Here is a 57,671-nt window from a genome sequence, read left to right as displayed (position 1 = left end):
TGTTTATGGTATTTCATTTCCTAAACAAAAGGAATTAACTGAATATTTAGAACTTTTAGAAGAAGCTAAAAAACGTGATCACAGAAAATTGGGAAAAGAATTAGAGCTCTTTACTTTTTCGCAAAAAGTTGGTGCTGGTTTGCCTTTGTGGTTACCAAAAGGAACCGCTTTACGTGAGCGCTTAGAAAACTTTTTAAAGGCTGCACAAAAAAAAGCCGGATACGAAATGGTTATGACTCCGCATATAGGGCAAAAAGAACTATATGTTACTTCTGGACATTATGCTAAATATGGGGAAGATAGTTTTCAACCCATTAAGACACCTAAAAAAGATGAAGAATTTTTATTAAAACCGATGAATTGTCCTCATCACTGTGAAATTTACAACGCTTCGCAATGGTCTTATAAAGATTTACCTAAGCGTTATGCAGAATTTGGAACCGTTTATAGATATGAGCAAAGTGGAGAGTTACATGGTTTAACTCGTGTTCGAGGCTTTACTCAAGATGATGCACATTTGTTTTGCACACCAGACCAATTAGATGCAGAGTTTAAAAATGTAATCGATTTAGTATTATATGTTTTTGGTTCTTTAGGTTTTGAGAACTTCACAGCCCAAGTTTCTCTTAGAGACCCTGAAAACCCTGATAAGTATATAGGAAGTGATGAAAATTGGAAGAAAGCTGAAGATGCCATACTCAATGCAGCTATAGATAAAGGACTAAATTATGTTGTAGAAACTGGTGAAGCCGCTTTTTATGGTCCAAAATTAGATTTTATGGTAAAGGACGCGCTTGGCAGACAGTGGCAACTTGGAACAATACAGGTAGATTACACATTACCTGAACGTTTTGATTTAACATATAAAGGAAGTGATAATGAGCTACACAGGCCAATTATGATACATCGTGCTCCATTTGGAAGTATGGAACGTTTTATTGCTATTTTATTAGAACATACTGGCGGAAATTTCCCGCTTTGGTTAATGCCAAATCAAGTTTCTATATTAACTCTAAGCGAAAAATATGAGAAATACGGTGAAAAAGTTTTAAATTTGCTAGAAAATCACGAAATTCGCGCACTTGTAGATAACCGAAGTGAAACTATTGGTAAGAAAATTAGAGAGGCTGAAATGAACAAAACGCCTTATATGATTATTATTGGTGAGCATGAAGAGAATGAAAACAAGATTTCGGTAAGACAACATGGCGGAGAAGATTTAGGCACGATTAGTGTAGATGAGTTCTCTGAAGTTGTTAAAACAGAAATAAATAAAACATTAAAACAATTTTAAATTAACGTTTAACTAAAATACAGAAGTCATAGCAATACGTAGAAAAAGATCAAGAGGACCTTTAAGAGTCATTAAAGAAGACCAACACAAAATCAACTCGAAAATTAGAGCAGAGAAAGTGCGACTAGTTGGAGAAAATGTTGAAGTTGGTATTTACACAACGAAAGAAGCTTTAGCCATGGCTGAAGAGCAAGAATTTGATTTGGTGGAAATTTCACCAAAGGCAGATCCGCCAGTGTGTAAAATTATGGACTACAAAAAGTTTCTTTACGAACAGAAAAAGCGTGATAAGGCTTTAAAAAGTAAAGCAACTAAGGTTGTAATTAAAGAAATTCGATTTGGTCCTCAAACAGATGACCATGATTACGAATTTAAAAAGAAACATGCCGAAAAGTTTTTAAAAGAAGGTGCTAAATTAAAAGCATTTGTTTTTTTTAAAGGACGTTCGATAGTTTTCAAAGAACAAGGTCAAATTTTATTATTGCGTTTAGCGCAAGATCTTGAAGAATTAGGTAAAGTTGAGCAAATGCCTAGATTAGAAGGAAAACGTATGACTATGTTTATTGCTCCAAAAAAATAAATATTACACCTTTAACCAGGTTTAAAATATTATAAGTGAAATCATTAAAAAAAATAGGAAAACAAGATGCCTAAAATGAAAACAAAATCTAGTGCTAAAAAGCGTTTTAAGCTAACAGGTACTGGTAAGATTAAAAGAAAGCACGCGTTTAAGAGTCACATCTTAACAAAGAAGTCTAAAAAACGTAAGCTTGCTCTAACGCATGACACATTAGTGCACAAAGCGGATGAGAATAACGTTAAAATAATGTTACGTTTAAAGTAATATTAGTTTAACAGGTTACAAATTATTTATAAACCCTGGAGTTAGGCAAAATAAGATTTTATAAAAAGTGTCAATTAATTGACCGCCTACTACAAAACACATTTAAATTATGCCAAGATCAGTAAATTCTGTTGCCAAAAGAGCCAGAAGAAAAAAGGTGCTTAAACAAGCAAAAGGTTACTTTGGAAGACGTAAAAACGTTTGGACAGTAGCAAAAAATGCGGTTGATAAAGCGATGCAATATTCGTATAGAGACCGTAGAAATAAAAAGAGAACATTTCGTGCATTATGGATCACGCGTATTAACGCTGGAGCTCGTTTACACGGTATGTCTTACTCACAATTTATGGGTAAATTAAAAGCTAATAATATCGAGTTAAACCGTAAGGTTTTAGCAGATTTAGCGATGAATCACCCTGTTGCTTTTGAAGCAATTGTGAATAAAATTAAATAAGGGCATTTTGCCAACTCAATAATATTTTTTCACTTATATAATTAAAGATCCGATACGAAAGTATCGGATTTTTTTTATTAAAAATATAGCATTCAATCCTTCTAACTCTTTAAAATTTAATTAGATTGGATGTATAATTTATAAATATGAATTTAAATAAGGTAAAGTTAGTAATTGTAGATATGGATGGTACATTACTAAATTCTAAACATGAAGTAAGTACTCTTTTTTTTGAATTATATATAAAGCTAAAATCGTTAAATGTACAATTTGTGGTAGCAAGTGGTCGTCCATATTACAGTATCGTTGAAAAATTGGATAAACTAAAAGATGAAATTATAATAGCTTCTGAAAATGGAGCCTATGTTCTTGAAAAGCATAAAATCATTTTATCTAAACCAATTGAATACAATACTGCAGAATTAATTAAAATAGTTGACAATTTACAACATGTTCATCCTGTTTACTGCACTGCTAACAAGGCCTACCTCCAAGAAAAGTCTAAGCCCTTAATAGATATAATAGCTCAATATTATACAAATTACGAGTTTATTGATACCACAAAAGATATAGAAAAAGAACTCTTTAAAATTGCGCTGTACCACGAAACAGATTCTGAAAAATGCATTTATCCGCACGTTAAACATTTAGAAAGTAATTATAAAGTGATTGTTTCTGCAAAAAATTGGGTGGATATATCTCATATTGATGCTAACAAAGGATTTGCTTTACAACTAATTCAAGAGAGTTACGGTATTACAACTGATGAGACTATGGCTTTTGGAGATTACAATAATGATATTGAAATGTTACAATTGGCAACTTTTAGTTATGCTATGGAAAATGCACATAAAGACGTTAAAGCTGTTGCGAATTATGTTACTACAAGTAACGACGACAATGGTGTTGAAAATATTTTAAAACAATTAATAAAAGCAAAACAGGCTAATATTTAGGCAATATTAATTGCCGAAATTTTAAGTGTTTCTTCTTTTCCTTTTAGCTCGATGTCTCCAATGAACTCTTGCTTATACACAGACTTTAATATGATATCGTTTAATAACGTATTAGAACATAATAAATACTCGTTGTATTTATTACATTCACCTTGAATTCGTGCCGAAGTGTTAATTACATCTCCATGGTACGCAATTTCTTTCTTTACTGTGCCAACTTCTGTGATTATTAATTTTCCACCATGGATTCCAGCTTTAAATTTTGGTACAATTCCGTATTTACTCATGTATAGTTTTTCTTTCTTTTTTAGCCTATTTTGAAAATGAAAAAATAAATCGATACAATTATTATGCTTAATTCCCTTTTTATATTTCCAACTTAAAACGGCTTCATCACCAACGTATTGATAGATTTCGGCATCATATTTAGCGACAATTCTGTTTAAGTCATAAAAACAATCTTGTATAAGCTCACTGTATTTATAGTGTCCTATTTGCTCTGCAATGGTTGTAGAAGAGCGTAAGTCAAGAAACATAAAAATGCGTTTTTCTTCTTTTGGTGTTCTATATTTTCCTATTAAAAAATTAAAAAATACACCACTCCCAAATTTTTCGTTAGCAATTTTTATAAAGGAAAATATTATTGAACAAATTATAAAGTAACCAACAATAAGCCAAAATATTCTACTTGTTTTCCACCAGCCATCTTGTGTTGTTAAATTTAAATTTAACTCTGATTCTGCCATGGGAAATACATAATTTAGAGAGAGAATAATCCCTATGAGGTAAATTATTAATTTTTCGGTGAGTACTAAAGAGAGTGATAAGTCTTTAGAAAGAAACTTATCGAATAAAAATTCTACAATAGCGAACAACGTTCCTACCAAAAGTCCTAATAGGATACCAAAAAACAGAATATCTGTAATATTGTAATCTGTAACAATAATACCTTCCTCTGCTCCTATGGCAAAATATCTAATAAAAATGAATACGCAAAAAGCCAATATCCAGAATACGATTGTTCTAAATAATAATCGAAAAAATTGAAAGAGATAGTTTATCAAAATAAATTAATATGAGATTTCGTCTATAGCCGTTTGAAACTCCACCCAACTTATTAGTTCGTCTCCGTCTTTATCGTATCCTTCAATTAATTTTGAGCTAACGATCCCTCTAATAAACCCGCTAATTTCTGCTTCTTTAAGTAAGTTTTTAATTTCACTTTTAGACAGTTTAGTGTCTCCGTTTTCATCAAAAAACTGAAATGCTTCTTCGGGCGTTCTAAAGTGATTGGTTATTAGTATTTGTATTTTTTTTAAGATTTCGTCTTTTGTTGACATGCTTATTACGTTTTAAATATTCTAAATTTAACTGTTTGGCAACTGCGATTGAGGTATTGCGTTAAGGATGGAGGCTTTGTTGAAGCTCTCCAGACTTTTTTGTCTGGAAGCGACTGCCGAGAGCCTGACGAAGGCATGCTTTTTTGGCATGCCTTGGTAACGCCTAAGATTAGGTTTTTTGTTTTTTCTTTTTGGCAGCAGGAAACAATACATTGTTAAGTATTAACCTGTAACCTGGTGAGGTTGGGTGCAAATCTAACTCGGTTTTTGGATCGCCTACTTTGTGTGTATAGTCTTCGGGATCATGACCACCATAAAAGGTAAAAAAGCCTTTTCCTTTTATTCCGTGAATGTATTTTGCTTCGCCATTGGTCCTGTTTTCTCCCATAACGAGGACGTTACTTTTTATTTCTTCGCGAGTGAAAGAGGTTGTTTGTCCCATAAACCCTTTAACTAATGCTGTATGGTTTTGGCATAGCATGGTTGGAATTGGATCCCATTTCGCGGAGAAATCCATGAGTGAAAAATAATCTGTTTGTTTTGGTATTTTTCTTTTACGCGTCATGTCTATACTTGAAAATTCGTAAACCATTGGGCTACGCTCTAAAGTGTAATCTTTAAAGGCGAAAGTTTTCCTGTAATCTATTTTAGATTGGTAATTAGCATCACTGGCATCGCCATCGAACATGGGCTCGCAAATATCCACACCTTCGGCAGATAAAGCGATATCGAAACTATCTGTTGCGCTACACATGGCGAACATAAAACCGCCTCCTACTACGTAATCTCTAATTTTTAATGCAACGTCTCTTTTAGCCTCTGAAACCTTACTATATCCTAATTTGGTTGCCAAGGCTTCTGCTTCTTTCTTTTCTTCAATATACCAAGCTGCGGTTCTATAGCGTGCGTAAAATTTACCAAATTGTCCTGTAAAATCTTCGTGATGCAGATGTAACCAATCGTATAGAACGAGTTCATCTTTTAGCACGTTTTCGTCGTAAATGGTTTCATAAGGAATTTCGGCATAGGTTAAAACCATAGTCACGGCGTCATCCCAAGGTAGTTTGCCTTTTGGAGTGTAAACTGCAATTTTTGGCGCTTTCTCTAAAACTACAGCTTCCATATTTTTACTTGGGCTGTTTATTTCCTCGAGTATGGTTTCGGTTTTTGCGTTGCTTAAAATTTCGAAGCTAACGCCTCTTATTTTACATTCTTTTTGAATTTCTTCTGTGTCTGGTAGTAAAAAAGAACCGCCTCTGTAATTTAACAGCCATTTTACTTTTAAGTTTTTAACTAAAGACCAATAGGTTATTCCATAAGCTTTTAAATGATTTTGCTGTGTTTCGGCATCCATTGGAATTAAAATATAGGACGCATAACTTTGGGTTGTTAACAGGAATATTAAAATATATAGTATTTTTTTCATTTTTGTAAAATTCTAAATTATTTCGGTTTGAATGCATGCTGAAATAACCTTGCAGAAAGATAATCAAAAATTATTCCTTTATAGAAATCTTAGAAAAGATATATGATTATAATAATCTATCTGCCGAAATTAGCTTAGCAATACCTTGCGTACTTGGAAATTGTTCCATGATAATTTTAAGAAAAACGGTAATAGGGATAGCTAAAATTAAACCTGGAATTCCCCAAATAAATCCCCAAAACATGAGCGCAACTAAAACCGTAATAACATTTATTGAGAATGATTTGCCCATAAAAATAGGTTCTAAAATACTTCCATAAAGCACTTGTGTTCCTGCTATTGCAATGATAAAAAACAATAATGTACTTGAAGGCTCTAACTCTATAAATGCAAAAATGGATAATAATATTACAGTTACAAAAGAACCTACCATTTGCACGAAATTGATTAAAAATGCAAATAATCCCCAAAAGATTGGAAAACTAACATCGAAAAAATAACAAGCCAAGCCTGTAAACAAGCCTGTTAAAAAACTAACTAATACTTTTACTTTTATAAATTTTATTAAGTCGTTTTCTATTTTTATAAATGTTTTAATAGATTGATGTCTTCTTTTAAGTAAAGTCTTATTTAAGAGGTTCTCTATATTAATTGATTCTGCCAACCACAGCACTACAAAAAAGATAGTCATTAGTAACGCTGTTAACGTTTTGCTGACAAAGTTTAAAGTGCCACCAAAATTTTTAGAAACTACATCTTTATTAAGAAAACGGGAGAGTTTTGCATTCTCATCCTTAACATTTTCGGTCCCAAAAACCGATTCTATATCGTAAATTAGGTCGTTAATTTTAGTTTCGGCAGTTGTAAAAAAAGTAGAATTAGTTTCCATTATTTGTTTACTCGATAACTTTACTAATTCTATTCCTAATTTAACACCTAAAAATATAATTAAAAGCACTACACAAATGCTTATTATCTTATGTACACCTCTACGTTTTAAATAACGCATTAGTGGTAAAAATAACAAGGCTATAAACATGGAGAATACCAATGGTATAAATATAAACGACAATATTTTAAGTAAATAAAATATTATAGGAATCACTATGATTAAGAGTAGATAATTTGTGGTACGGAGTTTATCCATTTATGAACCAATTAAGTTAAAATCAAAAATAGCTTATAGTATAGTTTAAATGAAGAAGTTTAACAAGAGTTTTACTTTATTGTATAATTATTCCCTAATTTAGTCACATACAAATCTCTGTAGTAATCCTCAAGAAAATATTTAGCTTGACTATGACCTTTTTCAAAAGCTAAAATTAAATAATTTAAAGCTTGTTTTTTATCTAAATCTGATAAATGATTAAGATAATACTCAGCATTATTATAGTAACTCAGTTCTTTTGAATAAATACTGTAAAACACATCGAAATACGCCTGAGTGTAATTATACTTATCACTCATAATTTTAGCTAATGGAAGCAATTTATGATTATCGCCTGTTTGAAAATAAAAAGTTGAAACATTTCTGTATGCATTTTCATCACCACTTTTCATTATTCTATTTGATAATAATTCTATGTCTAATTCATAATTAGGACCACCAGAAACTTCTTTCTTGCATGCAAATATTACTAATATTATTAAAAGAGCTATAATTCTCAAAACCAAATTTTAAAATGGCACTTCGTCGTCTGGAGCACCAAAAGCATCTTCAGGAGAAGCTGTAAAGTTATCTGGTTTGTGTGTGTCGTCGTTTGCAGCATTCATTTTACTATGAAATTCTTGTCCGAAAGGTGTATCGAAATCATCTAAATTATCAAACTTACCTAAGTTTCCAATAAACTTTAAGCGAATGTTTTCTAAACCTCCATTACGGTGTTTGGCCACAATAAACTCGGCTTGCCCAGCAGTTGGAGACTGCTCGTCATCGTCCCACTCGTCTATTTTATAATATTCTGGTCTGTATATAAATGAAACTATATCTGCATCTTGCTCTATGGCTCCAGATTCACGTAAATCTGACAACAAAGGTCTTTTGCTTCCACCACGTGTTTCTACAGCACGCGATAGTTGTGATAAGGCAATAACAGGAACCGATAATTCTTTAGCTAAAGCTTTTAAGTTTCTTGATATGGTAGAAATTTCTTGTTCACGATTTCCTCCATTTCCTGCAGCCGTCATTAACTGCAAATAATCTATAATAATCATTTTAATGCCGTGCTGCGAGGCCAAACGTCTTGCCTTTGCTCGTAAATCGAAAATGGAAAGCGACGGTGTATCGTCTATAAATAACGGTGCTTTTTCGAGCGCTTTTACTTTTACGTTTAATTGTTCCCATTCGTGTTTTTCCAGTTTGCCTGTTCTTAATTTCTCTGAAGACAATCCTGTTTCACTGGATATTAATCTTGTAATTAACTGTACAGAAGCCATCTCTAAAGAGAAAAAGGCAACAGGTATACTATGGTTTACAGCAATATTTCTTGCCATAGACAGTGTTAAAGCTGTTTTACCCATACCAGGACGCGCTGCCACAATAATTAAATCGCTTTCCTGCCAACCGGAAGTTAATTTATCGAGTTTATCGAAACCCGAAGGAATACCACTCATCCCCTCTTTTTTCGAAATTTCTTCAATTTTCTTCTTCGCTTGTATTACTAAATCTTGTGCTGTTTCACTTGACTTTTTAATATTCCCTTGTGTAACTTCGTATAGTTTAGATTCTGCTTTGTCTAATAAATCGAAAACATCTTGCGTTTCGTCATAAGCAGTTTCTATAATTTCGCTTGAAATTTTTATTAAACTACGCTGAATAAATTTCTGTAAAATAATACGTGCATGAAATTCGATATGTGCAGAAGAAGACACTTTTTGGGTTAAAGAAATGAGATAAAAATCGCCACCAACCAAATCTAACTTGGCGTTTGTTTTTAATTGTGTTGAAACGGTTAATAAGTCGATAGGTTGACTTTCCTGAAACAACATAAAGATAGCTTCAAAAATGTGTTGATGCGCTTCTTTATAAAATGCATCAGGACTTAAAATATCGATTACCTCATCTACACCTTTTTTATCAATCATCATAGCTCCAAGCACAACTTCTTCTAAATCAATAGCTTGAGGTGGTATTTTACCCTTTTCAAGACTAATAATTGTGCTTTTATCTACTTTATATCCAGATATTTGGTTGGGTTGTTTCATATACAACGAAAGTAAAGAAATTGTTAAGAGAATGTAAATTTTGAAGTTGTTCAATCTTCACACTTCATTAACAATTTAACTGTTAATAACTTGATTTTATTGTTAATAAGCATAAAAAAATCTGAAATACCAGCTTTCAGATTTTTATGTTTTGAGGGTTTGTTGCTGTTAGCCTTTAAAGACTCCCATTTTAGAATATTTGTCCATACGTTTTGCAACTAAATCTTTTGGTGATAAGTTTTTAAATTCATCGTAAGCTTTTTCAATAGCTATTTTTACAGTTGCAAAAGTTGTTTCTCTATCGCTGTGTGCACCACCTAAAGGTTCCTTTACAATTTCATCTACCAACTTCATTTTTTTCATGTCTGTAGCGGTAAGTTTTAAGGCATCTGCTGCTGTCTCTTTATACTCCCAGCTTCTCCATAAAATAGAAGAACAAGATTCTGGAGAGATTACAGAGTACCAAGTGTTTTCTAACATTAACACTTTATCTCCAACACCAATTCCTAATGCGCCTCCAGATGCGCCTTCACCTATAACAATTGTTATAATTGGTACTTTTAATCGCGTCATTTCAAGAATGTTTCTGGCAATAGCTTCTCCTTGACCACGTTCTTCAGCTTCTAAACCAGGATATGCTCCTGGTGTATCTAGTAAGGTAATTACCGGAATACCAAATTTTTCGGCAGATTTCATTAAACGTAATGCTTTTCTATAGCCTTCTGGATTTGCCATACCAAAGTTTCTATATTGTCTTGTTTTGGTATTATATCCTTTTTGCTGACCAATTATCATATAACTTTGGTCACCAATTTTGCCTAAACCTCCAACCATGGCTTTATCATCTTTAAAATTACGATCACCGTGAAGTTCTAAAAAAGAAGTTCCAAAAAGTGCTTTTATATAATCTAAAGTATAGGGTCTGTTAGGGTGACGTGACATTTGTACACGTTGCCAAGGCGTTAAGTTTTTATAGATTTCCTTTTTTGTAGCAACAAGCTTCTTTTCAATCTGCTTGCAAGTTTCGGTGACATCTACATCGCTCTCTTCGCCTATAATTTGGCATTTATCAAGTTGCTCTTCAAGTTCTTTTATTGGTAATTCAAATTCTAAATATTCCATTGAGAATTGTATTAAATAGTTTCTTAGTTAGCTTACAAAATTACACAATTTTTTTGTTTTGCGTCTTTTTAATCTTAAAGGCTTTACTGTTTTTTAAAATTCCGTTTAAAAGTACTGTGGTTAAAATAATTACAGCGCCATAATAAAAAGAAGGCGACATTTTTTCTGAAATTGGAAAAATAATAATTGCCAATATTACACCATAAATAGGTTCTAAATTATAGGTGAGTATCACTGTGTATGGGCTAATTTGTTTCATTACATACGTTGCTGCAATAAAAGCATAGGCTGTGCAAACCGAAGCTAATATAAATAAATAACCTATATCGTTAAGACTTAAATTAAAATATTCTGCCGAAAAACCCTTACCAAAAAAAGGTATGAATAGCGAAATAAAAATTACACCAGCCACAAACTCGTAAAAAGAAATTTTAGTGGCTGAGTCTTTTTCCAAAAATTTTCCATTTAAAACAGCAAACAAGGAGGAGAAAAAAGCGGATAATATGCCCAAAACAATTCCATAAATATGTTTCATTTCGGTTTGTAAAATAATGGTAATACCAATAATAACTATAATCCCAAAGAAAATTTCGTACCAAATAATTTTTCTTTTATAGATTAATGGTTCTATAAAGGATGCAAAAAATGCACCTGTAGAAAACATGGCTAATGCTATTGAAATATTCGACACATCAATGGAGGCAAAAAAGGTAATCCAATGTAATGCGATAATGATGCCTGCAAAAGAAAATTTTATTAAGGTTCTTCTATTAATTGAAATGTCGACTTTAGCTATTTTAATGTAAATAAACATTAAAATTGCTGCAATAAACATACGATACCAAACTAGAGACACAGCTTCTATAGTAATAAGTTTTCCTAAAATTGCTGTAAATCCAGCTATAAAAACTAAAAAGTGAAGGTGTAAGTAATTCTTGAGTTTATCGTTTAGCATTTCGAAGTAAGATAATTGCTAAAATACCAAAAATAGCGTTTGGAAACCAGACCGCTATTAATGGAGAAAAGTCTGATTGTGCAGCTAATGTTCCAAATATTTTATCGAAAAAAACAAAGATCATGGCTATAGCAATACCAAATGCTAAATTTACGCCCATACCTCCTCTTCTTTTAATGGAGGAGACTGCAACTGCGATAATAGTTAAAATAAAAACCGATGCAGGTAAACTCCACTTTCTGTATAATTCTAATTTATATCTTCCAATATTAGAAGATCCTCTTTGTTCCTCGCGTGTAATAAAGCGTTTTAAATCGCCATATTTTAAAGTTTCAGCTATATATTCGTCTGGTACCAAATCTTCCAATTCGAAATTAAATATGGTGTCTTTTTTTCTTTCTGTCTCCAGAATATCTTTATTATCGGTAATCGTTCGTTTTAAATAATTACGCATTCTATATATTGAGTCCTCTTCCAAAAACCGTATACTATTAGCCGTTATTTTATAAGCTAATTTATTATCCTCGAAATGCTCTAAAGAGAAATTTAAACCTTGACTTTGTAAGGCATTAAAGCTGCTTACATAGATAATTTCATTATCATTTATTTGTTTAAATAATTTTTGATTGGCAACATTTTTTCTGCCTTTTAAATATTTATACTGAAAATCATTAAATCCCTTACTGGCATTTGGTGCGAGATATAAGCCTAAAAGAATAGAAAAAGCGGCCACAATTGTAGCTCCTATTAAATAAGGTCTTAAAAATCTTGAAAATGAAACTCCCGAACTTAAAAAGGCTACAATCTCTGTATTATTAGCTAATTTTGAAGTAAACCAAATGACAGATAAAAATAAAAACAAGGGAAACAATAGATGTGCAAAATAGATTGTAAAATCTAACAGATAAAGCATTACTTCACCAAAAGGCGCTTCTCGTTCTAATATTTTACCTATTTTCTCGGCAAGATGTACTGTAATGCCTATAGGAATAAACAGTAGTATCATCATTAAAAATGTGAGTAAATAACGCTTTAATATGTACCAATCTAAAATCTTCATTTGTTTCTAACCTCTCCAAAATAGAGAAAAAATTATCTGTTTTTAAATGCAAGTATTCTATTTAATTCCTTTTTTTTAGTTTTTAAAGTCTTTTATCCATTTGTTTTACCATCATGTCCTTCCACGTTCTAAAATCGCCAGCAATAATATGTTTTCTTGCTTCCCGCACTAACCACATGTAAAAACCTAGATTATGTATTGTTGCAATCTGCGCTGCTAATCTTTCGTTTACACTAAATAAGTGTCTAACATAGGCTTTAGAATAATCTGTATCTACCCAAGTTATACCCATTTCATCTAAAGGTGAAAAATCGTCTCGCCATTTTAAATTTTTTATATTTATAGAGCCATGAGCTGTAAAAAGCATACCATTTCTTGCATTACGTGTTGGCATAACACAGTCGAACATATCTACACCAAGTGCTATATTTTCTAATATATTAATAGGTGTACCTACTCCCATTAGGTATCGTGGCTTATCCTCAGGCAAAATGTCTGTCACGATTTCTGTCATAGCATACATTTCTTCTGCAGGCTCGCCAACCGACAATCCTCCAATAGCATTACCAACTGCACCTGCGTTTGCAATATATTCGGCCGATTGCTTGCGTAAATCTTTGTATGTACTACCTTGAACTATAGGAAAAAAAGCTTGTGAATAATCGTACTTAAAAGGCACTTTCTCTAAGTGATTAATACATCTATCTAACCATCTATGCGTCATTTTCATAGAGCGTTTCGCGTAATGATAATCACATGGATATGGTGTACACTCATCGAATGCCATAATAATATCTGCGCCAATTGTACGCTGTATTTCCATTACGTTTTCTGGCGTAAATGTATGATAGCTTCCATCTATATGAGACTTAAATTTTACGCCTTCTTCCTTAATTTTTCGTCTTGAAGACAAGGAATAAACTTGGTAGCCACCAGAATCGGTTAAAATGTTACGATCCCAATTCATAAATTTATGTAAGCCTCCTGCTTTTTCTAAAATATCGGTTTGAGGTCTAAGGTATAAATGGTAAGTGTTCCCTAAAATAATATCTGGATTAATATCATTTTTTAATTCGCGTTGGTGCACTCCTTTTACCGAGGCCACTGTTCCAACAGGCATAAAAATTGGTGTTTCTATAACACCATGGTCTGTAGTTAATAGGCCTGCTCTGGCATTACTTTGTGTATCTTTTGCTTTTAAATCGAATGTCATACTTGCGGAAATATTCAGCTGGTAAAGATAAATAACAAAACCACAATGGTTCTTAAACATTTAATAAATTTGAAAAAAGTTTAAAATTGTTAGCAAATGCATCAAATTCGTTAATAAGTGCATTCTTTCAACCTTTGCTAAATCTTATTAAACAGTTATTTTTGATGCTTTATAAATCAAGCTAAAAATAATGGCAAACACACAACAATTAGAAGACATTACAACTCAAGTTCGTAGAGATATTTTACGGATGGTTCACAAAGTAAATTCTGGACATCCAGGAGGTTCTTTAGGCTGCGCAGAATTTTTTGTAGCGCTGTACAACGAAATTATGGACAGAAAAGACGGTTTTGATATGGATGGTGTTGGTGAGGATTTGTTTTTCCTCTCTAACGGACATATCTCTCCGGTTTTTTATAGTGTTTTAGCCAGAGTTGGTTATTTTCCTGTTACCGAGTTAAATACTTTCAGATTAATAAATTCGCGTTTACAAGGTCACCCTACAACACACGAAGGTTTACCTGGAGTACGTGTTGCTTCTGGGTCTTTAGGTCAAGGTATGAGCGTTGCTCTTGGTGCAGCTCAAGCAAAAAAATTAAATGGCGATAAACATTTAATTTATAGTTTACATGGTGATGGTGAATTACAAGAAGGACAAAACTGGGAAGCTATAATGTATGCTGCTGGAAATAATGTTGATAATATCATTTCTACAATAGACTTAAACGGACAGCAAATTGATGGTTCTACGGATAAGGTTTTACCATTAGGAGATGTTCGTAATAAGTTTGAAGCTTTTGGATGGACTGTTGTTGATATAGAAGAAGGAAATAATATTGAAGCTATTTTAAAAGGAATGGCCGAAGCTAAATCATTAACTGGTAAAGGTAAGCCCGTTTGCGTTTTATTACATACAGTTATGGGTAATGGTGTTGATTTTATGATGCACACACACGCATGGCATGGTAAAGCACCTAACGATGAACAATTAGCGGATGGGTTATCTCAAAATGCTGAAACTTTAGGTGATTATTAAATCCTATTCTAAAAATCTGTAAAAATAATACAGATTTATAAATGAAGTTTAATTAAAAAGATTCCCGTTTTCACGGAAAATAAATATGAAAACATACGAAAATCAAGGAAATAAAGATACGCGCTCAGGATTTGGAGCAGGATTAACAGAATTAGGAAAAACTAACGAAAATGTTGTTGCGCTTTGTGCAGATTTAATTGGTTCATTAAAAATGGATGATTTTAAAGAAAATCATCCAGAACGATTTTTTCAAGTTGGAATTGCAGAAGCTAATATGATAGGTATGGCTGCGGGTTTAACCATTGGAGGGAAAATTCCATTTACTGGAACGTTTGCAAACTTTTCTACAGGACGTGTGTACGACCAAATAAGACAAAGTGTTGCCTATTCTGATAAAAATGTAAAAATCTGTGCTTCGCATGCTGGCTTAACTTTAGGAGAAGATGGTGCAACGCACCAAATACTTGAAGACATCGGTTTAATGAAAATGTTACCAGGCATGACCGTTATAAATCCTTGCGATTATAACCAAACTAAAGCTGCAACTATTGCCATTGCAGAGCATCACGGACCAGTTTACTTACGTTTTGGAAGACCAAAAGTTGCCAACTTTACACCTGAAAATCAAAAATTTGAAATTGGTAAAGCTTTGCATTTAGTAGATGGAACAGATGTTACTATCGCTGCGACTGGACATTTGGTTTGGGAAGCTTTAGAAGCTGCAAAAGCTTTAAATGAAAAAGGAATTTCGGCTGAAGTAATTAATATTCACACTATAAAGCCCTTAGATGCTAAAGCGATTATTGAGTCTGTAAGTAAAACAAAATGTATTGTTACAGCCGAAGAGCATAACCACTTAGGAGGATTAGGTGAAAGTATTGCAAGAGTATTATCGCAACACAAACCTACACCTCAGGAATTTGTTGCTACAAATGATACTTTTGGAGAATCTGGAACTCCAGAACAACTTATGGAAAAATATGGTTTAAATGCAGACGCTATTGTAAAAGCATGTGAAACAGTGATAAAAAGAAAATAAATTATATTTTTTAATTTTTTAAGGCTGAAAAACCATGTTGTTTTTCAGCCTTATTTTTTTATTATTCTCTCATTTGAAATGGTGTGAGAAAATATTCTGGCATGATTTTCGTTTTAACTATTCATTCACATAAAAAAACGACAATTATGAAAAATTTATTAAAATTTCACAAAAGGACGTTCTCCATTTGTAATCTAAGTAAAGGGGTAATTTTATCGGTATTTTTTATTTTAGCTTTTAGTTTTACTGCCATGTCTCAAAATGGAAGTGGGTTTGGTATTAAAGGTGGTGTTAATTATAATGCCAATGGCGATTATTTTAACTCCATTAGTAATACTTTTGAAGACCCTACAAGAGCCGTTGGATATCATGTAGGTATATTTGGAAAAATAGGTGACAAACTTTATTTAAAACCAGAATTAATTTATACAAAAACAACAAGCGAATACGATTCTGGCGATTTTAAACTGCAACGTATTGATGCTCCTGTTCTGGTTGGTTTAAAAATTATTGGCCCTGTAAGTGTCTTTGGCGGACCAGCGTTTCAATATATATTAGATTCTGATTTTGATAACGCCAGAATTGGCAATGTAGAAAATGATTTTACTGTTGGACTAAATTTTGGAATTGGATTAAACTTTAATAATTTAGGCATAGATTTACGCTACGAACGTGGCTTTACAGAGAATGAAGCGTCGATTATTTTAAATAATTCTTCGATAAATGTTGATAGGTTAGATACAAGACCAGAACAATTAATATTAAGTTTATCTATTAAACTGTAAGAAACAACAACGCATAAAAAAGCCCAATTTAAATTTTAAATTGGGCTTTTTAATTTATAGAAATATTACTCCAACACCGTAGTTATTGCAGCATTTAAATAGTTTGGTAGCATTTCGCCATTTACCATAGTAAATGGAACAACCAACGTGTTAAGCGTAAACGTTCCATCTAATTCTCCTTCAACACTAATAAATATTTCATTTAACCCATTGGGCTCAATTACACTATCGTAATATGCTTTAGCTTCGGCTCTCGACATAAATTGTGTAGTACCATCATCTTCGTATTCATTTTGCTGTACTTCATCTCTGGTTAATACACCATCGCCATCATCATCATTATCGATAAAATTAACTAATAAATCACCATCTGTATTGTCGTCTGCTCCGGTAAAATCACCATCTGGATGTTCAATATGTGAAGGTATACCATCGATATCGAAATCTGTATTGCTTCTTGAAATTACTTTAAGTTTAAAAAATAAAGGCGAGTATTGTGGTATTATAGCACTTGGAGAAGCTGAGAAATAGCCTAAACCAGAAGGCATAAATACAACTCCAATTCCATGATTGTTTGAAGTAAAAGAACCATCTGTGTTTTCTGTATATCCTGTAGCCGTTTTAAATTCAATAATCCCTTCTCTAAAACCGGCAACAACACCTCCAATGTTTCCAACTCCTGTGAGATTAAAGGGTTGACCACTATCTATACCAACAGCACTATCGAAAATAGAACCATCTGGTATTGTTCCCTCATAAACCATAGCCGCTGCATCTAATGCGTTTATAGAATCTCCTTCACCTTCTCTAACTTTTAAAATGTATAAGTTATAGTCTACATCATCATCATCTAAATTTACCGTTTTGATATCTAATCTTGGATAAACACCATCGGGTTGGTTTAAATAATTTATAATTGGCGTTTTGTCTTGAGTCCCGTTATCTGCAGAAATAGTATCTAATTCTACAGTAAACTCATCGTTAGCTGGATTATTGGCATTAGTAAAATCGAAATCTTCATAGTTGAAAAAGTGTGTTTCTAAATACGTTTCAATTTCAATAATATTTTCATCGTAAACTTCTTGCCTGTCTCTATCTGGAATTGGTGTAAATGACGCATCATCATCATTATTACAAGAAAATGCAAATAATAATAGATATAAAGTTGGAATTAAAAATTTTCTTAAATTCATTTTTGCTTATTTTTGGGTGCAAGATAATCTTTATAATAATTTTGTACAATATCATTAACGTAGAATTTAGTTAAATTATATGCGAATTGACAAGTATTTATGGTGTGTTCGATATTTTAAAACAAGAAATATTGCAACTACTGCATGCAAAAAAGGGCATATAAAGGTTAATGACCAAGTTGTAAAGCCAAGTAGAGAGGTTTTTGCAACAGATAAAATTGAATTACGTAAGAACCAGATTAATTATTCATTAACGGTTTTAGATATTCCACCAAATCGTGTTGGCGCTAAATTGGTGGATATTTATAGAGTAGACACCACACCAAAATCTGCTTTCGAGGGTCAAGAACTTCTTAAATATGCAAAAGATTACTATAGAAAAAAAGGAACTGGTAGACCTACTAAGAAAGATAGAAGAGATATTGATGATATTTATAAAGAAAATGAAAATTAATTGTTAATAGTAAAATATGGCGAATACTAAAAATAGTATACTGTCTCACGACGAAATAACACATAAAATAAGAAGAATTGCTTATCAGATTTATGAAAGCAACATCGACGAGACTGAGGTTGTTTTAGCAGGGATTGAATCGAACGGATATATTTTAGCCAAAAAATTAAAATCAGTGTTAGTAAAAATATCTCCTATTGAACCCATATTATGTAAAGTTTCTATAAACAAAAAGCAACCGTTGAGTAGTGTTGAAACCTCAATTAAACCTGAAAAATACACTAATAAATCTGTGGTGTTAATAGATGATGTTTTAAATTCTGGCACGACATTAATCTACGGTGTTAAGCATTTTCTTAACGTTCCATTAAAGCAATTTAAAACGGCTGTTTTAGTGAATAGAAATCATAAAAAATATCCTGTTAAAGCAGATTTTAAAGGGATTTCTCTATCAACCTCATTAAACGAGCACGTAGATGTGGATTTAACTGGAAAGAATTTTGATGTGTTTTTAAAATAGCTGAAGCACAATATCCTCTACAATTTCATTAACATTTCTATTAGCATTAATTGTATAGGCTGCCTTATTATAAAATAAAGCGCGCTCAAACAGGTGTTTGCCTATAAATTCTGTTAATAATTCGTCAGATTTAATATGAGCAATTAAAGGTCTTTTAGACTTTTCTTCCCTTAATCTATCTACCAATACTGGAATACTTACATTTAAGTATACCGTTTTTATCTTTGGTTTAGATATTAAACTGTCCATTGTGTTAAAGTAACATGGCGTTCCTCCTCCTAAAGATATTACGCTGTTTATTGATGTTTTTAAAAGGCTGTCAAGATATTGCTTTTCTTTCTTTCTAAAATATATTTCACCAGATTCTGAAAAAATCTCAGATAAACTTCTTTTTTCCTTTAACTCAATAACATCATCTAAATCTATAAATTTAAAACCTAAAACTTTAGCTAATTCTTTTCCAATAAAAGATTTTCCGGATGCCATATATCCTATTAAAACAATATTCATTTAAGTCTTATTATTTGATTATTAATCATGTAGAAATTACGTGAACAAAAAAACAAAAATATTTTTTAAAATAGGCTTGTATTATTAATAAAACGTTTTATATTTGCACCCTCAAAAGGAAAAGACCTGGTAGCTCAGTTGGTAGAGCATCTCCCTTTTAAGGAGAGGGTCCTGGGTTCGAGCCCCAGCCCGGTCACAAAAAAAAGTTAAGCTCTGCTTAACTTTTTTTTTTTATCTTTTAACATAGATTTTAATGCGCACGTGGCGGAATTGGTAGACGCGCTGGCTTGAGGGGCCAGTGATCGCTTAGATCGTGGAAGTTCGAATCTTCTCGTGCGCACTTAAAAAAACTTCACAAAAAGTTATAATATTGCGTTTTGTTTAATTATTTTAGCAATACGATGAACAATATTAAAACACAATTTAGCATTCGCGACCTTGAAAACCTTTCGGGTATAAAAGCTCATACCATAAGAATTTGGGAAAAACGGTACAATTTATTTCAGCCGAACAGATCTGATACTAATATTAGGTATTATAGTTTAAAGAGCTTACAAAAAATTCTAAACATAAGTTATTTAAACAAAAATGGGTTGAAGATTTCAAAGATTGCTGATCTTGACGAAGAGGAAATCCCGTTGATGGTGAAATCTATTTCCGAAAAACAATTTAATAATAATTACGCTATTAATGCTTTTAAAATGGCTATGTTTAGTTTTGATAGTGCTTTATTTCACGCTACCTATAATAAGTTGTCTTCCAAGCATGAGTTTAATGTAATTTTTTATACTTACATAGTTCCTTTCTTAGATGAAATAGGATTACTCTGGCAAACAAACACCATTACTCCTGCCCATGAGCATTTTATAGTCGAACTTATTAAACAAAAAATTTTAAGTAATACGGAGAAAGTTAATGCGACGGCTAAAAATAAAAATATCGAGCAGACCTTTGTTCTATTCCTCCCAATGAATGAAATTCATGAGTTAGGTTTGCTTTTTATTAATTATGAATTATGTAAGAATGGATTACATTCTATTTACTTAGGGCAAAGTGTACCTATGAATAGTTTAGAGCATCTCACTGATTATTACGATAATATCACATTTATCTCTAGTTTTACTGTAAAGCCAAATACTGAATTTATTGACACCTACTTAGAAAAATTTCATTCAACAATTTTAATGCATTCAAATAACATTTTATATGTTTCTGGCAGGCAGACACAAAATATTAACCTTTCAACTTTAAACGATAAAATTTCGGTTTTACAATCAACCAAAGCAGTTTTAGATAGTTTACAAATAGAAAAATTAAAAGTAAATTAAAATGAGTAAAAAAATTGCTATAATTGGTTCGGGCTTTTCAGCATTATCTGCTTCATGCTATCTTGCAAAAGCTGGTTATAATGTAACCATATTTGAAAAAAACAGTACAATTGGTGGTCGTGCAAGACAATTTAAGAAAGATGGATTTACGTTTGATATTGGACCCACCTGGTATTGGATGCCCGACGTTTTCGAGCGTTTTTTTGCAGATTTTAATACCAAACCCTCCAACTATTATGATCTTGAAAAATTAAATCCAGCCTATAGTGTCTATTTTGGAAAAGACGATTTTATAACCATTGAAGATACTTTAGATAAAATATACGCTGCTTTTGAAAAGGAAGAAGCTGGAAGCTCTATAAAATTGAAGAAATTTATAGATAATGCGCAAAACAACTATGAAGTAGCGATAAAAGATTTAGTATATAGACCAGGTGTTTCTCCTTTAGAATTAATTACGCCTGTTACCATAAAAAAAATCAATCAATTTTTTAGCACTATAAAAAAAGACGTCAGAAAAGAATTTAGAAACGAGCGTTTAGCACAGATTTTGGAGTTTCCTGTCCTTTTTTTAGGTGCAAAACCAAGTAATACACCTTCTTTTTACAGTTTTATGAATTATGCCGATTTTGGTATTGGGACGTTTCATCCTAAAAAAGGCATGTATCAAGTTGTGCTTGCAATGGAAGCCTTAGCAAAATCATTAGGCGTTACAATTAAAACAAAAAACCCAATCGATAAAATAACCGTAGATAATGATAAAGCAACAAGTATCATTTCTAATGGAAAAACATATAATGCCGATATTATTTTAAGTGGTGCAGACTACCACCATACCGAAACATTGCTGGACAATAAGTACAGGCAATATTCTGAAAAATACTGGAACCATAAAACTTTTGCGCCATCATCGCTTTTATTTTATGTTGGGTTTAATAAAAAATTGAAAAATGTTAATCATCATACCTTATTTTTTGATGTAGATTTCGATGTACATGCACAAGCTATTTATGATGATCCCAAATGGCCGGAAAACCCATTGTTTTACGCAAGTTTTCCAAGTATAACAGATAACAGCGCTGCTCCTGATGGTAAAGAAGCAGGTATTTTTTTAATACCGTTAGCTCCTGGTATTGAAGATACAGCAACTTTAAGGGATTTGTATTTTAAAAAAATAATTACTCGCTTCGAGCATTTAACTTCACAAGAAGTTCAAGATTCAATTATCTTTATAGAATCGTATTGCGTAAACGATTTTATTGACGATTATAACTCGTATAAAGGAAATGCATATGGAATGGCTAATACGTTATTTCAAACAGCATTTTTAAGACCTAAATTAAAGAGTAAGAAAGTGAAAAATTTATATTTTACAGGACAACTTACTGTTCCTGGTCCAGGCGTTCCTCCTTCCATTATCTCTGGAAAATTAGTTGCAGAATTAATATCTAAACACCATAAATAGTATGAAAGCACTATTCGATACCGTTTCGTACCATTGCAGTAAGATTGTAACACAGTCGTACAGTACTTCGTTTTCTATGGCTACTAAAATGCTGGCAAACTCAATCCGTCAGGACATATATAACATTTATGGTTTTGTTAGGTTTGCCGATGAAATAGTAGATACCTTTCATGATTACGATAAGGCTTCGCTTTTTAAAAGATTTGAAGACGATTTAGAAGCCGCTTTACAAGATAGAATTAGTTTAAACCCTATTCTTAATGCATTTCAGCATACCTACCATAAATATAATATAGAAAAGCATATGGTTGATGCCTTTATGAAAAGTATGCGCTTAGACCTTACTAAAACCACCTATTTAACAGAATCTGAATATAATGACTATATTTATGGCTCTGCTGATGTAGTAGGATTGATGTGCTTAAAAGTATTTGTAAATGGTGATAACGAAAAGTACCATGAGCTTAAAACTTTTGCGATGTCATTAGGTTCTGCATTTCAGAAAGTAAATTTTTTAAGAGATTTAAAGGCAGATTTCGATGTGTTAGAACGCACCTATTTTCCTAATACAGATTTAAATAATTTGGATGAAAATGCTAAGCAAATAATAATTAAAGACATTGAAAATGATTTTGCAAAAGGGCTTGAAGGCATAAAGTTATTACCAATAGAAGCTAAATTTGGTGTTTTTATGGCTTATCGTTATTACAACCAGTTATTAAAGAAATTGAAAAAAACGCCTGCTTTAGATATTAAAAACACAAGAGTTAGAGTACCAAATTATAAAAAAGTAGAGCTTTTAACCAGAAGCTATGTAAAATATCAACTTAATTTAATGTAATGCATATATTTTATTGGATACTAGTTTTTTTAGGCACTTTTGCTACTATGGAATTCATGGCTTGGTTTACACATAAATACATAATGCATGGCTTTTTATGGTCTTTACACAAAGACCATCACCATAAAGATCATGACAGCTGGTTTGAAAGAAACGATGCTTTTTTTATTTTTTATGCTATTGTAAGCATGACCTGCTTTTATCTCTGGAGCTACGAAAACGTTTGGTATGGCTTACCTATTGGATTAGGTATCATGGCGTATGGTGCTGCTTATTTTATTGTACACGATATTTTTATTCACCAGCGTTTTAAACTACTAAGAAACGCTAATAACTGGTATGCTAAAGGCGTGCGAAGAGCGCACAAAATGCACCATAAACATTTAGGCAAAGATGAAGGAGAATGTTTTGGTATGCTGTTTGTTCCTTTTAAATACTTTAAGCGTAACAGTAAATAAATGTCTATTAGCAAGTCTTTCGACTATATTATTATTGGCAATGGTCTTGCTGGATTTCAATTGGCATTAGCACTCGCTGAAGATTCCTTTTTTAATGATAAGCAAATAGCATTAATAGACAAATCTCCTAAAAACAGTAACGATAAAACCTGGAGCTTTTGGGAAAAAGGTGAAGGTAAATGGGAGCATATTATATCAAAAACTTGGAAAGAGGCTTTGTTTTTTTCTTCTGAAAAACAATTAAAACTACCTCTTAGCCCTTATACTTACAAAACCATTCATGCGTTAGACTTCTATGCTGCCGCAAAACAAAAACTTTCGAAAAAAGCTAATTTTCAATTTATTGTTGAACCTGTCATTTCAATTGAAGAGACCGATAGTATCATTGTAAATACAACTAACAACTCCTACTCTGCTTATCATGTTTTCGACAGCAGAATACCAGAAGATTATTTTTCAGAATTCAATAATTACACAAAAATAATTCAGCATTTTAAAGGTTGGATCATTGAAACAGAAACACCAGTTTTTAATCCGGAACAATTTACAATGATGGACTTTAGAATGAAAGACGGAGACCAAACCACTTTTACGTACGTGTTACCACTTTCTAAAACTAAAGCGCTTATAGAGTTTACTTATTTTACACCAGATTTAGTAAATGAAGACACTTACGATAGTTTTGTAAAAAAATACATTGCCGAAACATTAAAAATTAGCCGTTATAAGATTCTGGAAACCGAAAGCGGAAAAATTCCTATGACTAATTTTCCATTCGAAAATTATTCTACAAAAAATCTAACGAAGATTGGTACTGCTGGTGGCTGGGTTAAGGGTTCTACAGGTTACTCTTTTAAGCACACAGAGAAAAAAGTTGCTATAATTATCGAGAATTTAAAACTTAATAGAAAACCTTCAAATAGACTCTTTAAGAAAAGGTTTAAGTTTTACGATAAAATATTTTTAAAAGTCCTATTAGATGAAAACGAAAAAGGCGAATGGATTTTTAATCAATTCTATGCTAAGAATTCGATAGAAAACATGTTTAAGTTTTTAGATGAGGAGTCTTCATTTTTAGAAGAATTAAAAATTATGAAATCTCTTTTTTCTTGGAGCTTTATAAAAGCCTTTTTTAAAACATTATAATTTTAAAAGCTCATCTATTGTATTTCTTACCGTGTTGCTGTTCCAATTGGCAGCTCCAGATTTATCTATAATTATATTGCCTTGCCTGTCCAGTAAAAATGTTCGCGGAATACTTTTTACATAAAAAGTCTCTGGAGCCTGAGATTCTGGCACGTACGAACTAAAAGTATAATTTTTATTATTCAAAAAATCTTTAATTTTTTGGTCCTGCTCATTAGAAACCAAAATAAATTCAATTTTATCACTGTAATCATTATATAATAATTGTATAGAGGGCATCTCTGCAATACAAGGAGGACACCAAGTTGCCCAAATGTTTACAAGCACAACTTTACCTTTAGTACGATCAAAATGAAAACCATTACCATCTAAATCTCTTAATTGCCAATTGTAATTACTAACCTGTTCTATGTCACTGTCTTTTTCTACACTCGGACTCATTTTTGCAATAACTGAGTGTAATGCAATTTGAATTTGTTGCCGTGATTGAGGGATAATCAACAAAGCAATAATTACTATGAAAATTATATTTTTAGTTGAAATTTTGCTTTTAGCCATAATTTTTAAATAATTGAAGCACTAATTTAGCATAATTAGTGCTTCAAATCCTATAATAAAACTTTAACTATAAATATTTTATAACTGTGAAATCGTTACGCGAACCACATTTTGAACTAATGGTACGTTAGCAGGAAACGGATTAACTTCTCTAACCTGTGTATTAGGGTCTACAGGACCAGTATTAAGGGCAGACTGTCTTATTACTTGATTTAGGCCTGCTCCAGGAAATTCGTCTACTTCTGTTCCTACATCATATAATTTAACATTAGATGTAACATCTCCAGTTACTGGATTTGCTCCGTTAAATAATGATATTCCTCCTTGAGAGAAAGTATAAATCCAGTCATTGCTTTGAATTGACATTGTCGCAAAAGATAAATAATCGCCTTGTTTAGCAGTAATATCGAAAGAATAACTATCTCCTGGTCCTACAGCACCTGGTGTAGATGTCCCTACTGGAGTGTTAAATAAAGCGCTTGAAGATACTCCCATTTTAGTGCTTAGTACAACTGCTAAATTACTTGGGGTACCATCCTCTGCAATTCCTTCTAAACCTTCACCATTATCTGGTTGCCCACTAGTAAACAATGGATTAATACCTTGATCATGAACAGCCCAAACACCAGGAGAAATTGGTATTATTAATCCGCTATTATCCAAAACTCTCATGTTTTCTACCATTGCAAAACCATCTTCCGCAATATCTTCCACACCTTCTGAAGCAGCTTCACCTGTTTCAAAAAATGGATTAGGACTTGTGTGTATTGTGTAAACAGCAGGAGACATTGGTACTGCTGCAGTAGTTCCTGATCCTTGCGCTGGAGTAGCAATTGTTGTCATGGTTGAAATATTCTCGATTCTTAATGTAAAGTTTGTTCCTCCATTATGTGTTAACGTTACTTGTGCAACCTCATCAACATCTGGCAGCACATTAACACCATCAGTATTTCCGGTGATTTCTGTTACCACTCCATTTTCATCAACACCTTGATCTGAAGCATCAGCAGCCTGCTGTGGTTTTTGGTTTGCGCTTCCTGTAACTTCATTAACTTCTGTTCCTGCATCCCATAATTTAACTTGATTAGTGACATCTCCAGAGTTTGGGTTTCCCATGGCATCAAATAAAGCAATACCCTCACCGTCTGGTGATAAGAATAAGTCATTAGATTGTACAAACATTGTTAAAAAATTTACGCGTGTACCTCCATCTCCAGGTAAAACATTTGGTCCTGCATCAAAAGAAAACTCGTACGCTCCTCCTGGAAAAATAGGTCCTGGTGTAGTTTCTCCAATTGGAGTGGCTGCTAATCCTCCTGAAAAATATGTTGATGGTGTTAACACATTCTCAATTGTTACTTTAAGATTAACACTCTCTGGTTGATTAATTATAGTTCCATCATCATCATTTGAACATGATACTGTAATTAAACATAATAGCGCAAGGCCGAAAATTAATTTTTTCATTTTTGTTTTTTTTTATATTAATTGAAATCTACTCAATAATTTAAATTGGTAGAGCTAAAACCGAAGTAATTTCTTTTTTAGTCGTTAAATAGCTAAAAACCTTACATCTATTGCATAAAAAACTCCTAAACGTTAATTTAGGAGTTTTTTTTATTTTTTAACCTTTTTTGGTTTTAAGATGCGTTTTCCTTTTTTATTAAATTTAAGGCCGAACCTTCATTATACCAGTTAATTTGAGCCTGGTTATAAGTATGGTTTAACATAATCTTGTCTTTACTTCCATCTGCATGCACGACTTCTAACGTTAACTGTTTGTTAGGTGCAAAATCTGCCATATCCACAAAGTTGAAGGTATCATCCTCTTGAATTAAATCGTAATCACTTTCGTTTGCAAAGGTAAGACCTAACATCCCTTGTTTTTTAAGGTTAGTTTCATGAATACGTGCAAAAGACTTAACAATAACAGCTACTACACCTAAATGTCTTGGTTCCATTGCTGCGTGTTCTCTTGATGATCCTTCCCCATAATTGTGGTCTCCCACAACAACAGTTTTTACTCCAGCGGCCTTATAAGCTCTTGCCGTATCTGGCACTCCTCCAAATTCACCTGTTAATTGATTTTTAACAAAGTTTGTTTTCTTTCCAAATGCATTAACAGCACCTATTAAACAATTATTAGAAATATTATCTAAATGCCCACGAAAACGTAACCAAGGTCCAGCCATAGAAATATGGTCTGTTGTACATTTTCCAAATGCCTTAATTAATAATTTAGCACCTTTTATTTCTTTTCCTATTGGCTCGAAAGGTGTTAATAGCTGTAAACGTTCTGAAGTTGGACTAACCACTACTTCTACTCCGCTTCCATCTTCAACAGGTTCTAAATAACCGTTATCTTTAACTTCAAAACCTTTTGGAGGTAATTCCCATCCTCTTGGTTCTTCGAACATGACTTCTTCACCATTTTCGTTAATTAACTTATCTGTCATCGGATTAAAATCCAAACGACCTGCAATCGCTATTGCTGCTGTTAATTCTGGAGAGGCTACAAATGCGTGTGTATTTGGGTTTCCATCTGCACGCTTAGCAAAGTTTCTATTAAAAGAATGTACTATACTATTTTTTGGTGCATTTTTAGGATCACTATACCTTGCCCATTGGCCAATACATGGTCCACAGGCATTTGTAAATATTTTAGCATCTAATTTTTCGAAAATACCCAAAATACCGTCACGATCTGCTGTGTATCTTACTTTTTCAGAACCTGGATTGATTCCTAATTCCGACTTCATTTTTAATCCTTTATCTAAAGCCTGCTGCGCGATAGAAGAGGCACGAGATAAATCTTCGTAAGATGAGTTGGTACAAGACCCAATTAATCCCCATTCTACTTGAATAGGCCAATCGTTAGCCTTCGCCTTTTCGGTCATATCTTTTCCTGCAGATGTTGATAAATCTGGAGTAAATGGTCCGTTTAATAAAGGCCCTAATTCAGACAGGTTAATTTCAATAACCTGATCGAAATATTGCTCTGGATTTGCATAAACTTCTGGATCTGCTGTTAAATAGTCTTTAACTTTGTTTGCTGCATCGGCAACCTCTGCTCTTTCTGTAGCACGTAAATAACGTTCCATAGACTCATCGTAACCAAAAGTGGAAGTTGTTGCTCCAATCTCTGCTCCCATATTACAAATAGTACCTTTTCCTGTACATGACATAGAAGTTGCACCAGGTCCAAAATATTCTACAATTGCACCTGTACCTCCTTTTACAGTAAGTATTTCTGCCACCTTTAAAATAACATCTTTTGGTGCTGTCCAACCTGAAAGTGATCCTGTTAATTTTACACCTATTAGTTTTGGGAATTTAAGTTCCCAAGCCATGCCTGCCATTACATCTACTGCATCTGCTCCACCAACACCAATAGCTACCATTCCTAATCCACCAGCATTTACTGTATGGGAATCTGTACCAATCATCATACCTCCTGGAAATGCATAATTTTCTAATACTACCTGATGAATAATACCTGCACCTGGTTTCCAGAAACCAATACCATATTTGTTAGATACAGATTCTAAAAAATTAAAAACCTCACTACTTACGTCGTTGGCGTGTTTTAAATCTTTAACTGCACCTTCTTTTGCCTGGATTAAGTGATCGCAATGTACTGTTGTTGGTACGGCTACTTTGTCTTTTCCTGCTTGCATAAATTGCAATAATGCCATTTGCGCAGTAGCATCCTGACATGCAATACGATCTGGTGCAAAATCTACATAATCTTTACCTCTGGTGAAAGCTTTTGTTGCTTTTCCATCCCAAAGGTGATTGTATAAAATTTTCTCTGAAAGTGTTAATGGTTTACCAACGATATCACGAGCTGCATCAACACGTTCTGCCATTTGACTGTAAACCTTCTTAATCATATCGATATCGAATGCCATATAGTTAAATTTTAATTTTAGTTGTTGTTAATATTCCGAAGTTTTCGGAATTGCAAAACTACAAAAAGTTGAAGAATTTAAAAAATTTGTAACGATTTAGGTAAGTACTTGCGAATAATTCAAAAAAAATAAATAATTATACTTAAAATTTACAAAAATGATAATTTTAGTATTGAAAAAATACTAAATTAATAACTGAGCTGACTTTTTTATCTATAAGTATGGTAGCTATAATCGATAATAAATTGCTATTAAAAAATAGGAGAAATTTATTTCTTAAAATAAGATTTAACAAGAACTCCAATTAAAACTATTAAACCAATTACTTCTATAAACGATCCAATAGTTAGGAGTTGTGGACCGTAAGGCCAATGCTGGATTTTAAATAAAGCGCCAAGAATTGTAAAGATAAAACCTAAAAGAAAAATAATGACAGGAATAATAAACTGTTTATTCTTCATTAAAATAAGCTTTTAATAATTTGCTCTTCGGTTACACCTTCTGCTTCGGCTTTGTAGTTTTTTATTATTCTATGACGTAAAATGCTGTTTGCAACGGCTTGTACGTTTTCAATGTCTGGAGAAAATTTACCATTAATTGCTGCATGAGTCTTAGCGGCTAAAATTAAATTTTGAGACGCTCTTGGTCCTGCTCCCCAATCTATATACTGATTAACCAAATCTGCTGCCGCATCTGTATTTGGTCTCGTTTTAGCAACCATTCTAACAGCATATTCGATAACATTATCTGCTACAGGAATTCTTCTTATTAATTGTTGAAAATCTATAATTTCCTGTGCTGAAAACAATGCATTAACTGATGCAGAAACATCTGTGGTTGTTGCTTTAACTACTTGCACTTCTTCTTCGAAAGTAGGGTAGTCTAAATTAATTGCAAACATAAAACGGTCTAATTGCGCTTCTGGTAGTGGATATGTCCCTTCCTGCTCTATTGGGTTTTGTGTCGCTAAAACAAAATATGGCAAATCTAATTTATAATGATGTCCTGCTACTGTAACTGCTCGTTCCTGCATGGCCTCTAATAAAGCGGCTTGTGTTTTGGGAGGCGTACGGTTTATTTCATCTGCTAAAATAATATTAGCAAAAATTGGCCCTTTTATAAATTTAAAGTTTCTACTCTCGTCTAAAATTTCGCTACCAAGAATATCGCTTGGCATTAAGTCTGGTGTGAATTGAATACGCTTAAAATTGAGTCCTAAAGTTTGAGCAATGGTATTAACCATTAATGTTTTTGCTAAACCTGGCACTCCAATTAATAAGGCGTGACCTCCAGAAAATATAGAAATTAATATTTGGTTTACCACATCGTCTTGACCTACGATTACTTTAGCAATCTCTTGTCTTAATGCGTTATACTTGGTTACTAATTGGTTGATAGCTGCTACGTCTGACATTCTTTATTTATAGTATATTATTTTTTAAGCCAATTGTTAGTAAAATCGCAATCTCTATAATTGCCACTTATTTTAATGTATGTATCGTCAATTTTTTCTTCTTGCCATTTCGCAATTGCGTCTAATCGTTTTTCATTAAGAGCAAGTTCTTTAATTTTAAGATAGTCTCTTGAGTAATCTGCATCGTGCTCGTCTATTCTATCTGTAACTGTAAGAATTTTAAAGAGCACATTACCTATTTGATCTCTGTCTACAAGAACGTCTGATACGGTATTATTTTCTAAATCCTGAATCTTAACATAAATTTCGGTATCAATTTTAGTTAATTCAAAATTATAATCTTGTGTTGCAGGATTAATAAGTTGTCCTCCTTGAAATTTTGTTTCAATTTCATCACTAACTTCTCTGGCTGCATCTGCAAAAGTAATATTACCTTCTTCTATATTTTTCTTTGTTTCTTCAATTTTTTCTTTAGCTTCTTTTACAGAACTTTCTGAAACCTCAGGTATCATTAATATGTGTCTGACATCGTATTCCTGTCCTCTAATTTTTTCTAGAAATATAATATGATAACCGTATTCTGTTTTAAAAGGTTCTGATATTTCACCCTCCTGTAAAGAAAAAGCTACTTCTCTAAACTCCTTGACCATACGTGGCCTATTTCGATTCATGGGTGGTAATGCACCTCCATTTTTTTTAGAACCAGGATCGTCTGAATTAAATAAGGCTTTAGACCTGAAGTTCGCTCCATTTTCCTCTACATCTTTTTTAATGGTTTTAAGCTCATTAATAACTCTGTCTATTTCTTCTTGAGTTGGCTCTGGTTTTATTACTATTTGTGCAACTTTTAATTCTGTACCAAATGTTGGGCGTTGCTCTTTAGGTATTTTGTTAAAAAACTGGCGTACTTCTTCTGGAGTAACTTCTACTTCATCTACAATTTTACGTTGCATTTCGGCTGCTAATTTGTTCGCTTTATTAATTTCGAACATTTCATCCTTCAAGCTTTGCTCATCCTCTTTTTTATAAAAGTCTAACACTTGTTGCATATCACCTCCAACCTGCTCTTGAATTTGCTGTAATTGCTGGTTTACATAAGAACGGATTTCGGCATCATTAATAACTATACTATCTTGTATAGCATGATGCGCATAAAGCTTATCTTCTAAAAGTTTACCAAATAATTGGCATCTGGTAATATTATCTGGATTACCGCCTTGAGCCTTGAGCTGTAAAAAGGTTTTATCAATATCAGATTCTAAAATAATGTATTCACCAACTACGGCAGACACGCCATCTACTTTAACATTTATTAGTGGCTTTAAGCTGTCTTTTGCTGCTTCAGCTTTTGGAGTTTCGTCAATAATTTCTTGTGCTAATATTCCGTTAACAACAAAAAGAGTTAAGCATACAGCTATTAAGTGTTTCAAATTAATTATAAATTTCAAATTGTTTATTTTTAATGGCATCTTTTGTAATGTCTTTTTCTAATTTACTAATAAGCTCCAGTTTTCGTTTGTTTATTACTATTTGCTTGATAGTTGGTCTCACGTATTCTAAAGGTGCTTCGTCATTTCTAAGCAGCACATCTGTAATTTGCATCAAATATAGTCCTAATGAATCTTTGCGTTGTATAAAATTAGATTTTTTTAACAGTTCATTTTTATTCTCTGTAGTAACTGTAGGTATTTTGGTAATAACTTGATCTAATCTAATCCAAACAGAATCGTTTAAAGAGTACGATTTAAACTGAATTGCCACAGAATCTAACTCTCTTTTATCTTTAGCATTAAAGCGCTTAAATTTTTCCTTAATCTCGTTAAAATCAAGTCTATTTTCATCAATATTAATATATCTTAATTTAACCAAATCTTCATTAAGCTTAAAAACCTGTTTATTATCCTCATAGTATTTTGATGCCTCATTTGCAGAAACAACAGTATCTAAGTTTTTATAAACTAAGGCTTCTAGGTAAGCTTTGCTGTATAAATCGTTTTTATATTCATTTACCAATGCATCAAATTCTTTCTGGGTGTTTTCGTCTAGATTTACTGTAGCACCTTGGACAAGCAATTGCTCTGTTGCCCATTGGTTTATAAAGTTATTTGTTATAACAGTGCTGTCTTCTTGCGTATAATTTTCGGGAAGTATTGTTTTTAGGTCGTCTTTATATAAATACACCTCATTAACTCTGGCTATAGCATCCTGAGTTTCTGTTTTCTTAAAATAATCGCATGAGGTAAGCATGAAACCAATAACGGTATATATAGCAATACGCTTTAACATCTTATTTGGCTATTGTTTTTTTAACGTAATTTAATGCATTGTTGTAGATTTCTACTTTGTATTTTGAAGCTAATTCGCTCAACCAATTCTTTTCCTTAAAATTTTGGTAGTCGCTTGTAACTTTACCCATTGCTTCTTCCAGCGTTTTTTCGCTTTTAGGCAATACACTATTTACTTTTACAACTACGTATGCATCATTATGTTTATAGATTTTTGAAATTCCTTTTTTAAAGACGAAATCCTCTGGAAGTGCTTGATGCTCTCGATCCATTTCACCAGATGTGAAACTAACATTAACTTGATTGGTTGTATTGACTAAGTTTTTAATGTCATCTATGTTTGTGCCTTTGTCCATTAGACTAGCAATCTTTTTTATTATATTCTTTTTGGCAGAAGAAGCTACCACAGCATTTACACGCTCAGGAAAAAAATAACTACTTTTATTGGCTTGATAGTAATTTTTAACTGCAAGAGAATCGGTTTTAGCGGCATTCCATATTTCGGTTTCCATTAAATCGAAAAGCAAAAGCCCATCTCTATATTCTGCTACAATTTGAGCATAATCTTCGTTTTCGTTAATTAGATTTTCTTCTTGATATTTTAATAATTCGTTTTCTACAAATTTTTTATATTGACTTTCCACAATATCGTTAATAGAAACAGAATTACTAATACCTCTTTGATTTTTTATTAAATATTGCCCAAAGTCATTATAGGTTATGCTTTTACCCTCAATTTTTAGAAGTGTATTATTCTCATTGAAATTGGCTGGTAACTGCCATCTTCCGTTATAGTATTCGTTATTTAAAATGGATTTAAAATATTCTAAGTCCGTTTTATTGTCTACTATAATATATTTTGATTTTAAGGTGTTAACTCTCGAGTCGTTTATTACCTTAGAACGCGAGTCGCGTTTAACTTGCGATTGTAACTGCGATTTCATGTCCTCAAATGCTGCTATACCTTTTTTAGCTTTAAGTTTTACAATATGCCAACCAAATTGGGTTTTAAAAGGTTTCGACACGTCGTCTATATTTTTAAGTTCGAAAGCAACGTTTTCGAATTCTGGTGCACTTAATTCTCCACCAGAAAACGGTTTAAGCAACCCACCATTACTTGAAGAACTTTTGTCTTCGGAAAACTGTTTTGCTAAAGCATCGAAAGCTTCGCCTTGCTGAATACGTTTGTGTATTTCATTTATTTTTGTTTCGCTTTCTTTTGGATTGTCTTTATTAAGTTTAATCATTATGTGCGCAACAGACACTTCGCCTTGGGCTTCTCTTTTATCCAGAACTTTTACAACGTGGTAACCAAAACGGGTTCTAAAAGGATTAGAAACGTCGCCCACATTTGTATTATACGCTGCACTTTCAAAAGGGTAGACCATTTTAAATGCAGAGAAATACCCTAAATCTTCAGCGAATATTGTTCTCCCATTATGCACATCGGTTTGTACCACTTTATAACCCTCGTCAATCACCCTGTTTCTAAGTTTAACAATCTCGTTATAAGCCGCCAAAGTGTCTTGTGCGCTTGCATTCTCATCGATCCTAACTAAAACATGACTGGCATTAATTTCGGTTTGCAATCTGTTGTAAGCTTCTTCTACCAAAGCATCTGTAACTTTATTATCGGTTAGATAATTTTTAGAAAGCTGCTGTTTGTAACTTTCAAACTCACGAAGATAGGCGGGTTTTTGGTCTAATTCTAACTGTTTAGCTTCCTTTAACTTCAACTTATAATTTATAAAAAGTTCAAGGTAACCATCAATATCTTTTTGAGACTCCTCTTTTACTAAATCTAAATTTTTATTGTAAACTCTTAAAAATTCTGAAACGTAAACAGGTTGATTATCGATAGTGAAAAGAATTTTCTCTTCTTGAGCTTGTAACTGCGTAAAAAAAACCAAATTAAAAACAAAAAAGAAAAGTAGATGCTGTAATTTCATAGTATTATTTAAATATGCCATAGCGTTGCAAAAATAACAATATTAGCCTATTATGCAAGCACAATACCAAACGTTAGGAAAAGAAAGTTTAGTATAGAGAAATTGCTTATATTTATTTAAAATTAATAAGAGAGTATAAATATTAAGATAATTTTACACCAACTAATTAACAACTCATGAAGTATACTTCGCAAATTATCGTAGAAGTCCCTTTAGAACAATTTATAAATAGATTTGATAACCATGATAATATGAAACATTGGCAGCGTGGCTTAGAAAGTTTCGAGCATATTTCTGGAGATCCTGGTAAAATTGGTGCTAAAATGAAATTAAATTACACTTTTGGCAAACGCAAAATGACACTTATTGAAACGATAACCGAAAGTAAGCTACCTCACGAACTTCATGTTAACTACGATGGTAAGGGCATTCTCAACTTACAACAGAATTATTTTGAAAGCACTCCAGAAGGATACACCAAATGGATTTGCACGAGTGAATTTATCCCAACAAATTTTTTTATGCATATAATGACCGTATTGGCTCCAGAATCTTTTAAAAAACAATCTATGGTATATCTTAACGACTTTAAAAATTTTGTAGAAAAAGGAATTTCTGTAAAAAATGCGTAAACTAAAATTAATCTGGGATTTTAGAGGTCCTAACGCTTTAAAGATTGCTCAACATCACGAACAACATCTTAAAGAATATATAATCGCAGAAAAATTGAATATCAAAATTACTGGTGTTGAAACTTTAAGCGACTACCATGCTACGGCATTTTTAGTGATTGATGAAGATAAAATGAAGCCTGTGAGAGATGTATTAAAGCCGCATCGCGGACAAGTTTACACGAATGCATAAGTGCTTCACACCTTATATATAGTCTTCACACATAATATATATTTAAGTACTATTGCCTCATGTTTGATACACATCGATTTTCTCGTTATTTAAAACCACTTCAATAATCTCTTTTATTTAAAGAAACATTAATAGATTTAGAATTTTAAAAATTTGTTGAATTCTTTACACAGTTTTCTAATGTCTATACTGAAGCAAGCAATATTTATTAGCATAATAAAAAACCATAGATACATTACTAACTATATGATTATCTTTCGATTAGACAAAAAACATCATCATGGATATAGACAATACTAAGTCACAAATAAACAAGTTAAATTGATGTATTTTAACGAGTGTCGTGAATACGTATTCGAAGTAGGTATTTTGTCTTTTTTATAGGTTTTTAGTCGATTATATTTACCTTTTGTAGAAAATTTGTACAAAAAAGGGTTATTAGTGTTCATTATAACCTAAAATAATGTATTTTTACCGAGCTATTTAATACAAAACCTAAATCCTATGATCAAGTTAACAACATTATTATCTGTACTTTCTTTCTTAAACTTTGGTATTATATCTGCTACGGTAGAAAACACCAATACAGAATCAATTACAAAAGAGTGTAATTTTACACACACAAATCCAATTATTGTACACAATGCAAGTGTTGGTATTTTTCCAGGAGATGGAAGCAACAGAAAAATTATATCTAAAGATATGATTAGAACATTACCTGTTGACATGATCTTAACTGGAATAGAAGCCGCCGAAGACGGTAAGCAATTAGTAATCTACGCTACAACAGGTGACATTACTTTAATGCCTAATCATTCAAGTTCTTCTATTGGAAATAGAATTGAGCAAAGTAGCAACATGACAATCACCCAAGGTTCGGCATTCGAACTTACCTATAGCGCTGCTATTGGCAAATGGGTTATTACAGATAGTTTATAAAAACAGAATTTAAATAGTAATATATTAAAAAAATCAAACCTTAGGGTTTGATTTTTTTTTATTTATTCCTTTCAACGAAATAGCTAAGTCTAAATAACAATAGTTTTACTTTTCTTCAATAAAGCAAGTCGGATGTATTTATTTCTTAAGCCGTGCTAATGCATATCTAAACATTTAATTTTAATGGATTACGCTTGTCATATAAGTATGTAATATTTCAACGCAATTTCGGCAGGCAACTAGTAGAGTCACGTGTTAATGTCCTTAATCTCGCTAAAAAAATTCGGGAATTTACGTATCTTAGAAACATGGCTGTAACCGATGATTTTTACCAGATAATTATTTTAGCTATTTTAATTAGTGTTGTCTGGGCTTTTGTAGCATATTACACTAGAAGCAGCTCTAACTTTCGCAGTAGAAGAAATAGCAAAACAAGGAGACAGTTCTAATTAACTACGCTTATTTTAATAACGTTGCTGGCTAGCTTAGCCTGTAACAATTACTCACTCTTTTTTGCTTTGGGTGATTGCACGTAGCACACTTTATATTGTAAGTCTATATTATTTAGAGTGAACATTAAATTACAGTCGTACCTATACCTTTAAATTTGTAGTATTCCTAAGGTAAATATAATTTTAAGGAGAGATCCTCAAAACATTAATTAGAGATGCTTTAAAATTGTTTCAACAAAAACCAATTCGTCGTAAGGCTTTATAATAATATCGCAAATAGTAGAATTTTGTATACTTTCACGCATCTCTTCAATCTCTACGGCTGTAAGGGCAATTACTGGAACCGTAGAATTAAACTCTCTAATGGCCTCTGTTGCTTCTAACCCATTAACTTCTGGCATGTTAATATCCATTAAAATAAGATCGATTTTATTGTTTTTAACAATTTCCACAGCTTTTAGACCTCCTTCTGCAACCAAAGGTTTTGCTTTATATTTTTCAAGCATTTTTCTTGTAACAATTCTATTTATTCTGTTATCATCTACAACCAAAATAGATTTGTTGTTAATAGAAATCTTAGGCTCTAATTCTATGTCTACAACTTCGGAATAATTTTCCTCTGCTATATCGTAAGTAATTGTAAAGCTTATTTCTGTCCCTTTACCTTCTTCACTAATTAAGTTTATTTCAGAATTATGCAGTTCTAAAAGCTTTTTAACAATAGGAAGCCCTAAACCTGTACCTTGATAGTGTCCACCTTCGTTTTTAACCTGAGTAAATTCATCGAAAATAAGTTGTTGTTTACTCTCTGCAATTCCAATTCCTGTATCTTTAATTTTAAAATTTAAAGTTGCTTTCTCATCTTTAATGGCTATGGCGTTAACGTCTAATGAAATCACTCCGTTTTCTGTAAATTTACAGGCGTTACCAATTACATTTATAAGTATTTGGGATAACTTGACGTCATCACCTACGAGTATTGAAGGTGCATTTTTGTCTATATTTATTTTAAAGTCATTCATGTTCTGGACTTTCAAAAACTCGAAAGACTTCATAATACCTGTAACCAGATCGTTTAAATTAAACGTTATTTTATTTAAATTGGTTTCTTGCTTAGAATCCAATTTGCTAATTTGTAATACGTCGTTTATTAGGGACAGCAAATAATCTGCAGAGAATTTTAGAGATTTAACGTCGTCTTTGTGTTTATGCAAATCTTTGTCGTCCATTAATATGGAAGATAAACCAATTATACCATAAAGCGGTGTACGCAATTCGTGACTAATATTAGAAAAGAATAGGCTTTTTGCGTTGGCGAGTTCTTCACTTTTTTCTTTAGCCAATAAATATTTTACATTCTTCTCCTTTAAATCTTTAAGTAATTTTTTTCGTCTATTATAAGAAACCAGTAATGCAGTTATAAAGAGTAATAAACCAATTGAACCAATTGAAACCCATGTAAGAATCGTTTCATTTTTATCGGCTTCTTGTTCAATTAATTGGTTTCTTAATTCTGTGGCTTCTAATTCTTGCTTATACTGTTCCAGATTAAATTTTGCGGTTACAGTTTCTACTGCCTTTATTTTATCTTGATTGTATTTTTCTTCTTTATACAGCGCAACTTGTTGTTGCATTTTATACGCCTCAATATAATTTCCCATTTTAGCATTTGCTAAGGCATAATAACTATAACTTTTTATTAAAGCATCAGTATAGTTTATAGGTTCAGACAATTCTATTGCTTGCCTTAAGTGCACAGTAGCTTCTCTAAAATCGCCTTGCATATACAATAGCCTACCCAAAATTAATTGATAACCTGCTGGATAAACTTTAGATGGCAGACTTTCTACATATTTACCTGTTTCGTATACATAAGATTGCGCTTTAGACTCGTCTTCCTTATCTAAATACAGTTCTGAAATGTTGTAATTTAGAATAAACAATCTTACAGTATCTTTGGCTTTTTTAGCGTAAGGAATTACGTTTTTATACGATTCAATCGCCTTATCGTTATCTCCCTGCTTGATATAAAAATTCCCCAAATCGATACTTGCACCCAAATAACCAAATGTATCCTTTCTTAGTTCTGATTGTTTTAACTGCTTATTAATGATTTTTTTTGCTGCACTTGTGTCATTAATTTCTAAAAAGGCATTACTTAAAATACTCGCAATGTTGGCTACGGCTGTATAGTCTTTTAACCGCTCTGCTTGCTTTATAATAATGTTTCCATCCTCTATGGTTTTTGCATAATCATTACCATAGAAACTTTTTCTAAGACCGCGTACCAGCGAATCCATTTCTTCTTTTAAAAGTTCTTCTTTGCTTTGAGACTGAGAGGCTGGCGTTTGTAAATCATCAGTTTGAGCAAAACAAAGTGTAAACTGAAAAAAAAGTACTAAACTTAGTAAAGTAGTTGTGTTCAAGGCGTTAGTTTTGAAAGTAGGTTATATAGTACAATAATAATAAGATATTTTCTAACTAACTAAAAAATAGATAACTAAAATTGATTTTATTGAACATTTGTGCCGATTACATAGAAAAAGAGGCCTTTTTAAACATTGTTTTGAGACTTTGACAGTATTTTCAATAGGGTTGTTTTTCACTCAAATATTTCCAATAGCGTTTAGGAACATGTTGTACATGTAATTTCATGTTTTTGCGCGACTTAATATTTGTGCTCTTAAAGTAATCTTTCCACAGTTGCTGGAACTCCAATTCTATATCTGCGAAAATGGAAGATGACGTGTAGGTAGGATCAAAATTTTTATCGAAATCTAGTTTAATAATTTCAACTTTATTTAAATCGTAATAAATGCCATAACGCCTAATTAAGTCGTAAATAAGCCATTTTTGATCTGCATAACGTTTTTTAAAATGGCCTGTTATTAGAGGTAAAACATTAAAATCAGGTTCAATATTGGCAAAGTAAATTTCATCCTTAGTAAGCTTAAATCGAACAAAAGCTTCCATTCTGTGTTTTTCCCTACCCACATTTTTCGCCAGTTTTGAAATAGCAAGCACGTGCTTATTAGAATAGTTCGATGCGACGTTATTTTTGGAATTAAATATATAAACAAAAGCTTGGTATAATGTATTTTCTACAATGGGTAATTCGCTTAAAAAAGCATAATAAAATTGATGCAACTCATTAGAAGTTACTTTCTCTTTTAGTCCTTTCCACACCCTATTTGCTTTATCCTTGTCTGATATAACAGATTCGTGGATACCAAAGAACGAATCCTGAAAAAGAGCTTCTCGCTGTATAAAAACCTGCTTTAATTTCTGTTCATAAGCAATAAAAACGGAAGTTAAAAAACCATCAAAAGAACCGTCGTAAACTAATGTTATTCTCATAACACGATAGCTTTATGAAAATAAATTTAACTGGTTACTTAGTAGCGAAGTGTACTTACTCTTAGAGTTTTGAAGAATTAGTCCTTTAATCTTTTCTGGAGTAAGATCACGCCTTTCAAATTGATTAGACGCACAAATAATAAAATATTGCGCTCGATTTAACGCAACACCTATTGCTTTTAAATGCTCCCAATTGAGCTGCCTAAAACGCCTTGCCTGCAGTATTTTATAAACCGATTTCATGCCTAACCCAGGAATTCTTGCCAGCATTCGTTTATCTGCTTTATTAATATCTACAGGAAACTCATGCAAATTTCTAAGCGCCCAACCTAATTTTGGGTCAATATCAAGATCGAGATTTTGGTGTTTCGGATTTAATATTTCTTCAATATTAAAACCATAAAAGCGTAAGAGCCAATCGGTTTGGTACAATCTATTTTCACGCAGCATAGGTACTGGTGTTCCTATTTGTGGCAAACGATTATCGTAACTAATTGGTACGTAACCAGAGTAATAGACACGTTTTAAATTAAAATTTTTATAAAAATAATTAGACGTGTACATAATCTGCATATCGTTTTCTCCGCTGGCTCCAACAATCATTTGTGTGCTTTGTCCTGCAGGAGCATACTTAGGTGTACTTTTAATTATTTTTTTTTCATTTTTATATTGAATAATTTCATTTTTAACCTTGTTCATAGGCTTTAAAAAGTCTGCTCTGTTTTTATCTGGAGCTAAAAGCTTTAACCCTTTCTCTGTTGGTATTTCAATATTTACGCTCAATCTATCGGCATATAATCCTGCTTCACGCATAAGTTCATCGCTTGCTCCTGGAATGGATTTTAAGTGAATGTAACCATTAAAATTTTCTTCAATTCTTAACTTTTTGGCCACTGCCACTAATCGTTCCATAGTATAATCTGCACTTTTAAAAATGCCAGAACTCAGGAACAGACCTTCTATATAATTTCTTCGATAAAAATTAATGGTCAAGTCTACCACTTCTTGAACCTTGAAAGCTGCACGCTTAACATCGTTACTTTTTCGGGTAACGCAATATGCACAATCAAATATACAGTGATTGGTAAGTAAGATTTTTAAAAGAGAGACACACCGACCGTCTTCGGTATAGCTGTGGCAGATTCCCGAAGCAGACGCATTACCCAAACCCTTATTTTTGTTAGTTCTATTGCTTCCGCTTGAAGAACATGACACATCGTATTTAGCAGCATCTGCAAGTATATTTAATTTTTCCTGAACGCGTTCAAAAGACATAATTTACAATTTATTCAACATGTAAAATTACTGATAATTTTATTGCTATCTGTAATATGTTTGAATAATTTTTAACATATTTGAAAGTCTTTTGTGCTCATTAAATGTTAAAATACTTTCGCTAAAAAGTTAAATGGTTTTTTATTAAACATTTATCTTCTATATTATCATTAAAATGAAATTGAAACTAATTATACTATTATTAATGACTAATACACTTTACGCACAATCCACTATACCAGAATCTATAAAAGAAGAAATTGAAACTGCTTTGTCTTACTATCCAGATTTAAAAAGCACACCTATACATTTTAAATTTAAAAAGAAGATTAAGAAATCCACAATGCAAGCACAACCGTCTTTTGGAAGTTTTTTTAAAAAAAGAGGAAAACGGTCGTATAATATCTATATAAGTGAAACTGTAAATATTTCTGGAGAAGTTTATTACACCAAAAACATGCCTAAGGATGTTTTAATTGGGTGGATTGGTCACGAATTAGGACATGTTATGGATTACAGAAACAGAAGTAAATTTAACCTCATCTGGTTTGGCATTAAATATCTATTATCTGAAAACCATATCGTTGAAGCCGAACGCTCTGCAGATACTTTTGCAATAAAATCGGGTATGGAAAAATATATTTTAATAACTAAAGATTTTATTTTAAATCAGGCTAATATTGATAAGCGATACATAGCAAGGATAAAAAAATATTATTTGTCTCCCGAAGAAATTATGGATATAATAAATAAAAGAGATTTAGAGTTATCTAAATCTTAGTAGGTCTCTGTAAACGCTTCCCATTCTTTAAATTTGTCTTCACCCATAACACGTTCCATCTTTACTTGTCCGCCTTTTTTCTTATTAGCACCGCTCCAATCTGCAAATACTTCTGGCTTAACTATTTGTACTTTAACACCTTCTAAGGCTTTTCCTCTTGCTACTTTATAATTTTTATTGGCCTTTTTCAAGAAGTTGTCTAAAGTTGACACCACTAATGCATTATCTTCATTTAATTCCTCGGAACCGAGGTACCAGCTATGATAAAAACCATCGTCAAAACGCTTAGCACATAAGGTATATTCTGGTATTGTTGTATTAAAAGTGTCTTCAAGATGCCTAATAGCATCATCTAATTTGTTTACAGAAAGCTGTGAGCCAACGGTATTTAAAAAGAATTTGGTACGACCAGTTATTTTAATTTCGGCTCTTTCAAGGTTAATAAATTCAATAGTATCGCCAATTAAATAGCGCCATGCACCACTTACTGTACTTATTAATAAAACGTAATCTTGCTCTAATTCTACGTCTTTTAAAGTTATACTTGGCGCATTCGCTTTTAAAGAACCATCTTGATTTATATACTCCGGTTTAAAAGGAACAAACTCAAAATATATTCCTCCATCCGTTACCAATTGCATAGCATCGGTTTCTGGCCTTGCCTGAAAAGCTATAAACCCTTCGGATGCCAAATAGGTATCTATAACAGTTACTGGTTTACCTAATAACGCATTAAAGCTTTTTTTGTAGGGCCCAAAAGCAACACCTCCAGAAGTAAACACCTGTAAATTTGGCCAAACATCATGAATATTTTCTGCCTTATGATAGTCAATTACCTCTTTCAACATCAATTCCATCCATGATGGAATACCACTTAATGCACCAATGTCCCACTGTTTAGCTCGCTTTGCAATTGTAGCTACTCGTTTATCCCAATCGTCAATTTTCGCAATATCTTCACCTGGCTTGTAAAATCCCTTAAACCAAGACGGAATATTACTTGCAGTAATACCACTAATTTCTCCTTCTAAATGATCATCTTTTTCTGTTAAGTCTGTAGAACTGCCTAACATCATCGCTTCTTTGGTGAAAAACTCTGCTGGCAAATCGAAATTACTCAAAGCCGTAACTTGGTCTATTCCTGCTTGTTTTATAGCACTCAACATCGCATCTGTAACTGGTATTCTTTTGCTTGTTTTTCCAGTTGTACCAGAACTCAATGCAAAGTAAGACGGCGTTCCAGGCCAAGTTATATTTTCTTCGCCATTATGCAGTTTACTCCACCATTTTTTATCAATGTCATTATAATCGAAATACGGAACCGCTTCAGAAAAAGCTATTGTAGAATCTTCGGCATCAATTATTTTTTGAAAATTATAATGTTTTCCAAACTGTGTGTCTTTTGCTGTTTCTAATAAATTTTGAAGTACTTTCTTCTGCGCTTCAACAGGATTTACAGATGGCGTCAACGCATCTTTTATATTAATAGCTCCCTTTATTATATTGCCAATTATTTCCATTAAGGTCTTTTTTTTTGTTCAATAAAACAATAAATGTTCTGTTTAAAACTTTATGCCTACATTTATGCTCTAATCTTGTAAATATACAAGATTCTAACCTGTTTTTATGATATTGAAAAGAACATTACAAGTCTTCGGATTGCTAACTGTTGTTCTCACCCTTTTACCTCTTTTAGATTTAGACTATTGGTTTATAAGGATGTTAGATTTCCCACATGTACAACTTACTTTTTTAACTTTATTCTCAATCCTTTTATTCTATATAAAGTTTGAGGTTAAAGATTATAGAGACAGTTTATTTATTCTCACATTAGTTGGGTGTTTTGTTTTTCAAGCTTATAAAATTGCACCTTTTACGCCTATTGTAAAAACTGAATTGTTTAAATATTCGCAAAGCAGTAAAGATTCTATTAAATTATTTACTGCAAATTTATTACAGAAAAATAAAAATCCAGATAAGATAAATAAGGCAATAAAGACTATTGATGCTGATATACTTGTTTTAACCGAAGCAAATAAAAGGTGGAAAAACAATGTGCAAAGTGTGGTACAATCTAAATACCCTTATAAAGTAGAAGTTGCATTACCAAACACTTATGGTATGTTGCTCTACTCTAAATACGAATTAATAGATTCTGAAATTAAATATTTAGTAGCCGACAGTATTCCATCTATTCACACTAAACTGAAGCTCCCAAATAATGATATTGTTCAAATTTATGCCATTCATCCCACACCACCTATGCCAACTGAAAATACCATGTCTACAGATCGTGATACAGAATTAATGTTGGTTGCTAAATTGGCAAGAGACTCTAAACACCCCGTAATTGTTATGGGTGATTTAAATGATGTTGCCTGGTCTGAAACGTCTCAGCTTTTTAAATCTATAAGTGGTCTACTTGATGCAAGAGTTGGGCGCGGTTTCTATAATACTTATAATGCTAAAAAATATTTACTTCGTTGGCCATTAGATCACATATTCGTCTCGTCAGAATTTAGATTTAGAAGTATGAAAATTTGTGAGGCTATAGATTCTGACCATTTTCCACTTTTAATGTCCTTAAGTTACGAACCTGATTTAAAAGAAGAGCAACAACAAAAACCACCAACAGCCGCTGAAATCAAAAATGCAAACCAACAAATAGAAGATTTTAAAATGAAGAAATCTACCTTGAATAATTAGGCGCCTCTTTAGTTATAGTCACATCATGAGGATGACTTTCGTTAATACCTGATGCTGTAATTTTTACAAATTTTCCTGTCGCTTTTAAAGTTGCAATATCCTTAGCGCCACAATAGCCCATTCCTGCTCGCAAACCGCCAATAAACTGGTGAATACTTTCAACCAATTCGCCTTTATACGGCACACGACCAACAATACCTTCTGGAACTAATTTTTTAATATCATCTTCCACATCTTGGAAATAACGGTCTTTACTACCTTGTTTCATGGCTTCTACAGAACCCATGCCGCGATAAGACTTAAATTTTCTTCCTTCGTAAATAATGGTTTCTCCTGGAGATTCTTTTGTTCCCGCTAAAAGTGATCCCAACATTACAGTATCTGCTCCTGCAGCAATCGCTTTAGGGATATCGCCTGTATAACGAATACCTCCATCTGCAATTACCGGTACACCAGAGCCTTTAATAGCTTCAGCGACTTCTAAAACAGCAGAAAACTGTGGAAAACCAACACCTGCAACTACTCGTGTGGTACAAATAGAACCTGGACCAATACCTACTTTAACAGCATCGGCTCCTGCATCTACTAAATATTTTGCAGCTTCGGCAGTTGCTATATTACCAACAACAACTTCTAATTCTGGAAATTTAGATTTAACTTCTTTTAAAACACTTACCACACCTTTTGTGTGCCCATGAGCAGTATCTATAATTATAGCATCTACGCCTGCATTAACTAATGCTTCAGCTCTTTCTACTGCATCACCTGTAACGCCAATGGCTGCTGCGACACGCAATCTTCCATAAGTATCTTTACAGGCTATTGGTTTTTGAGTCACTTTTGTGATGTCTCTAAAGGTAATTAACCCAACCAATTTGTTTTCTTTTACGATTAAAAGCTTTTCAATTTTATTTTTCTGAAGAATTTTTTCAGCGTCCTTTAAACTTGTTCCTTCTGGAGCTGTGACTAAGTTTTCACTCGTCATCACCTCAATAATTGGTCTGTTGTTTTGGTGCTCGAAACGTAAATCTCTATTGGTAACAATCCCTTTTAAATTGCCATTTTCATCTACAATTGGAATACCACCAATACTGTGTTCCCGCATAGCGCTTTTAGCATCTGCAACAATGGCTGTTAATGGTAAGGTTACCGGATCGATAATCATACCACTTTCTGCACGTTTTACTTTACGCACTTTTTGTGCTTGTTGCTCTATAGTCATGTTTTTATGAAGCACTCCTATTCCACCTTCACGCGCCATAGCAATTGCCATTTGGCTTTCGGTAACTGTATCCATAGCTGCAGATACAATAGGAACATTTATTGTAATATTTCGAGTAAATTGAGTTTGAATACTGACTTCTCTTGGAAGAACTTCAGAAAAAGCTGGGACTAAAAGAACATCGTCGTAGGTTAAACCTTCACCAACTATTTTATTTTCGTGTGCTGTCATTGCAATTGGAATTAATTGCATGCAAAGGTAATGATAATAAACAAAAAAACAGTAAACTATAAAGAATACTGTTTGTATTTGTTATTAAAAGTAAAAGTTTTAAGCTGTTGCGTTTTGTGGTGCCCAATGCGAACACAACATTCCTGGCGTTGCTTTTTGAGGATTAGCACAGGTTGGACCTTGATATCTTGCACAAGTGTCGCAATTAGGATCATTTTTTAAAGCGGCTTTCATCTCAAAACTATCACAAGTATAACTTGTAGATACTTTTACACCGTGCACTTTACATGTTTCGTTGGCTGCTAAATTTTCGCAATTCACACAACTATTTCCAATTCTTATAGACATAACTTTTTTAGTTTTAAATTAATAATACTAAAGCTATGCAATAAATGGTTTAGAACAAATATAAATTACTGAATATAAGCAGTTTGTATTCATACTGTTTTAAAATAGAAACTATCTCAATATTACAGGTCGTAATTCTCACGTGCCTTTTTAGCCCAAGTGATAATGGCCTCTTTTTCAGCTTCTGTAATAGAACCATGCGTCCAAGTATATGAATCTAAAGGCATTTCGCCTTCTTCAACTTCCTCAATTAATTCATCCAGTTTATGGTCTTTTTTCTTGTCGCTGTACGTTTCCCATTGTGAGACATTAAAATGCTCATTGCCCTCTTCAATATGGTCATTTAACCAGAAAGATACAGGTGCAACTTCCGCATACCAAGGATAATCGGTTTTGTTACTATGGCAACTGTAGCAGTTGTTTTCCATGATGGATCTGATATTTGCATCCATATGTGTTTCAGCTTCAAAAGCAGCAACTTCTCTTACTTCAACATGATTTTTTTCTGGTCTGTAAAACTGAATTAAAACAAAGGCTATTAATAATACGACTAATATTTTCTTAACTATTTTCATTTTATAATGGTTTAAAATTTAACTTGTAATGTGGTATAAAAATTTCGATTTGCTGAAGGAATAATTCCTGGCCCTGGATAACCTGTGGCACGTCTTGTAAAGTACGCGTTGTCTAAAAGGTTATTAATTCCAGCTTCCAATTTGAAGCGTTTGTATGTATATGAAAATGAAACGTCTAAAACATCGTAACTTGGTATAATTCCAACAATACTGTTTAAGTTATCGCCTCCAGGATCATTGCCTGCATCTGTAAATTGTTCTGACAAATAAGTGTATTGAATATTCGATAAGAAATTTTTATACCCAAACAGCAAACCTGTTTTTAGGTTTACATCTGGAATAAACTCTACTTTATTACCAACTCTTACATCACTACTCGTATTGTCGAAATTTGTAGAAGTGTATTCTGAAGTTACAAAAGAAGAATTGATAAAATAATTAGCTCTAAAGGAATTATTTAAATTAAAAATCTTTTGAAGATTGAAATCTATTAGCGATTCTACACCCAAAATTCTGGCATCACCAACATTTACTCTTAATTTTCCAACGTTATTAATTGGCGGAATGGTTGCATCAATTAACCCTATTCTATCATTGTAAAATAGCCCAAAAACGTTAGCATCATAAGATATAAACTGATTAATATTTCCTCTTACACCAATATCTGTGGTAAAACCAGATTCATCTTTTAAATCTGGATCTACAGCATTCGACGGATTTACAATATTAATATCTCCAAAAGTCACCGAACGGTAATTTTGAGAAATATTACCATAAAATTCCAATGATTTCGAAGCTTTATAACTCGTTCCCAAACCTAAAAGCACAAACGAACGCTCATTCTCAATGTCTTGAGATTCTGAACCTGCATCAATAGGATTTCCTGCACCATCAAAATTAAACGTCTGCCTCGTTCCTATACTTGCTGTTTTAATATATTCGAATCGTAAGCCTGGTGTGATTGATAGCTTTTCGTTTAAATAAAAGATATTTTCACTAAAAGCGGCTAAATTTAGGTTTGGATTATCGTATTCCGATTGTGTTGGATAAAAAGGAAACTCCTCTTGAGCAGAATCAAAATTAGGATCACTACCAGCACTTCCAGGTCCTTGCGAATAGCCATTTTCTGCTTTGTAAAATTTTCCACCAATTAAAAACGTTGCTTTTTTATTCAATATATTATACTTGGTTAGCAAACGTGTTTCGAAACCGTAGTTATTAAATTCACTATCTATTAAATCTCTTGCGCCACCAGGATCTTCGATATCTGTACGTCTGTTTCTAAAACCTAACGCTTTTCTGTTGGCATCTAATCCAAACGCATTAAATGTAAAGTTTGTGTTTTCTGAAAATTGATGCGACAATTTTAAATTATATAATAACCAATCTACCTGAAACCAGTTTCGCGCACGATTACTTTGGTACGGATTCTCTTCAAACTGATCATCATTTAATCCACCTGCTTGCTTTGCTAAATAGCGTAAATAGGTTACTTCTCCAGTTAGTTTTGTTTGTTCATTAAATTGATAACCTATGTGAGCGTATGCATTTTTAGATTCAAAATTTGAATTTGGTCTAAAACCATCGCCTTTTTTATAGTTGAAAAACGTGTAATAACTCAACTTGTCTTTGGTACCACCTACACTCGTAAAGTTGGTGTACAATCCGTTACTACCAATAGTATTTCTTGTAATTAATTCTAATGGTTTATTTGGATTGGGAGCTTTCATTTTAAAATTCACCAAACCGCCAAATTGTGTTCCGTATTGCAAAGATGCTGCACCACGAATAATTTGTACTTCACTTAAACCTTCGGCTGCTGGTGTATAGTAACTTTCTGGATAGCCTAAAACATCTGCGCTTATATCGTAGCCATTTTGCCTCGTGTTAAAACTTGCCGTACGGTTAGGATCGAGACCACGACCACCAATATTAAGTTGTAAACCTGCATCGTCATTCTGGTAAATATTTAAACCTGAAACCTGGCTGTATAATTGTCTTGCGTTGTTAGATGCTAAATTTGCCATGGACTGCTCCACCAAAACAACTTCGGTTTTTTTACCTGCGTAAATGGCTGTTTCTTCAACATCTTTTAAGCGTTTTAAGGCAAATACTTTTGCTTTTCTTGAGGTTAACTCAACTTCGGATAAGGTTTCTGCTAAAGGCGATAATTTAACATCAATTATTGTGTTTTCGGTAGCTGTTATCGTTTGTTCAACAACATTATATTCGTATGAAAAAAAAGCAATCGTAATGGTTTGTTTTTCGGTTTCAAACTCGTAAAAACCAGAAGCATTAGACTTAGCTAACAGTCCTGCGTCTTTATCGTAAACCTCAACATTTGCAAGTATTTTACCTGAAGTTGCTTCGGTAATTGTTCCTGAAATTTTGTTTTGTGCCGTTGCAAAAACGGTACACAAAAAACATAACATAAATAATTTATAATCCTTTAATATCATCAGCAAATGGTAAAATCCAAGTTTTGGGTTTAAATGATTCTTTTTCGGCGTACAAATTTACGGATTCGTCTACATATGGCGCGCTTAATCTACCATTTAATGCCACGTAACTTTTAGCGTAAACTTCTACATTTTTATGGCCTTGACTTTTAAAATGATCGCCAAGATAATGTGCATATTCTAATATAAAATCTGGCTGAAAACTCATTTGTTTTTCTTGTAAAGGAGTTAAAAAATCACTGTTATTTACATAGAAAAAAGCATCGGTTTTAGCATCTGCAATTTTAAAGGTTGTGTTTCCCATTTTCTCCATAAGCATCACGCGCCATGAAAAACGATAGCCTTCTTCGGTCCAGAATAATTCGCCAGGATATAAAAGATATCTAAAAGGAATTAAAAGTTGTAACACAAAAAACGTTGCTATTATTGGCACTATTATTTTTCGGTTTTTAAGCTGAAGCACTTCTTTGGTTTCTATCGCTTTCTCGGAAAAGCCTCGGAGTAATTTGCGACATACATTAATGATTTTATTATGAAATCCTGCATCGAAAAAGATAAGCGCACTCACAATCATAACATACGGAAACATGCCAATTGGAAACAATACTCTGGTAAATACATGAAAAATCACAACGAAGATAAACGCCACAACTCGGGTTTTTCGGTATAGCAGAAAAAACGGAATGAGCAAATCGTAAAACATGCCAGACCAACTCATCGCGTAATGAAACCAATTTTGATGCATGATACTTTCGCCAATAAATGGCAAATCGTATTTAGAAGGTAACCAAGTTTTTAATGGCTGTGCTTTAAGCAACCAATCGCTATTAATTTTGGCTAAACCTGCATACACGTAAACAATAGCTAATAGTAATTTTATACTATCTATTGTCCATTTTGGAATGTTTTTATACTGCAAGTTATTACGGTAAGCATCTACAGAAAAGTATTTATGTGCTGGTAGAAAAATCATTAAAAAACTTAGAATGCTTATAAAGTAATAATGGTTTAAATAGGTGGTTTTCTCCATAAGTTCTATATAGGTAAAACTTAAAAAGAATGTAATAATCGCTAATCGGTATTTAAAACCAATAGCTACGAAAAAAGCAGCTAAGCCACAAATAGCAAACAATAAATAAGTGTAATCGCCAGGTGTTTTAACCCATTCAAATCCGTAATATTTAAAATGAAATTGTGGTGCGATGTAAACGGATTCAATCCATCCTTTTGCCCAATAACGAATCATACCATACAACATCATCAACCCAAAACCAATGCGAAATACTGCCAGTGGTGCTGCAGGTGTTGTTTGATTTAAATATGTTTTGAGCGTGTTGTTCATTGTACAAAAAAAAGGTTGTCTTTTTTAAAAGGACAACCTTAGTTATTGTTTTATTATTTCATTAATCGCCATCATTATCTTCAAATGTAAGAGATATATTTAAAACTGAAATCATATCAGATTTTAGTGATACTACAGCTAGTTGTATAGCATCGTAAGCTTCAGTCATTTTTGTATTGTCTGTTTCTATTTGAATTTTTAAATTTGCGTTTAGTGCTTCAATTTTAGTTCTTGCTGCATCAAAACGGTTATTTATAACTTCAGCTAAATCATTTCTATTTAAAGCTATTAAATACGTTTTATAACTTTCTCCTTCCGCACTACTACTATAAGCTTTGCCGTTAAAAACATCTTGAACAGCATCTAAAGCATTTAACAATAATTCTTTAGAGTTATCGTCCTTATATAAGGCTTCTACTTTTGAAGGCAATGGCGTGCTTGAAAACACTCCTGCCGGAATCCCTACTTTGTCTGCTCTTAAACGTTTTTCGTAATAAAAAACATAGGCATTTAGCAACTTATTCACGGCTCCAGACTCTACATTCGCTGTATTAACAACGAAACTGTTTCTATAAGTCGACGTCCAGTCTGCTAATACCATATTATTAAGTAATTGCATTCTATCAATTAAATCTGAAAGATAATTTATGTAGTTAATATTTGAGTAAATTTGAATGATTTCAGCATCGCTATTTGCAACACCATATAGCATATAATCTACAGCTGGAAAACCAACAGCATCATTATTGTTAACATTACCCAAATCGTAATTACCAGATTGAATATTATTTTCGATATCTACTGTATTAGTTGGGTAGATATTCATTTGTTCCTCAAATAAAATTTCTTCAGCTTTTCCAATTTGAAACATCTGTACAGCCTGATAAGTTTTATAAGCATTAAACCAATCGGTTCTTAATGCTTCTAAATTTGCCTGATTTACATTTGCTATAAACGCATCTTTAGAAGCGACTAATGTATTTAAATCTGCATCTAAATCCTGATAGGCTGGAATAATTAGATTATCTGCAATGTTTGTCAGCATGGCTACTCTATCGAAGGTGTCGTTGGTATCACCATTTCCAGAGTTAGAATCATCAGACTTTGAACAAGCGAATACAACAAAAACAATTGCTAATACTCCAAAGATTTTTTTTATCATAATTATTCGTTTTAAATTTTCAGTTTGCAAAGGTATGTAAGCAGAGGCATTACAACAAATAAAGCCTCTGCTTTTAAGACTAATTCAGTTATTACTAGTATGCGGCTTCAACCGTAAAGTTAAAACGTGCAGCAATTTCTGCCGAGATATTATCCAACGTTTCGGTACTAACATCCCAGAACCCGTTACCTTGAGACAACTCTGCTACGTAAGCCATAACTTCTGCATTTGTAAAATACGGCATATTAGTATTAGGCTGTCTTGTAAATTGCAGGCTGTAAGCAAACCCTAATCCTTCAGATAATTGGTGGAACGCACTTGCCATATCTCCTTCTTGTATTTTAGCTTTTCCAGCTTGTAGGTAATACACCGCTCTTACTGCTGGTATTTTCGAGATGTTTTCCTTTATAATTTCTGCCTGAGCATCTCTTAAATCGTAATCTTTTGCTGTAATCGCAGCACGACCTAATTTAAAAGCATCAAAAACGGTTTGAGCAATTCCTGCGAAATCCTCATCAGACTCTAAACGGTCTATGTATTCGTTTAAAAAAGAATCTGCACCTAAAACTGGTATTGAAGGATCTGCTTCTGCACCATAAAGGTAACCAAAGGCCTCATCCCATTTATGCTCCATGGTTGTATACGATTTTCCTTCCTCAACAATACCGTTATTGTTGTTTTCAACATTTGAACCTTCATCTAAAACCGAAGTACTTAAATAATTATTTAAAATTTGATCCATCATTAAACTACCAATTAATCCTTTGGCAACTAATTGATTTAGCTCAAAACCTTTAGCGTTTATATAACGAACAGCTCCACCACCAGCTTGCTGTAATTGTCCAGCATTTCCAGCTGTTGCAATAGTATTCCAATTTGGAAATACATTGGTCACCTGTTCTGAAATCCAAATATCAAAATCGGCTTTAATACTATTTGATAATGTTGTATTTGCAGAAAAATAATCTTTTGAGGCTGCCACTTTAGAACGAATGCTTTTATCTGAAGCGTTTAAATTTGCATCAGAAAAATCATTATCACCTTCTACGTGAGCGAACATGGCATCTAATTGAGCTTCTGTATTTGTTTCAATTTTTAAAGCAGAAACTAATTCTCCTGCCATAGCTATTCTTGTTGTTTGTCCGTTAAAATCGACAGTAGATTCACCGTTTCTTTCAAAACTATAGGTTACAGGCGTTGGTATTTGCTGTTGTTGGGTAACTGTATTGTCATCGTCGTTAGAGCAAGATGTTAAAGCTACTGTAGCTATTACTGCTAATCCTAATGTTAATCTTTTCATTTTTTGGGTTGATTTTGTTGTTTATTGTTATTTAGACTAATTACAAATAGTGTTGTAAATTTTGAGCAAAAATAAAACTGAAAAGTAGTTTATACAAGTTTATTTAGAATTAATTTAAATAAAAATAATTCACAACATATAACTCTTTGAAAAACTGAAAGTTAGAATATGTTAATTTTTTAAATTTAACCAAAAACAAGATTTTTAGTAAAAGCTAATGGTATTTTGTGAAGATTTTAGTTGCCTCGTTATAGCTGCTCTCAAACGACATGGCATTTAAATTATGAGCTTTTTTTGTAGTTAAGTACGAGAGTACTTTTTCTGTTGGCATGTTACCAGTTAATTCATCTTTTGCCATTGGGCAACCGCCAAAACCTTGAATAGCACCATCGAATCTGCGGCAACCAGCATTGTAAGCAGCATCTACCTTTTCGAACCATGTGCTTGGTGTGGTGTGCAAGTGCGCACCAAATTCAATATTTTTGTATTGCGGAATTAAATTAGAAAACAAATACTCTATATTTTCTGGGTTAGAAGTGCCAACCGTATCGCTCAACGAGAGAATTTTTACGCCCATTTTGCTCAAACGCTCAGTCCACTCTCCTACTATATCCACATTCCAAGGATCACCATAAGGATTCCCGAAACCCATAGAAATATAAACCACTACTTCTTTATTTACAGCATCTGCTTTATTTAAAATCTCTTGCAAGGTTACTATAGATTGCGCAATGGTTTTATGCGTATTACGCATCTGGAAGTTTTCTGAAATGGAAAAAGGATAGCCTAAATAATCTATTTCAGGATGTTTGCAAGCATCGTCGGCGCCACGTGTATTGGCTATAATGGCTAATAATTTACTTGTGGTTTTACTTAAATCTAATTGCGCTAAAACGTCGCGAGTATCTACCATTTGCGGAATTGCTTTAGGCGATACAAAGCTTCCAAAATCGATTGTATCGAAACCAACACGTAATAAAGATTGAATGTATTGTACCTTCTTTTCCGTAGGAATAAAGGTTTTAATGCCTTGCATGGCATCTCTTGGACATTCTATTACTTTTACGTGGTTTTTCATATAATGCTCAAAGATAAAAAAGTTATGCATTTACATAACTTTTTATGGATTGATTATGGTATTAGTATAGGTCCTATAAATTCAAACCAAAAAACATAGCCAACCAAACCTCCAATAAAACCTGAAATTATAAATGAAAATCTATAATGTTTTGGAACAATTTTAAAAATAATATATGCGGTTATTGTAATTCCAATTATAGCGGTAATTATTGGTACAATCCATTGGTCTAAACCTATATATCTTGAAATATCAAACTCATCACCATAAAAAAAATCTTTCTCTATCAAAAAATTAAGTAGTAATGCTTTCATAAAATTAAAAATCTCTCTTAAAATGAAGAGTCCTAAAAAAATACCTAACCAATCGAATAAATTTAAACGTAATCGTTCTTTTGTTTTTCGATGAAAAATAATAAACAATCCAAAGATACTTGTTAAAATAGTTTGTAAAGAACCACCAATGGCAATCCATAAGTCGTTTTTCTCGTTTTGTGGGTATCTGTCTTCTAAAATTCTCTTTAATTCTAAAAAGCGCTGTTCTTCTTTAAATGATTGATTATTATTAAATGCTTCATGATTTTTTTCTGCAATTTGAAACATTTCATCTACTTCATCATCATTATAATAACCTTTACCATTATAATCCATCGAACCATAACTTAATGTGGTATCATAACCAAGTGCTTCTGCCACAAAAACATGTCCCATTTCATGTGACAAAGTTCCTACTATGGTGAATACGATAAAAGTTAAGAAAATAACGACAGCAAACTTGGATTTAAATGTAACCATACTACAATTTAAACTATTTCTCTGAAAAGAAAATAAAAATTGCTATCCCAACAAACACCACAATTTGTAGCCATTTTAAAACAACACCTATTTTTTTATTAGACTTTAAATAGGTGGAAATCGAGCCTGCAAGAATAGCAATTCCAGAAAATATAACTAAGGAAGTAGCCATAAATAACAAACCCAAAACGTAAAATTGTTTTACAGTACTTAGTGTTTCAGAAAACAAGAAACCAGGAAAAAAAGCTAAGAAAAATATGGAAACTTTTGGGTTAAGCACGTTCATTATTACACCTTGCTTAAATAGTTGCCATAGTGATTTTTTAGGAACCGAGTCGTTACTTAACTCTACTGTAGAATCACTTTTATACACTTTATAAGCCAAATACAAAAGATATGCAGCACCTAAACATTTAATTATAAAAAAGAGCATATCATTCTCTTTTATAATGGCAGAAACTCCAAAGGCTACTAACGTGGTATGAAACAGACACCCAGAAATTAATCCGCATACCGTTGCCAGTCCATATTTTGTACCATTTACAATACTCTGCATCAATACATAAATATTATCTGGTCCAGGAGAAATGGCTAAGGCTGATGTTGCAATAATAAATGCAAATAGCGTTTCGTAATTCAAGTGTATTATTTTTTAGTTAAAAATAATACTTTATTGCAGTTTGGCATTATATCTGTAAGTTTTATATATAAATAGCGACTACTATATAAACCTATAAAATAATCTGATGATGAAGAACTTTACCCTACTTAATTACTTTCATTTAATTACTGTTCTCTTAGTTAGCTTAGGCATTTATGCTCAAAGCACGGCTATTTACGATGTTACTTTTAATAGTACTTGGAATGCTGCCGAGCATACCTCTATTCCTGCAAACGATCATTATTCAAATTTAGTTGGTGCAACTCACAAAAATGAAAATGAGTATTTTCAATTAGGACAAATTGCTTCAACAGGTATTAAAAATATGGCTGAAATAGGTAGCAATAGCGCATTAATGAATGAAGTTCAGGCTTCCTCTAACACTAAAGAATGGTTTAACAGTTCCTTTTCTCCAAATAATGCAGAAAATGGAAGTGCTACAATTACTAATATTGAAGTAACCGAAGAACATCATTTATTGACGTTAGTTTCTATGATAGCACCAAGTCCAGATTGGTTTATTGCAGTAAATAGTTTAGACTTAAGAAACGATACAAATACAGATTGGAAACAGTCTTTTACAGTAGATGTTTTTGTTTACGATGCTGGCACAGATAGTGGGAGTAACTATAATTCTGCAAATGCGCCAACAAATCCACAAATGCCTATTTCAATGATTAACAGTGCTCCTTTTAACGGAAATAAAGTTGGTGAATTAGTGGTTACCTTTAAATCTTCTACGTTAAGCACTACAGAATTTGAGACGTTAGACAAATTTAAATTGTTTCCAAATCCTTCAAAAGGAAAAGTAAGTGTTTTGGGAGCTTCAGTATCGAAAATAAAATCTATTCAACTTTATAATATCTTGGGTAGTAAAGTAAAAGATATAACCGTTTCGGCTACTAATAACCGTTTTGAAATGGATTTATCAAACTTAAATAAAGGCGTGTATTTGGTTAAGCTGAATGATGAAAGCGGTAATTCTAAAACTCAGAAATTGGTTTTACAATAAAGCCTTATTAATTTTCTTAACTAACGCAGGGCCTTCGTAGATAAAGCCTGTGTATATTTGTATTAAATCTGCTCCAGCTTCTATTTTTTCTAAAGCATCTTTGGCAGAATGAATACCACCAACGCCAATAATTGGAAACGCTTGCTTACTCTTTTTAGATAGGTACCTAATCACTTCGGTAGATTTCTCTTTAATTGGTTGTCCGCTTAAACCGCCATTGCCTATTTCGGCTAAACGCTCCTTAGAAGCTTTTAAACCTGTTCTATCGGTAGAGGTATTACTTGCAATTACACCATCTAAATTGGTTTCGGCAATAAGTTCTACAATTTCATCCAGCTGACCTTCATTTAAAT

The 57,671-nt window shown here is 32.7% G+C and carries 56 protein-coding genes and 2 tRNA genes (2 of these 58 cut by a window edge); 23 read left to right on the top strand and 35 right to left on the bottom strand.

The genetic code is table 11. The annotated features are described in order from the left end of the window. From thrS to ACVC43_RS09875, 5 genes are all read left to right on the top strand, one after another. A protein-coding gene (gene thrS, locus ACVC43_RS09895) for a threonine--tRNA ligase (RefSeq protein ID WP_452224347.1) crosses the window boundary here: on the top strand, positions 1-1,294 show its 3' portion. 641 nt of this gene lie to the left of the window's left edge; 1,294 of the gene's 1,935 nt are visible here — the last part of the coding sequence; its start codon lies beyond the left edge, outside the window; its stop codon occupies positions 1,292-1,294. 70 nt (positions 1,295-1,364) lie between these two features. Continuing rightward, on the top strand, positions 1,365-1,874 hold the full coding sequence (gene infC, locus ACVC43_RS09890) for a translation initiation factor IF-3 (protein ID WP_452224353.1): 510 nt from the start codon (positions 1,365-1,367) through the stop codon (positions 1,872-1,874). 66 nt (positions 1,875-1,940) lie between these two features. After that, complete coding sequence (gene rpmI, locus ACVC43_RS09885; protein ID WP_026753164.1) at positions 1,941-2,138, top strand: 50S ribosomal protein L35; 198 nt, start codon at positions 1,941-1,943, stop codon at positions 2,136-2,138. Positions 2,139-2,247: 109 nt separating this feature from the next. Next, positions 2,248-2,592, top strand: coding sequence for a 50S ribosomal protein L20 (gene rplT, locus ACVC43_RS09880; protein WP_013868673.1), 345 nt, complete (start codon positions 2,248-2,250; stop codon positions 2,590-2,592). 146 nt (positions 2,593-2,738) lie between these two features. Beyond that, the gene (locus tag ACVC43_RS09875; RefSeq protein WP_452224346.1) at positions 2,739-3,548 is read left to right on the top strand and encodes an HAD family hydrolase; all 810 of its coding nucleotides are present in this window, start codon (positions 2,739-2,741) and stop codon (positions 3,546-3,548) included. On the opposite strand, the gene ACVC43_RS09870 is transcribed toward ACVC43_RS09875, so the two are convergent. The 10 genes from ACVC43_RS09870 to tgt all read right to left on the bottom strand — a co-directional run bounded on the left by ACVC43_RS09870 (position 3,545) and on the right by tgt (position 13,868). Continuing rightward, the gene (locus ACVC43_RS09870; RefSeq protein ID WP_452224345.1) at positions 3,545-4,612 is read right to left on the bottom strand and encodes an adenylate/guanylate cyclase domain-containing protein; all 1,068 of its coding nucleotides are present in this window, start codon (positions 4,610-4,612) and stop codon (positions 3,545-3,547) included. The two genes, ACVC43_RS09875 and ACVC43_RS09870, sit on opposite strands and share 4 nt — an antisense overlap. Positions 4,613-4,618: 6 nt before the next feature. Further along, complete coding sequence (locus ACVC43_RS09865; protein WP_452224344.1) at positions 4,619-4,888, bottom strand: EF-hand domain-containing protein; 270 nt, start codon at positions 4,886-4,888, stop codon at positions 4,619-4,621. A gap of 169 nt (positions 4,889-5,057) precedes the next feature. Beyond that, positions 5,058-6,314 (bottom strand): asparagine synthetase B, encoded by a 1,257-nt coding sequence (locus tag ACVC43_RS09860; protein ID WP_452224343.1) that lies wholly within the window; start codon positions 6,312-6,314, stop codon positions 5,058-5,060. Between the two features lie 106 nt (positions 6,315-6,420). Beyond that, entirely contained in the window at positions 6,421-7,461 is a 1,041-nt protein-coding gene (locus ACVC43_RS09855; protein ID WP_452224342.1) for an AI-2E family transporter, read from the bottom strand. 71 nt (positions 7,462-7,532) lie between these two features. Continuing rightward, positions 7,533-7,982, bottom strand: a complete 450-nt coding sequence (locus ACVC43_RS09850; protein WP_452224341.1) for a hypothetical protein — start codon at positions 7,980-7,982, stop codon at positions 7,533-7,535. A 9-nt stretch (positions 7,983-7,991) separates the two neighbouring features. Next, a complete protein-coding gene (dnaB, locus tag ACVC43_RS09845; protein WP_452224340.1) occupies positions 7,992-9,518 on the bottom strand; it encodes a replicative DNA helicase in 1,527 nt (508 codons plus the stop codon). 168 nt (positions 9,519-9,686) lie between these two features. After that, positions 9,687-10,640 carry an acetyl-CoA carboxylase carboxyltransferase subunit alpha gene (locus ACVC43_RS09840; RefSeq protein ID WP_452224339.1) on the bottom strand — a complete coding sequence of 318 codons (954 nt, stop codon included), beginning with the start codon at positions 10,638-10,640 and terminating at the stop codon, positions 9,687-9,689. Between the two features lie 40 nt (positions 10,641-10,680). Beyond that, positions 10,681-11,595, bottom strand: coding sequence for a DMT family transporter (locus ACVC43_RS09835; RefSeq protein WP_452224338.1), 915 nt, complete (start codon positions 11,593-11,595; stop codon positions 10,681-10,683). Continuing rightward, positions 11,582-12,655, bottom strand: coding sequence for an LptF/LptG family permease (locus ACVC43_RS09830; protein ID WP_452224337.1), 1,074 nt, complete (start codon positions 12,653-12,655; stop codon positions 11,582-11,584). The genes ACVC43_RS09835 and ACVC43_RS09830 overlap by 14 nt, the downstream gene beginning before the upstream one ends. Positions 12,656-12,737: 82 nt before the next feature. Then, on the bottom strand, positions 12,738-13,868 hold the full coding sequence (tgt, locus tag ACVC43_RS09825) for a tRNA guanosine(34) transglycosylase Tgt (protein WP_452224352.1): 1,131 nt from the start codon (positions 13,866-13,868) through the stop codon (positions 12,738-12,740). Between the two features lie 190 nt (positions 13,869-14,058). Here tgt and ACVC43_RS09820 point away from each other — a divergent pair, with 190 nt between their 5' ends. The 3 genes from ACVC43_RS09820 to ACVC43_RS09810 all read left to right on the top strand — a co-directional run bounded on the left by ACVC43_RS09820 (position 14,059) and on the right by ACVC43_RS09810 (position 16,728). After that, positions 14,059-14,904, top strand: coding sequence for a transketolase (locus ACVC43_RS09820; RefSeq protein ID WP_452224336.1), 846 nt, complete (start codon positions 14,059-14,061; stop codon positions 14,902-14,904). Between the two features lie 85 nt (positions 14,905-14,989). After that, a complete protein-coding gene (locus ACVC43_RS09815) occupies positions 14,990-15,943 on the top strand; it encodes a transketolase family protein (RefSeq protein WP_452224335.1) in 954 nt (317 codons plus the stop codon). Positions 15,944-16,089: 146 nt separating this feature from the next. Then, the gene (locus ACVC43_RS09810; protein ID WP_452224334.1) at positions 16,090-16,728 is read left to right on the top strand and encodes an outer membrane beta-barrel protein; all 639 of its coding nucleotides are present in this window, start codon (positions 16,090-16,092) and stop codon (positions 16,726-16,728) included. A 65-nt stretch (positions 16,729-16,793) separates the two neighbouring features. On the opposite strand, the gene ACVC43_RS09805 is transcribed toward ACVC43_RS09810, so the two are convergent. After that, complete coding sequence (locus tag ACVC43_RS09805; protein WP_452224333.1) at positions 16,794-17,921, bottom strand: FKBP-type peptidyl-prolyl cis-trans isomerase; 1,128 nt, start codon at positions 17,919-17,921, stop codon at positions 16,794-16,796. Between the two features lie 79 nt (positions 17,922-18,000). Here ACVC43_RS09805 and ACVC43_RS09800 point away from each other — a divergent pair, with 79 nt between their 5' ends. Both ACVC43_RS09800 and ACVC43_RS09795 read left to right on the top strand, forming a co-directional pair. Then, the gene (locus tag ACVC43_RS09800; RefSeq protein WP_452224332.1) at positions 18,001-18,375 is read left to right on the top strand and encodes an RNA-binding S4 domain-containing protein; all 375 of its coding nucleotides are present in this window, start codon (positions 18,001-18,003) and stop codon (positions 18,373-18,375) included. A gap of 16 nt (positions 18,376-18,391) precedes the next feature. Then, the gene (locus tag ACVC43_RS09795; RefSeq protein WP_452224331.1) at positions 18,392-18,895 is read left to right on the top strand and encodes a phosphoribosyltransferase family protein; all 504 of its coding nucleotides are present in this window, start codon (positions 18,392-18,394) and stop codon (positions 18,893-18,895) included. Here ACVC43_RS09795 and ACVC43_RS09790 read toward each other — a convergent pair. Next, entirely contained in the window at positions 18,887-19,405 is a 519-nt protein-coding gene (locus ACVC43_RS09790; protein WP_452224330.1) for a shikimate kinase, read from the bottom strand. The genes ACVC43_RS09795 and ACVC43_RS09790 overlap by 9 nt on opposite strands. Positions 19,406-19,528: 123 nt before the next feature. On the opposite strand from ACVC43_RS09790, the gene ACVC43_RS09785 reads away from it, so the two are divergent. The 7 genes from ACVC43_RS09785 to ACVC43_RS09755 all read left to right on the top strand — a co-directional run bounded on the left by ACVC43_RS09785 (position 19,529) and on the right by ACVC43_RS09755 (position 24,643). Next, positions 19,529-19,601 (top strand) — tRNA-Lys (locus ACVC43_RS09785). A gap of 59 nt (positions 19,602-19,660) precedes the next feature. Further along, positions 19,661-19,745: transfer RNA gene (locus tag ACVC43_RS09780), tRNA-Leu, on the top strand. 61 nt (positions 19,746-19,806) lie between these two features. Next, the gene (locus ACVC43_RS09775) at positions 19,807-20,733 is read left to right on the top strand and encodes a MerR family transcriptional regulator (RefSeq protein ID WP_452224329.1); all 927 of its coding nucleotides are present in this window, start codon (positions 19,807-19,809) and stop codon (positions 20,731-20,733) included. Position 20,734: 1 nt separating this feature from the next. Continuing rightward, positions 20,735-22,198 (top strand): phytoene desaturase family protein, encoded by a 1,464-nt coding sequence (locus ACVC43_RS09770; protein ID WP_452224328.1) that lies wholly within the window; start codon positions 20,735-20,737, stop codon positions 22,196-22,198. 1 nt (position 22,199) lies between these two features. Continuing rightward, positions 22,200-23,039: a phytoene/squalene synthase family protein gene (locus ACVC43_RS09765; RefSeq protein ID WP_452224327.1), complete on the top strand. Its 840-nt coding sequence runs from the start codon at positions 22,200-22,202 to the stop codon at positions 23,037-23,039. Continuing rightward, positions 23,039-23,497, top strand: a complete 459-nt coding sequence (locus tag ACVC43_RS09760; protein WP_452224326.1) for a sterol desaturase family protein — start codon at positions 23,039-23,041, stop codon at positions 23,495-23,497. Before ACVC43_RS09765 ends, ACVC43_RS09760 begins: the two co-directional genes overlap by 1 nt. Further along, a complete protein-coding gene (locus ACVC43_RS09755) occupies positions 23,498-24,643 on the top strand; it encodes a lycopene cyclase family protein (RefSeq protein ID WP_452224325.1) in 1,146 nt (381 codons plus the stop codon). Here ACVC43_RS09755 and ACVC43_RS09750 read toward each other — a convergent pair. From ACVC43_RS09750 to ACVC43_RS09715, 8 genes are all read right to left on the bottom strand, one after another. Then, on the bottom strand, positions 24,638-25,201 hold the full coding sequence (locus ACVC43_RS09750) for a TlpA family protein disulfide reductase (protein ID WP_452224324.1): 564 nt from the start codon (positions 25,199-25,201) through the stop codon (positions 24,638-24,640). The two genes, ACVC43_RS09755 and ACVC43_RS09750, sit on opposite strands and share 6 nt — an antisense overlap. A gap of 78 nt (positions 25,202-25,279) precedes the next feature. After that, complete coding sequence (locus ACVC43_RS09745) at positions 25,280-26,668, bottom strand: spondin domain-containing protein (RefSeq protein ID WP_452224323.1); 1,389 nt, start codon at positions 26,666-26,668, stop codon at positions 25,280-25,282. Positions 26,669-26,841: 173 nt separating this feature from the next. Then, positions 26,842-29,112: an aconitate hydratase gene (locus ACVC43_RS09740; protein ID WP_452224322.1), complete on the bottom strand. Its 2,271-nt coding sequence runs from the start codon at positions 29,110-29,112 to the stop codon at positions 26,842-26,844. 269 nt (positions 29,113-29,381) lie between these two features. Then, positions 29,382-29,573: a GldL-related protein gene (locus tag ACVC43_RS09735; protein ID WP_452224321.1), complete on the bottom strand. Its 192-nt coding sequence runs from the start codon at positions 29,571-29,573 to the stop codon at positions 29,382-29,384. Then, positions 29,573-30,526, bottom strand: coding sequence for an AAA family ATPase (locus tag ACVC43_RS09730; RefSeq protein ID WP_452224320.1), 954 nt, complete (start codon positions 30,524-30,526; stop codon positions 29,573-29,575). Before ACVC43_RS09730 ends, ACVC43_RS09735 begins: the two co-directional genes overlap by 1 nt. A gap of 17 nt (positions 30,527-30,543) precedes the next feature. Continuing rightward, positions 30,544-31,995 carry a peptidylprolyl isomerase gene (locus ACVC43_RS09725; protein ID WP_452224319.1) on the bottom strand — a complete coding sequence of 484 codons (1,452 nt, stop codon included), beginning with the start codon at positions 31,993-31,995 and terminating at the stop codon, positions 30,544-30,546. Further along, positions 31,958-32,812: a peptidyl-prolyl cis-trans isomerase gene (locus ACVC43_RS09720; RefSeq protein WP_452224318.1), complete on the bottom strand. Its 855-nt coding sequence runs from the start codon at positions 32,810-32,812 to the stop codon at positions 31,958-31,960. Before ACVC43_RS09720 ends, ACVC43_RS09725 begins: the two co-directional genes overlap by 38 nt. Position 32,813: 1 nt before the next feature. Then, positions 32,814-34,781, bottom strand: coding sequence for a peptidylprolyl isomerase (locus tag ACVC43_RS09715; RefSeq protein ID WP_452224317.1), 1,968 nt, complete (start codon positions 34,779-34,781; stop codon positions 32,814-32,816). Between the two features lie 155 nt (positions 34,782-34,936). On the opposite strand from ACVC43_RS09715, the gene ACVC43_RS09710 reads away from it, so the two are divergent. The 3 genes from ACVC43_RS09710 (at position 34,937) to ACVC43_RS09700 (ending at position 36,563) form a co-directional block, all read left to right on the top strand. After that, positions 34,937-35,392, top strand: coding sequence for an SRPBCC family protein (locus ACVC43_RS09710; protein WP_452224316.1), 456 nt, complete (start codon positions 34,937-34,939; stop codon positions 35,390-35,392). Next, positions 35,385-35,624 carry a hypothetical protein gene (locus ACVC43_RS09705; protein ID WP_452224315.1) on the top strand — a complete coding sequence of 80 codons (240 nt, stop codon included), beginning with the start codon at positions 35,385-35,387 and terminating at the stop codon, positions 35,622-35,624. Before ACVC43_RS09710 ends, ACVC43_RS09705 begins: the two co-directional genes overlap by 8 nt. 504 nt (positions 35,625-36,128) lie before the next feature. Then, complete coding sequence (locus ACVC43_RS09700; RefSeq protein WP_452224314.1) at positions 36,129-36,563, top strand: hypothetical protein; 435 nt, start codon at positions 36,129-36,131, stop codon at positions 36,561-36,563. A gap of 661 nt (positions 36,564-37,224) precedes the next feature. Here the strand turns inward: ACVC43_RS09700 and ACVC43_RS09695 are convergent. From ACVC43_RS09695 to ACVC43_RS09685, 3 genes are all read right to left on the bottom strand, one after another. Then, positions 37,225-39,441 (bottom strand): ATP-binding response regulator, encoded by a 2,217-nt coding sequence (locus ACVC43_RS09695; RefSeq protein WP_452224313.1) that lies wholly within the window; start codon positions 39,439-39,441, stop codon positions 37,225-37,227. Between the two features lie 160 nt (positions 39,442-39,601). Then, entirely contained in the window at positions 39,602-40,372 is a 771-nt protein-coding gene (locus ACVC43_RS09690) for a TIGR03915 family putative DNA repair protein (protein ID WP_452224312.1), read from the bottom strand. Between the two features lie 12 nt (positions 40,373-40,384). Beyond that, on the bottom strand, positions 40,385-41,647 hold the full coding sequence (locus ACVC43_RS09685) for a putative DNA modification/repair radical SAM protein (protein WP_452224311.1): 1,263 nt from the start codon (positions 41,645-41,647) through the stop codon (positions 40,385-40,387). A 175-nt stretch (positions 41,648-41,822) separates the two neighbouring features. Between ACVC43_RS09685 and ACVC43_RS09680 the strand changes: the two genes are divergently transcribed. Further along, positions 41,823-42,428, top strand: a complete 606-nt coding sequence (locus ACVC43_RS09680; protein ID WP_452224310.1) for a hypothetical protein — start codon at positions 41,823-41,825, stop codon at positions 42,426-42,428. Here ACVC43_RS09680 and ACVC43_RS09675 read toward each other — a convergent pair. Next, positions 42,425-43,948, bottom strand: coding sequence for a GH3 family domain-containing protein (locus ACVC43_RS09675; protein WP_452224309.1), 1,524 nt, complete (start codon positions 43,946-43,948; stop codon positions 42,425-42,427). The two genes, ACVC43_RS09680 and ACVC43_RS09675, sit on opposite strands and share 4 nt — an antisense overlap. A gap of 106 nt (positions 43,949-44,054) precedes the next feature. On the opposite strand from ACVC43_RS09675, the gene ACVC43_RS09670 reads away from it, so the two are divergent. Continuing rightward, complete coding sequence (locus ACVC43_RS09670) at positions 44,055-45,134, top strand: endonuclease/exonuclease/phosphatase family protein (RefSeq protein WP_452224308.1); 1,080 nt, start codon at positions 44,055-44,057, stop codon at positions 45,132-45,134. Here the strand turns inward: ACVC43_RS09670 and guaB are convergent. From guaB to ACVC43_RS09620, 10 genes are all read right to left on the bottom strand, one after another. Then, positions 45,118-46,587, bottom strand: coding sequence for an IMP dehydrogenase (gene guaB / locus ACVC43_RS09665; RefSeq protein WP_452224351.1), 1,470 nt, complete (start codon positions 46,585-46,587; stop codon positions 45,118-45,120). The two genes, ACVC43_RS09670 and guaB, sit on opposite strands and share 17 nt — an antisense overlap. 99 nt (positions 46,588-46,686) lie before the next feature. After that, positions 46,687-46,935, bottom strand: a complete 249-nt coding sequence (locus ACVC43_RS09660; RefSeq protein ID WP_452224307.1) for a hypothetical protein — start codon at positions 46,933-46,935, stop codon at positions 46,687-46,689. A gap of 122 nt (positions 46,936-47,057) precedes the next feature. Then, positions 47,058-47,510: a heme-binding domain-containing protein gene (locus ACVC43_RS09655; RefSeq protein WP_452224306.1), complete on the bottom strand. Its 453-nt coding sequence runs from the start codon at positions 47,508-47,510 to the stop codon at positions 47,058-47,060. Between the two features lie 11 nt (positions 47,511-47,521). Further along, positions 47,522-49,969, bottom strand: coding sequence for a TonB-dependent receptor domain-containing protein (locus ACVC43_RS09650; RefSeq protein WP_452224305.1), 2,448 nt, complete (start codon positions 49,967-49,969; stop codon positions 47,522-47,524). Further along, a complete protein-coding gene (locus ACVC43_RS09645) occupies positions 49,950-51,311 on the bottom strand; it encodes an HTTM domain-containing protein (protein WP_452224304.1) in 1,362 nt (453 codons plus the stop codon). The genes ACVC43_RS09650 and ACVC43_RS09645 overlap by 20 nt, the downstream gene beginning before the upstream one ends. A gap of 61 nt (positions 51,312-51,372) precedes the next feature. Beyond that, a complete protein-coding gene (locus ACVC43_RS09640; RefSeq protein ID WP_452224303.1) occupies positions 51,373-52,473 on the bottom strand; it encodes an imelysin family protein in 1,101 nt (366 codons plus the stop codon). A 94-nt stretch (positions 52,474-52,567) separates the two neighbouring features. Then, positions 52,568-53,773, bottom strand: a complete 1,206-nt coding sequence (locus tag ACVC43_RS09635; protein WP_452224302.1) for a DUF4856 domain-containing protein — start codon at positions 53,771-53,773, stop codon at positions 52,568-52,570. A 214-nt stretch (positions 53,774-53,987) separates the two neighbouring features. Then, complete coding sequence (locus ACVC43_RS09630) at positions 53,988-54,851, bottom strand: hydroxymethylglutaryl-CoA lyase (RefSeq protein ID WP_452224350.1); 864 nt, start codon at positions 54,849-54,851, stop codon at positions 53,988-53,990. 53 nt (positions 54,852-54,904) lie between these two features. Beyond that, positions 54,905-55,645: a hypothetical protein gene (locus ACVC43_RS09625; protein ID WP_452224301.1), complete on the bottom strand. Its 741-nt coding sequence runs from the start codon at positions 55,643-55,645 to the stop codon at positions 54,905-54,907. 13 nt (positions 55,646-55,658) lie between these two features. Continuing rightward, positions 55,659-56,285 (bottom strand): LysE family translocator, encoded by a 627-nt coding sequence (locus ACVC43_RS09620; RefSeq protein WP_452224300.1) that lies wholly within the window; start codon positions 56,283-56,285, stop codon positions 55,659-55,661. Between the two features lie 106 nt (positions 56,286-56,391). On the opposite strand from ACVC43_RS09620, the gene ACVC43_RS09615 reads away from it, so the two are divergent. Continuing rightward, the gene (locus tag ACVC43_RS09615) at positions 56,392-57,318 is read left to right on the top strand and encodes a T9SS type A sorting domain-containing protein (RefSeq protein WP_452224299.1); all 927 of its coding nucleotides are present in this window, start codon (positions 56,392-56,394) and stop codon (positions 57,316-57,318) included. Here the strand turns inward: ACVC43_RS09615 and ACVC43_RS09610 are convergent. Beyond that, positions 57,310-57,671, bottom strand: the 3' end of a protein-coding gene (locus ACVC43_RS09610) for a quinone-dependent dihydroorotate dehydrogenase (protein WP_452224298.1). 664 nt of this gene lie beyond the right edge of the window; 362 of the gene's 1,026 nt are visible here — the last part of the coding sequence; its start codon lies beyond the right edge, outside the window; it ends in the stop codon at positions 57,310-57,312. The two genes, ACVC43_RS09615 and ACVC43_RS09610, sit on opposite strands and share 9 nt — an antisense overlap.

The organism is Lacinutrix chionoecetis (assembly GCF_053604665.1).
The sequence above is the reverse complement of the archived record's forward strand: the minus strand, read 5'-3'. Positions and strand labels throughout refer to the sequence as shown.

What these genes read in the sequence shown, in the direction of transcription:
- rpmI (WP_026753164.1), top strand. Translation starts at nt 1,941, where the DNA reads ATGCCTAAAATGAAAACAAAATCTAGTGCTAAAAAGCGTTTTAAGCTA.
- rplT (WP_013868673.1), top strand. Translation starts at nt 2,248, where the DNA reads ATGCCAAGATCAGTAAATTCTGTTGCCAAAAGAGCCAGAAGAAAAAAG.
- ACVC43_RS09875 (WP_452224346.1), top strand. Translation starts at nt 2,739, where the DNA reads ATGAATTTAAATAAGGTAAAGTTAGTAATTGTAGATATGGATGGTACA.
- ACVC43_RS09865 (WP_452224344.1), bottom strand. Translation starts at nt 4,888, where the DNA reads ATGTCAACAAAAGACGAAATCTTAAAAAAAATACAAATACTAATAACC.
- ACVC43_RS09860 (WP_452224343.1), bottom strand. Translation starts at nt 6,314, where the DNA reads ATGAAAAAAATACTATATATTTTAATATTCCTGTTAACAACCCAAAGT.
- ACVC43_RS09855 (WP_452224342.1), bottom strand. Translation starts at nt 7,461, where the DNA reads ATGGATAAACTCCGTACCACAAATTATCTACTCTTAATCATAGTGATT.
- dnaB (WP_452224340.1), bottom strand. Translation starts at nt 9,518, where the DNA reads ATGAAACAACCCAACCAAATATCTGGATATAAAGTAGATAAAAGCACA.
- ACVC43_RS09840 (WP_452224339.1), bottom strand. Translation starts at nt 10,640, where the DNA reads ATGGAATATTTAGAATTTGAATTACCAATAAAAGAACTTGAAGAGCAA.
- ACVC43_RS09835 (WP_452224338.1), bottom strand. Translation starts at nt 11,595, where the DNA reads ATGCTAAACGATAAACTCAAGAATTACTTACACCTTCACTTTTTAGTT.
- ACVC43_RS09830 (WP_452224337.1), bottom strand. Translation starts at nt 12,655, where the DNA reads ATGAAGATTTTAGATTGGTACATATTAAAGCGTTATTTACTCACATTT.
- tgt (WP_452224352.1), bottom strand. Translation starts at nt 13,868, where the DNA reads ATGACATTCGATTTAAAAGCAAAAGATACACAAAGTAATGCCAGAGCA.
- ACVC43_RS09820 (WP_452224336.1), top strand. Translation starts at nt 14,059, where the DNA reads ATGGCAAACACACAACAATTAGAAGACATTACAACTCAAGTTCGTAGA.
- ACVC43_RS09815 (WP_452224335.1), top strand. Translation starts at nt 14,990, where the DNA reads ATGAAAACATACGAAAATCAAGGAAATAAAGATACGCGCTCAGGATTT.
- ACVC43_RS09810 (WP_452224334.1), top strand. Translation starts at nt 16,090, where the DNA reads ATGAAAAATTTATTAAAATTTCACAAAAGGACGTTCTCCATTTGTAAT.
- ACVC43_RS09805 (WP_452224333.1), bottom strand. Translation starts at nt 17,921, where the DNA reads ATGAATTTAAGAAAATTTTTAATTCCAACTTTATATCTATTATTATTT.
- ACVC43_RS09800 (WP_452224332.1), top strand. Translation starts at nt 18,001, where the DNA reads ATGCGAATTGACAAGTATTTATGGTGTGTTCGATATTTTAAAACAAGA.
- ACVC43_RS09795 (WP_452224331.1), top strand. Translation starts at nt 18,392, where the DNA reads ATGGCGAATACTAAAAATAGTATACTGTCTCACGACGAAATAACACAT.
- ACVC43_RS09790 (WP_452224330.1), bottom strand. Translation starts at nt 19,405, where the DNA reads ATGAATATTGTTTTAATAGGATATATGGCATCCGGAAAATCTTTTATT.
- ACVC43_RS09775 (WP_452224329.1), top strand. Translation starts at nt 19,807, where the DNA reads ATGAACAATATTAAAACACAATTTAGCATTCGCGACCTTGAAAACCTT.
- ACVC43_RS09770 (WP_452224328.1), top strand. Translation starts at nt 20,735, where the DNA reads ATGAGTAAAAAAATTGCTATAATTGGTTCGGGCTTTTCAGCATTATCT.
- ACVC43_RS09765 (WP_452224327.1), top strand. Translation starts at nt 22,200, where the DNA reads ATGAAAGCACTATTCGATACCGTTTCGTACCATTGCAGTAAGATTGTA.
- ACVC43_RS09760 (WP_452224326.1), top strand. Translation starts at nt 23,039, where the DNA reads ATGCATATATTTTATTGGATACTAGTTTTTTTAGGCACTTTTGCTACT.
- ACVC43_RS09755 (WP_452224325.1), top strand. Translation starts at nt 23,498, where the DNA reads ATGTCTATTAGCAAGTCTTTCGACTATATTATTATTGGCAATGGTCTT.
- ACVC43_RS09750 (WP_452224324.1), bottom strand. Translation starts at nt 25,201, where the DNA reads ATGGCTAAAAGCAAAATTTCAACTAAAAATATAATTTTCATAGTAATT.
- ACVC43_RS09745 (WP_452224323.1), bottom strand. Translation starts at nt 26,668, where the DNA reads ATGAAAAAATTAATTTTCGGCCTTGCGCTATTATGTTTAATTACAGTA.
- ACVC43_RS09740 (WP_452224322.1), bottom strand. Translation starts at nt 29,112, where the DNA reads ATGGCATTCGATATCGATATGATTAAGAAGGTTTACAGTCAAATGGCA.
- ACVC43_RS09735 (WP_452224321.1), bottom strand. Translation starts at nt 29,573, where the DNA reads ATGAAGAATAAACAGTTTATTATTCCTGTCATTATTTTTCTTTTAGGT.
- ACVC43_RS09730 (WP_452224320.1), bottom strand. Translation starts at nt 30,526, where the DNA reads ATGTCAGACGTAGCAGCTATCAACCAATTAGTAACCAAGTATAACGCA.
- ACVC43_RS09725 (WP_452224319.1), bottom strand. Translation starts at nt 31,995, where the DNA reads ATGCCATTAAAAATAAACAATTTGAAATTTATAATTAATTTGAAACAC.
- ACVC43_RS09720 (WP_452224318.1), bottom strand. Translation starts at nt 32,812, where the DNA reads ATGTTAAAGCGTATTGCTATATATACCGTTATTGGTTTCATGCTTACC.
- ACVC43_RS09715 (WP_452224317.1), bottom strand. Translation starts at nt 34,781, where the DNA reads ATGGCATATTTAAATAATACTATGAAATTACAGCATCTACTTTTCTTT.
- ACVC43_RS09710 (WP_452224316.1), top strand. Translation starts at nt 34,937, where the DNA reads ATGAAGTATACTTCGCAAATTATCGTAGAAGTCCCTTTAGAACAATTT.
- ACVC43_RS09705 (WP_452224315.1), top strand. Translation starts at nt 35,385, where the DNA reads ATGCGTAAACTAAAATTAATCTGGGATTTTAGAGGTCCTAACGCTTTA.
- ACVC43_RS09700 (WP_452224314.1), top strand. Translation starts at nt 36,129, where the DNA reads ATGATCAAGTTAACAACATTATTATCTGTACTTTCTTTCTTAAACTTT.
- ACVC43_RS09690 (WP_452224312.1), bottom strand. Translation starts at nt 40,372, where the DNA reads ATGAGAATAACATTAGTTTACGACGGTTCTTTTGATGGTTTTTTAACT.
- ACVC43_RS09685 (WP_452224311.1), bottom strand. Translation starts at nt 41,647, where the DNA reads ATGTCTTTTGAACGCGTTCAGGAAAAATTAAATATACTTGCAGATGCT.
- ACVC43_RS09680 (WP_452224310.1), top strand. Translation starts at nt 41,823, where the DNA reads ATGAAATTGAAACTAATTATACTATTATTAATGACTAATACACTTTAC.
- ACVC43_RS09675 (WP_452224309.1), bottom strand. Translation starts at nt 43,948, where the DNA reads ATGGAAATAATTGGCAATATAATAAAGGGAGCTATTAATATAAAAGAT.
- ACVC43_RS09670 (WP_452224308.1), top strand. Translation starts at nt 44,055, where the DNA reads ATGATATTGAAAAGAACATTACAAGTCTTCGGATTGCTAACTGTTGTT.
- guaB (WP_452224351.1), bottom strand. Translation starts at nt 46,587, where the DNA reads ATGACAGCACACGAAAATAAAATAGTTGGTGAAGGTTTAACCTACGAC.
- ACVC43_RS09660 (WP_452224307.1), bottom strand. Translation starts at nt 46,935, where the DNA reads ATGTCTATAAGAATTGGAAATAGTTGTGTGAATTGCGAAAATTTAGCA.
- ACVC43_RS09655 (WP_452224306.1), bottom strand. Translation starts at nt 47,510, where the DNA reads ATGAAAATAGTTAAGAAAATATTAGTCGTATTATTAATAGCCTTTGTT.
- ACVC43_RS09650 (WP_452224305.1), bottom strand. Translation starts at nt 49,969, where the DNA reads ATGATATTAAAGGATTATAAATTATTTATGTTATGTTTTTTGTGTACC.
- ACVC43_RS09645 (WP_452224304.1), bottom strand. Translation starts at nt 51,311, where the DNA reads ATGAACAACACGCTCAAAACATATTTAAATCAAACAACACCTGCAGCA.
- ACVC43_RS09640 (WP_452224303.1), bottom strand. Translation starts at nt 52,473, where the DNA reads ATGATAAAAAAAATCTTTGGAGTATTAGCAATTGTTTTTGTTGTATTC.
- ACVC43_RS09635 (WP_452224302.1), bottom strand. Translation starts at nt 53,773, where the DNA reads ATGAAAAGATTAACATTAGGATTAGCAGTAATAGCTACAGTAGCTTTA.
- ACVC43_RS09630 (WP_452224350.1), bottom strand. Translation starts at nt 54,851, where the DNA reads ATGAAAAACCACGTAAAAGTAATAGAATGTCCAAGAGATGCCATGCAA.
- ACVC43_RS09625 (WP_452224301.1), bottom strand. Translation starts at nt 55,645, where the DNA reads ATGGTTACATTTAAATCCAAGTTTGCTGTCGTTATTTTCTTAACTTTT.
- ACVC43_RS09615 (WP_452224299.1), top strand. Translation starts at nt 56,392, where the DNA reads ATGATGAAGAACTTTACCCTACTTAATTACTTTCATTTAATTACTGTT.